At 59.0% G+C, this 57671-nt stretch carries 40 protein-coding genes and 1 tRNA gene; 22 read left to right on the forward strand and 19 right to left on the reverse strand.

The window, feature by feature from the left end; genetic code table 11:
* Nucleotides 1-129: 129 nt before the first annotated feature.
* Complete coding sequence (gene tsaE / locus NW806_RS07870) at nt 130-753, reverse strand: tRNA (adenosine(37)-N6)-threonylcarbamoyltransferase complex ATPase subunit type 1 TsaE (protein WP_414410671.1); 624 nt, start codon at nt 751-753, stop codon at nt 130-132.
* A gap of 49 nt (nt 754-802) precedes the next feature.
* A complete protein-coding gene (gene lgt, locus NW806_RS07875; protein ID WP_414410672.1) occupies nt 803-1582 on the reverse strand; it encodes a prolipoprotein diacylglyceryl transferase in 780 nt (259 codons plus the stop codon).
* Between the two features lie 166 nt (nt 1583-1748).
* Between lgt and recA the strand changes: the two genes are divergently transcribed.
* Nucleotides 1749-2882 carry a recombinase RecA gene (gene recA, locus NW806_RS07880; RefSeq protein WP_414405779.1) on the forward strand — a complete coding sequence of 378 codons (1134 nt, stop codon included), beginning with the start codon at nt 1749-1751 and terminating at the stop codon, nt 2880-2882.
* On the opposite strand, the gene NW806_RS07885 is transcribed toward recA, so the two are convergent.
* Nucleotides 2879-3688, reverse strand: a complete 810-nt coding sequence (locus NW806_RS07885; RefSeq protein WP_414410673.1) for a TrmH family RNA methyltransferase — start codon at nt 3686-3688, stop codon at nt 2879-2881. The two genes, recA and NW806_RS07885, sit on opposite strands and share 4 nt — an antisense overlap.
* Nucleotides 3689-3697: 9 nt before the next feature.
* Nucleotides 3698-5044 carry a 16S rRNA (cytosine(967)-C(5))-methyltransferase gene (locus tag NW806_RS07890; RefSeq protein WP_414410674.1) on the reverse strand — a complete coding sequence of 449 codons (1347 nt, stop codon included), beginning with the start codon at nt 5042-5044 and terminating at the stop codon, nt 3698-3700.
* A 63-nt stretch (nt 5045-5107) separates the two neighbouring features.
* Here NW806_RS07890 and hisA point away from each other — a divergent pair, with 63 nt between their 5' ends.
* Together hisA and NW806_RS07900 are read left to right on the forward strand one after the other, a co-directional pair.
* Nucleotides 5108-5893: a 1-(5-phosphoribosyl)-5-[(5-phosphoribosylamino)methylideneamino]imidazole-4-carboxamide isomerase gene (gene hisA / locus NW806_RS07895; protein ID WP_414410675.1), complete on the forward strand. Its 786-nt coding sequence runs from the start codon at nt 5108-5110 to the stop codon at nt 5891-5893.
* 112 nt (nt 5894-6005) lie between these two features.
* On the forward strand, nt 6006-7199 hold the full coding sequence (locus NW806_RS07900) for a M20 metallopeptidase family protein (RefSeq protein WP_414410676.1): 1194 nt from the start codon (nt 6006-6008) through the stop codon (nt 7197-7199).
* Nucleotides 7200-7570: 371 nt separating this feature from the next.
* Here the strand turns inward: NW806_RS07900 and NW806_RS07905 are convergent, their stop codons facing one another.
* From NW806_RS07905 to NW806_RS07930, 6 genes are read right to left on the reverse strand one after another with little or no spacing between them, the layout of a single operon-like run.
* The gene (locus tag NW806_RS07905; RefSeq protein WP_414410677.1) at nt 7571-8143 is read right to left on the reverse strand and encodes a hypothetical protein; all 573 of its coding nucleotides are present in this window, start codon (nt 8141-8143) and stop codon (nt 7571-7573) included.
* Nucleotides 8144-8159: 16 nt separating this feature from the next.
* A complete protein-coding gene (locus NW806_RS07910; protein ID WP_414396639.1) occupies nt 8160-9872 on the reverse strand; it encodes a helicase HerA domain-containing protein in 1713 nt (570 codons plus the stop codon).
* Nucleotides 9869-10465 carry a hypothetical protein gene (locus NW806_RS07915; protein ID WP_414410678.1) on the reverse strand — a complete coding sequence of 199 codons (597 nt, stop codon included), beginning with the start codon at nt 10463-10465 and terminating at the stop codon, nt 9869-9871. The genes NW806_RS07910 and NW806_RS07915 overlap by 4 nt, the downstream gene beginning before the upstream one ends.
* Entirely contained in the window at nt 10465-11658 is a 1194-nt protein-coding gene (locus NW806_RS07920) for a DNA double-strand break repair nuclease NurA (RefSeq protein WP_414410679.1), read from the reverse strand. Before NW806_RS07920 ends, NW806_RS07915 begins: the two co-directional genes overlap by 1 nt.
* Before the next feature lie 18 nt (nt 11659-11676).
* On the reverse strand, nt 11677-15237 hold the full coding sequence (locus NW806_RS07925) for an AAA family ATPase (RefSeq protein WP_414410680.1): 3561 nt from the start codon (nt 15235-15237) through the stop codon (nt 11677-11679).
* A gap of 3 nt (nt 15238-15240) precedes the next feature.
* Complete coding sequence (locus tag NW806_RS07930; RefSeq protein WP_414410681.1) at nt 15241-16506, reverse strand: metallophosphoesterase family protein; 1266 nt, start codon at nt 16504-16506, stop codon at nt 15241-15243.
* A 394-nt stretch (nt 16507-16900) separates the two neighbouring features.
* On the opposite strand from NW806_RS07930, the gene psaA reads away from it, so the two are divergent.
* Together psaA and psaB are read left to right on the forward strand one after the other, a co-directional pair.
* On the forward strand, nt 16901-19168 hold the full coding sequence (gene psaA / locus NW806_RS07935) for a photosystem I core protein PsaA (RefSeq protein ID WP_414396652.1): 2268 nt from the start codon (nt 16901-16903) through the stop codon (nt 19166-19168).
* A 21-nt stretch (nt 19169-19189) separates the two neighbouring features.
* The gene (gene psaB, locus NW806_RS07940) at nt 19190-21424 is read left to right on the forward strand and encodes a photosystem I core protein PsaB (RefSeq protein ID WP_414410682.1); all 2235 of its coding nucleotides are present in this window, start codon (nt 19190-19192) and stop codon (nt 21422-21424) included.
* A gap of 83 nt (nt 21425-21507) precedes the next feature.
* Here the strand turns inward: psaB and argS are convergent, their stop codons facing one another.
* Nucleotides 21508-23304 carry an arginine--tRNA ligase gene (argS, locus tag NW806_RS07945; RefSeq protein ID WP_414410683.1) on the reverse strand — a complete coding sequence of 599 codons (1797 nt, stop codon included), beginning with the start codon at nt 23302-23304 and terminating at the stop codon, nt 21508-21510.
* 554 nt (nt 23305-23858) lie between these two features.
* Here argS and NW806_RS07950 point away from each other — a divergent pair.
* Together NW806_RS07950 and NW806_RS07955 are read left to right on the forward strand one after the other, a co-directional pair.
* The gene (locus NW806_RS07950; protein WP_414410684.1) at nt 23859-24683 is read left to right on the forward strand and encodes an electron transfer flavoprotein subunit beta/FixA family protein; all 825 of its coding nucleotides are present in this window, start codon (nt 23859-23861) and stop codon (nt 24681-24683) included.
* A 29-nt stretch (nt 24684-24712) separates the two neighbouring features.
* Nucleotides 24713-25825 carry an electron transfer flavoprotein subunit alpha/FixB family protein gene (locus NW806_RS07955; protein WP_414410685.1) on the forward strand — a complete coding sequence of 371 codons (1113 nt, stop codon included), beginning with the start codon at nt 24713-24715 and terminating at the stop codon, nt 25823-25825.
* On the opposite strand, the gene NW806_RS07960 is transcribed toward NW806_RS07955, so the two are convergent.
* Nucleotides 25822-26115: a YggT family protein gene (locus NW806_RS07960; protein ID WP_414396663.1), complete on the reverse strand. Its 294-nt coding sequence runs from the start codon at nt 26113-26115 to the stop codon at nt 25822-25824. The genes NW806_RS07955 and NW806_RS07960 overlap by 4 nt on opposite strands.
* A gap of 172 nt (nt 26116-26287) precedes the next feature.
* Between NW806_RS07960 and NW806_RS07965 the strand changes: the two genes are divergently transcribed.
* The 10 genes from NW806_RS07965 to NW806_RS08010 all read left to right on the forward strand — a co-directional run bounded on the left by NW806_RS07965 (nt 26288) and on the right by NW806_RS08010 (nt 40231).
* The gene (locus NW806_RS07965) at nt 26288-27427 is read left to right on the forward strand and encodes a response regulator (protein WP_414410686.1); all 1140 of its coding nucleotides are present in this window, start codon (nt 26288-26290) and stop codon (nt 27425-27427) included.
* A gap of 296 nt (nt 27428-27723) precedes the next feature.
* Complete coding sequence (locus NW806_RS07970; RefSeq protein WP_414410687.1) at nt 27724-28089, forward strand: response regulator transcription factor; 366 nt, start codon at nt 27724-27726, stop codon at nt 28087-28089.
* Nucleotides 28090-28153: 64 nt separating this feature from the next.
* Nucleotides 28154-28672 carry a CheW domain-containing protein gene (locus tag NW806_RS07975; protein ID WP_414396669.1) on the forward strand — a complete coding sequence of 173 codons (519 nt, stop codon included), beginning with the start codon at nt 28154-28156 and terminating at the stop codon, nt 28670-28672.
* 342 nt (nt 28673-29014) lie between these two features.
* Entirely contained in the window at nt 29015-31324 is a 2310-nt protein-coding gene (locus NW806_RS07980; RefSeq protein WP_414410688.1) for a methyl-accepting chemotaxis protein, read from the forward strand.
* A 145-nt stretch (nt 31325-31469) separates the two neighbouring features.
* Complete coding sequence (locus NW806_RS07985) at nt 31470-36251, forward strand: response regulator (protein ID WP_414410689.1); 4782 nt, start codon at nt 31470-31472, stop codon at nt 36249-36251.
* 91 nt (nt 36252-36342) lie between these two features.
* Entirely contained in the window at nt 36343-36981 is a 639-nt protein-coding gene (locus NW806_RS07990; protein WP_414410690.1) for a DUF305 domain-containing protein, read from the forward strand.
* A gap of 88 nt (nt 36982-37069) precedes the next feature.
* The gene (locus NW806_RS07995; RefSeq protein ID WP_414410691.1) at nt 37070-38680 is read left to right on the forward strand and encodes an apolipoprotein N-acyltransferase; all 1611 of its coding nucleotides are present in this window, start codon (nt 37070-37072) and stop codon (nt 38678-38680) included.
* A 60-nt stretch (nt 38681-38740) separates the two neighbouring features.
* Nucleotides 38741-38813 (forward strand) — tRNA-Thr (locus NW806_RS08000).
* Between the two features lie 109 nt (nt 38814-38922).
* Nucleotides 38923-39531 carry a precorrin-6Y C5,15-methyltransferase subunit CbiT gene (gene cbiT / locus NW806_RS08005; RefSeq protein WP_414405802.1) on the forward strand — a complete coding sequence of 203 codons (609 nt, stop codon included), beginning with the start codon at nt 38923-38925 and terminating at the stop codon, nt 39529-39531.
* Between the two features lie 448 nt (nt 39532-39979).
* Complete coding sequence (locus NW806_RS08010; RefSeq protein WP_414410692.1) at nt 39980-40231, forward strand: ferredoxin-thioredoxin reductase variable chain; 252 nt, start codon at nt 39980-39982, stop codon at nt 40229-40231.
* Here NW806_RS08010 and NW806_RS08015 read toward each other — a convergent pair.
* On the reverse strand, nt 40228-40701 hold the full coding sequence (locus tag NW806_RS08015; protein WP_414396686.1) for a phycobilisome protein: 474 nt from the start codon (nt 40699-40701) through the stop codon (nt 40228-40230). The two genes, NW806_RS08010 and NW806_RS08015, sit on opposite strands and share 4 nt — an antisense overlap.
* Nucleotides 40702-40871: 170 nt before the next feature.
* On the opposite strand from NW806_RS08015, the gene ftsH reads away from it, so the two are divergent.
* Nucleotides 40872-42785, forward strand: coding sequence for an ATP-dependent zinc metalloprotease FtsH (gene ftsH, locus NW806_RS08020; RefSeq protein ID WP_414410693.1), 1914 nt, complete (start codon nt 40872-40874; stop codon nt 42783-42785).
* 75 nt (nt 42786-42860) lie between these two features.
* Here ftsH and glgP read toward each other — a convergent pair whose 3' ends face one another.
* The 3 genes from glgP to NW806_RS08035 all read right to left on the reverse strand — a co-directional run bounded on the left by glgP (nt 42861) and on the right by NW806_RS08035 (nt 47175).
* Nucleotides 42861-45062 carry an alpha-glucan family phosphorylase gene (gene glgP / locus NW806_RS08025; RefSeq protein ID WP_414410694.1) on the reverse strand — a complete coding sequence of 734 codons (2202 nt, stop codon included), beginning with the start codon at nt 45060-45062 and terminating at the stop codon, nt 42861-42863.
* 291 nt (nt 45063-45353) lie between these two features.
* The gene (locus NW806_RS08030) at nt 45354-46457 is read right to left on the reverse strand and encodes a SpoIID/LytB domain-containing protein (RefSeq protein WP_414410695.1); all 1104 of its coding nucleotides are present in this window, start codon (nt 46455-46457) and stop codon (nt 45354-45356) included.
* 196 nt (nt 46458-46653) lie between these two features.
* Nucleotides 46654-47175, reverse strand: a complete 522-nt coding sequence (locus NW806_RS08035) for a nucleoside deaminase (protein ID WP_414410723.1) — start codon at nt 47173-47175, stop codon at nt 46654-46656.
* 205 nt (nt 47176-47380) lie between these two features.
* Between NW806_RS08035 and NW806_RS08040 the strand changes: the two genes are divergently transcribed.
* The 3 genes from NW806_RS08040 to NW806_RS08050 all read left to right on the forward strand — a co-directional run bounded on the left by NW806_RS08040 (nt 47381) and on the right by NW806_RS08050 (nt 53523).
* Nucleotides 47381-48586 carry an HhoA/HhoB/HtrA family serine endopeptidase gene (locus tag NW806_RS08040; RefSeq protein WP_414410696.1) on the forward strand — a complete coding sequence of 402 codons (1206 nt, stop codon included), beginning with the start codon at nt 47381-47383 and terminating at the stop codon, nt 48584-48586.
* A 72-nt stretch (nt 48587-48658) separates the two neighbouring features.
* Nucleotides 48659-50236 (forward strand): serine/threonine-protein kinase, encoded by a 1578-nt coding sequence (locus NW806_RS08045; protein WP_414410697.1) that lies wholly within the window; start codon nt 48659-48661, stop codon nt 50234-50236.
* Nucleotides 50237-50733: 497 nt separating this feature from the next.
* Nucleotides 50734-53523 (forward strand): cation-transporting P-type ATPase, encoded by a 2790-nt coding sequence (locus tag NW806_RS08050; protein ID WP_414410698.1) that lies wholly within the window; start codon nt 50734-50736, stop codon nt 53521-53523.
* Between the two features lie 214 nt (nt 53524-53737).
* Here NW806_RS08050 and NW806_RS08055 read toward each other — a convergent pair whose 3' ends face one another.
* Nucleotides 53738-54667, reverse strand: a complete 930-nt coding sequence (locus NW806_RS08055; RefSeq protein ID WP_414410699.1) for a TIGR01777 family oxidoreductase — start codon at nt 54665-54667, stop codon at nt 53738-53740.
* Nucleotides 54668-54864: 197 nt separating this feature from the next.
* On the opposite strand from NW806_RS08055, the gene NW806_RS08060 reads away from it, so the two are divergent.
* Nucleotides 54865-55422: a hypothetical protein gene (locus NW806_RS08060; protein WP_414410700.1), complete on the forward strand. Its 558-nt coding sequence runs from the start codon at nt 54865-54867 to the stop codon at nt 55420-55422.
* Here NW806_RS08060 and hemB read toward each other — a convergent pair whose 3' ends face one another.
* Entirely contained in the window at nt 55423-56409 is a 987-nt protein-coding gene (gene hemB / locus NW806_RS08065) for a porphobilinogen synthase (protein WP_414410701.1), read from the reverse strand.
* Nucleotides 56406-57383: a lysophospholipase gene (locus NW806_RS08070; RefSeq protein WP_414410702.1), complete on the reverse strand. Its 978-nt coding sequence runs from the start codon at nt 57381-57383 to the stop codon at nt 56406-56408. Before NW806_RS08070 ends, hemB begins: the two co-directional genes overlap by 4 nt.
* Nucleotides 57384-57671 lie beyond the last annotated feature (288 nt).

The following is a 57671-nucleotide window of genomic DNA, read 5'->3' on the forward strand; positions in this document are numbered from 1 at the left end:
TTGACTGGTATGCGCTTGTCAAGGTTCTGGGGCGCTGGGCCTGGTGGCCTTGTCAGCGCTTCACTACCCTATCCCACACTCACCCCCACCGTCAAGTACCCCCGGGGGGTTTTTTGCCGATAACTGCCTTTACCCTTTGGTGCCTCGCTGAGGAAGCTGGGAAAGTACTTGCTGCCAAAGCTGGGCAGTCCTGAGTCCCCTGCCCTTGGCGTGTAGCAGGCGGGATCCCTCTGCCTGCAGATGGGGCTCTAGCTGCAGCCAGAGATAGGTTGGAGGCAGGTAAGGGAGGTACTGAGGCCACTCAATGGCAGTGATCCCAACTTGGCCCCAAAGCTCTTCCAGCCCCAGATCTTCTAGAGCCGAAGCCTCTACCTCGCTGGCATGGGCACCAGAGGTAGGCCCTAGGCGATAGAGGTCACAGTGGAAGAGAGGGATCCGTCCCGTGCGGTATTCCTGCACCAGCACGAAGCTGGGGCTGTCGATGGGCTCAGGGATCTCCAGTCCCTGCCCTAGCCCCTGCACGAAGGTGGTTTTGCCGCTGCCTAGGCCGCCTGCGAGAAGAATGACCAAGCCGGGGGTAGAGTCGATCCCAACCGCTTGGGGGAGGGCAAACTGCTGCTCTGGTGCAGTGAGAAGGCAGGCGGCGGTCTGCCCCAGGAGAGCTGCTAGGGATTGGGTGGCAGCAGCAGACGGTAGTACCAAAGGAGAGGCTTGTTGCCAAAGCCCTTCACCAGTGATCGCCAGATCCGCCATTTGAGATCTCCTTTTCGAGGGGCTGAGTGGGGATCGCTCTCCCCTCCTCTTACCTAGAAGCGCGTCTTTGAGCTGTCCCTATCAAAGCCAAGCCGACCGCAATAAGGGCTAGGCTGACTACCTGAGCTACCCGCAGAGATCCCAGCATGAGACTATCAGTGCGCAGGCCCTCGATCCAAAAACGACCAAGGCTGTACCCCACCAGGTAAAAGCCCAAGAGAGTACCGGGAGGAAGCCGGCGCCGGTAGCTCAAAAAGAGTAGGATCCCAAAGAGGCTGAAGTTCCAGAGGGATTCGTACAAAAAGGTGGGGTGGACTCGGGAGCCGTCAGGAAGCTGCAGTTGCACCCACAGGCGACTATCTGGAGGCAACGCCTCTCCATAGGCCTCGTTGTTGAAGAAGTTGCCCCAGCGTCCAATCCCCTGGCCAAGGCTGAGGGAAGGAACAATGCAGTCGGCCAGCAGCCAAAAGTTTAGCCGCTGTTGGCGGGCAAACAGGTAGAGGGCTATACTGCCGCCGAGCAAAGCGCCGTGGATGGCCATGCCTCCCTGCCAGAGGGCCAAAACCTTCCACCAAGGGCCATGGCGGTAGCGCTCCCACTCAAAGGCCACATAGTACAGGCGGGCAAGAGGCAGGGATCCCACCACCAGCCACGGCAGCAGGTTGGGCATGACATCCGGGGAAAGGCCACGCCGCTCTGCCAGGTGGCGAGCTAGAAAAAGGCCCAGAACAGTGGATAGGCCAATCAGCAGGCCATACCAGCGCAGACTAAAGGGCCCCCAACTAAACACCAGTGGGCCGGGAGATCGCAAGACCAAAGTCGTGAACACAGGAGCCTTCCTGAGTGGATCCTTTAGCCCACTCTACCCATCCCCCGCCCCCCCGCTCCAGCCGCAAGCTGAGGGAGAGAACAGGGATCCGCCTAGGCCAAGGGAACGGCAATGCTAGAATGCAGGCTCAACTTCTCACCGCCACGAGTGGGGGAGGGTGCGGGTTATGGCCCAAGGCAAAGCTGCTGCCGTAAACAATGGGGACGACTTGGAGAGGCTAAAGGCAGAGAAACGCAAGGCGCTGGAGCAGGTCCTGGGCCAGATCGAGCGGAATTTTGGAAAGGGGGCAATCATGCGCCTGGGGGATGCTGCCCAGATACGGGTGGAGACCATCCCCAGCGGTGCTCTTACCCTTGATTTGGCTTTGGGCGGCGGCTACCCCAAGGGGCGCATCATTGAAATCTTTGGGCCGGAGTCGTCGGGGAAAACCTCGCTGGCCCTGCACGCCATTGCCGAGGTGCAAAAACAAGGGGGAACGGCTGCTTTTGTCGATGCGGAGCATGCCTTGGATCCAGCCTACGCGGCAGCCTTGGGGGTGGATATCCAGAATCTGCTGATTTCCCAGCCGGACACGGGAGAGGTTGCCCTAGAAATTGTCGATCAGCTGGTGCGCTCTGCGGCTGTGGATATTGTCGTGGTGGATTCAGTGGCGGCGCTGGTCCCTCGGGCCGAGCTGGAGGGAGAGATGGGAGATGCCCAGCTAGGGCTGCAGGCCCGCCTGATGAGCCAAGCCCTGCGCAAGATTGCGGGCAGCGTTAGCAAGACAGGCTCGATCGTTCTCTTCCTCAATCAGTTGCGCTCCAAAATTGGTGGCGTCGGCTACGGTCCCCAGGAAACCACCACGGGCGGCAATGCCCTCAAGTTCTATGCCTCAGTACGGCTAGATATTCGCCGCGTGCAAACTCTGAAAAAAGGTGCAGAAGAATACGGGATCCGAGCGCGGGTTAAGGTGGTGAAGAACAAGGTCGCTCCTCCGTTTCGGCGGGCGGAATTTGACATCATTTTTGGCCAAGGGATCTCCAACGTCGGCTGCATTATCGATCTAGCCGAGGAGATGGGCATTCTTAAGCGGCGCGGCTCTTGGTATAGCTACAAGGAAGAAAACATTGCCCAAGGGCGAGACAATTTGGTTCTTTTCCTAAAGAAAAACACGCAGCTACTGGCGGAGGTGGAAGCGGCTGTGCGCGAAAAACTTTCGGCAGGAGTGCCGGTTTCTACTAGCTATCCAGCAGGAGTAGGGGAAGGAGAGCAGGAAGAGGAAGCAGCCTTTGCAGAGGAGGAGCTCTGGGAGAGCAGCTAAGCACTTCCCCACTGGGCTCGCCGCTGGCGCAGGGCCTCGTAGAGCAGTAGCCCTCCCGCCATGGCCACGTTGAGGGAGTCGACGCCCTCGGCCATAGGGATCCGCACTTGGGCATTGGCCTGCTGGATGGTTGCTTCCCTTAAGCCCGACCCTTCGTTGCCTAGGAGAAAGAGGGTGGGGCAGGTGAGGTCTTGATCCCAGTAACAGGCGGCGGTGGGGGAGAGGGTGGCAGCCAAGACTTGGATGCCGTGGCGGCGACAGGCCTGGATCCAGCTAGCCAAGTCGGGCAAAACCCGCGGCGGGCAGCGAAACCACTGGCCGGCAGAAGCCCGCAGGACTTTGGGGTTTTCGGGATCAACGCTGTCTGCGCTTAGCCAGAGGCCATCGGCTCCTGCAGCAGCTACGGCGCGAATCAGAGCTCCCAAATTGCCTGGATCTTGCAGGGTTTCTACCACAAGGCCCAGGTGTACCCCCGACAAGGGAGGAGAGGGGATCGGCTGGCTGACAGCCACTGCCACAACTCCCTCCGGAGACTCGGTTGTCGAGAGCGCCGCCATCACTTCCGAGCTGACGGCCTGCCGCCGCAGATCCTTGGGTAGGCTGGCCAGCAAGTGAGGGTGACGCTCAGCCCACTCGGGCGTGTAGCAGAGAGCTTGGAGGGGCCAGCCAACTCGCAGGGCCTCTTCGACGAGGTGGGATCCCTCTACCAAGAAGGCGCCCTGTTCCTGCCGGCCCTTGCTGCGGTGCAACTGCCGCAACTTGCGGATCCAGGGGTTTTTGGGGCTGGTGAGCAGCTCAGAAGCCATAGGGAGGATCTAATCGCAGCGGCGCAGCCGTTGGATAAAAAACCCATCCCGATCTTGCCGGTGAGGCCAGATGAGCAAGGGATCCCCTTCTGGCGCCCACTGGGGATGGGTCTTGAGGAAAGACTGGATGACTCCCTCGTTTTCAGCAGGGTGCAGCGTGCAGGTGGCATACACCAACAGCCCGCCCGGCTTCAGCCAACGGCCTGCCACTTGCAGAAGCTGAGCTTGCAACTGGGCCAACTCGGCAATCCGCTCGGGGGTTTGTCGCCAGCGAGCGTCAGCACGGCGGTGCAGGGTGCCTAGACCAGAGCAAGGGGCATCCAGCAGCACGCGATCGGCGCTTTGCCACGGGGGCAAGGGGGCAGGGGGTTGGGCAGCGGCGCTCAGGGCCAACAGGTCGATGGCCAGGGGACGGATCGAGCTCAAGCCCAAGCGCTGCACATTTTCCTCCAGGCGGCGCAGGCGGTGGGGGTGGCGATCCAAAGCCCAAATCTCGCCGCGATCCTGCATCCGCTCGGCTATGTGCGTGGTCTTGCCCCCTGGAGCGGCACAGCAGTCAATGACCCGTTCCCCCGGCTGAGGATCCAGGCAGTGCACTACCTGCTGAGCACTGGCGTCCTGAACGCTCCACCAGCCCTCGGCAAAGCCAGGTAGGGCTCGAATATCGCCGGCAGAATGTCCTAGCCGCAGAGCGCCTGGCACGTCGGGGAGAGGGGTAGCCTGGATCCCCACGGCTGCAAAGGCTTGGCTAACCTTGTCGATCCCTGCCCGCAGGGGGTTAACCCGCAGATCCAGATGGGGCGGCTGGTTAAACCAAGCGCACAAGGCTTCAGTTTCAGCCGGCCCTAGGCGCTCCCACCACAGACGCACCAGCCAGTCGGGAAAGCTGTGCCGGATCCCCAAGGCCTGAATGGGATCAGCAGGCAGCCTTTCCTGCAGGGGCTGGAGGGGATCCCTTTCCGGCTGCACTAGCACCTGGCGCTGGTAGGCGCGCAAGATGGCGTTCACCACCCCCGCTAGCGATCCCAAACCCACTTGGCGGGCCAGTTCCACACTGGTGTGGATGGCGGCCCTGGGCGGGATGTGATCCAAAAAGGCCAGTTGGTAAAGGCCAAGGTGGAGAATGAGCCGCAAGTCGGGGGGCTGCTTGGAAGCAGGGTGGCGGGCGAAGCAGTCAATCAGGGCATCGAGGGTGCGGCGACGGCGGGTAACACCGTACACCAGCTCGCTGACCAGGTGGCAGTCGGCAGGGCTCAGGTGGCTGCGGGCCAACAGCTGCTCTAGCACGACGTCAGCGTAGGCGTTGTGTCGCTCAATCTTCTGCAAGGCCAACAGAGCCAGTTGACGCGCGTTCATGCTCGCCCCGCCAGGCTTTTTGTTCCTGGGCGATACTGGAGAAGCTCCCTAAGGGATCTCATCATGCCTTACAGCAGCGCCTTTCTAGAGGTAATCCCCGCCATTGACCTCCTCCAGGGCCGCGCTGTGCGCCTCTACCAGGGGGATTACGCCCAGGCAGAGCAAGTGGCTGCTGACCCCATCCACCAGGCCGAGGTGTGGGCGGCCCAGGGTGCTCCTCGCCTGCACGTGGTAGATCTGGACGGGGCCAAAAGTGGGGACCAGATCAACCTCCCCACGATCGAGCGCATTGTCCGCCAGGTAGCCATCCCGGTCCAAGTAGGAGGCGGGATCCGATCCCTGGAGCGGGCGCGGCAGTTGCTGGATCTGGGAGTGGATCGGGTAATTGTCGGCACTGTGGCTGTAGAGGATCCCAAGACCCTAGAGGCGATGACCCAGGCCCTACCTGGTCGGATTTGGGTGGGGATCGACGCCCGCCAAGGGCAAGTGGCCACCCGCGGCTGGCTGAGTACTACGCCTCTACAGGCCACTGAACTGGTGCAGCGAGTGGAAGCTCAGGGGGCTGCTGGGATCATCTACACCGACATCAGCCGAGATGGCACCCTAGCTGGGCCCAACCTGGAGCAGTTGCGCCAGATCCTCGCTGTTTCCCGCCTGCCTGTCATCGCTTCTGGGGGGATCGGCTCGCTCACCGACTTGCTTGCCCTACTCAGCCTGCCTGGCTTGGCGGGAGCCATTTTGGGCAAAGCCCTTTACTCGGGGGCCATCTCCCTGCCAGAGGCGTTGCGCGCAGTGGGGCCGGGCCGCTGGCAGGATCTGCCTCCGGAAACCAACTTCCTATGGGCTTAGGTATCGAGCAAAGCCCCTCCTGGCCTAGCTTTGCCATACTGGGTAATATGCAGCTGCCTGCAGCTCCGAGAGAACCTTGCCCTGACGCTGTCCATCCTACTTCCCCCGGGTTATGTCCTTTCCCGCCCTGCGCCCTGCCGTTCAAGCCCTCCAGCCGGAACTGGTGGCCTGGCGGCGCCACCTGCACAAATACCCAGAGCTGGGCTTTCAGGAAAAGCAAACTGCCGCCTACCTCAGCTGGCGCCTAAGAAGTTGGGGGATCCCGCACCAAACCGGCATTGCCGGCACTGGCATTGTAGCCACCATTACAGGAGAAGAGCCAGGGCCGGTCTTAGCACTGCGGGCCGACATGGACGCCCTGCCTATCCACGAAGCCAATGAGGTGGAGTACCGTTCCACCGTCCCCAACGTCATGCACGCCTGTGGCCATGACGGCCATATGGCTATCGCCCTAGGCACGGCTAAGCTGCTACAGCAGCACCGCCACCGCCTCAGAGGTACTGTCAAGGTCATCTTTCAGCCTGCCGAGGAGGGCCCCGGTGGCGCCAAGCCAATGGTAGAAGCGGGGGTGCTGAAGAACCCGGATGTAGAAGCCCTCCTAGCTCTCCATCTGTGGAATAACCGTCCGCTGGGCACCATTGGCGTCAAAAGCGGTCCCTTGCTGGCCTTTGCCGATCGCTTTCACATCGAGGTCATTGGGCGAGGTGGCCATGCTGCCCTTCCCCAGCAGACGGTGGATGCGATTGTGGTGGGAGCCCACATCGTGAGCGCTTTGCAAACCATCGTCTCCCGCAATGTGGATCCGCTGCAGCCAGCCGTGGTAACAGTAGGCCGGTTCCGCGCTGGCGACACTTTCAATGTCATTGCCCCTAGGGCTGAGATTTGGGGCACTGTGCGCAGCTTTCAGCTAGAGGTGCGGGAGCTCATCGCAAAGCGCATGGAAGAAATCGTGGCCGGCATTTGCCAGGCTCACGGAGCCACCTACAAGTTTCAGTACGAGCGGGGCTATCCAGCAGTTGAAAACGATCCCAGGCTAACAGCTCTCGTAGAACAAGCTGCCCGTCAAGTATTTGGCCCAGAGGCCGCCATCCTCCCCGAGATGACCATGGGGGGTGAGGACGTCTCGTTTTTCTTCAACGAGGTTCCTGGCTGCTACTTCTTCCTGGGATCTGCCAACCCTGCCAAGGGGCTGGACTACCCTCACCACCACCCCCGCTTTGATTTTGATGAGGCTGCCCTCAGCCTCGGCGTGGAGCTGTTTCTGCGCTGCATTGAAAACTACACTGGAAAGCGCATTCTGGAGTAAGTAGCAGCGAGACAGCTTGTAACATGGAGTCCGCTAGGGTTCTCCTCTAGTCCTTGATTCACCGGACAATTGGCCACTTTGTGGCATAACCAACCTTCTGCCTTGACGTAGATGGGCTGAGCTAGTAGTCTTGCAAGTACATCTTTTCTGGTAGGCACTTTGCCTAGGCTAAAGTTGGCTCCGTCTTTAGCCTGTGTGCCTTATGGGGGCAAGGAGCAACTACCTGCAGCTTGCGGGGAAGTCACGCCTGTGGAGATCCCTCTGGCGGGGTGGTAGGGGTGGACTCTGCCACTAGCCATGGGTCGCTGAAGCAGGAAGAAAGCCTCAACCCCGAGCGAAAGTCTGCTTTTGCCCGGGGTTGTATAAGTCTTTCAGAGCGGCCTCAGCAAGTCGGCCCCTCCCCTCCCCGGCAGTAGCAAGGGTTTCATGGGCTCTGGAGTGGGAAGGGCAGGGGCAGCCTTCAAGTCGGGAGGAATGTACAGAGGCTTGGGATCGGGATCCCCGCCAAAGGCCAGCACAAGGGCCCGCAGCAGGGCTTGACGTTGCCGGCGGCTCAAAGATTGCACAACGGCTTTGTCCCGAGTGTAGGGGTTGACTGTAAGACGGTTAGCCCCAGGGTACTGTTGGGCAACCATTGGCTCGTTGGCATCGCAATAGTCAGCCAGTGTCAGTTGCCAATCGAAGCGATCAGTGGGGGAACGCCCAGCCACCTGCAGGTGATAGAGCATCATCCGGCGCACCAAGGTATCTTCTTCAGGCCGGGGGCCGCCGTCATTGGGGTTAATGGGAGTGTAGGTGTTTTCCAGCGGCAGATCCGGCAGGGCCTCATACACCCGCCGCGCCGCGTCAGGGATTAGCCGCAACTGGGCATAGGCAGGCCCCGCTTCTAGCAAAAAGGCAGCGGTGATGCCCAGCCACCCTTGCAAAAAAATTTGTTTCCTCATCCTGCTTGCCCCAAAACTAGTCGATGCTCAATCCATCCACCACTTGGGGTTGAGGACGCGGCTTGAGGGGGGCAGAGTGAGCGAGGCGCTCCTGTTGGCGGTGCTTTCGGAAGTAACCCTGCCAGTGGCTAAGGACATCGAGGGTGTCGCCTCCATGCCGAGTGTAGCGCTGCCGCACCTTGCACAAGACAGGGGTATTGACGCACACCCCAGAGACAATCACCTGCCCTCTACTTAAAGCGGGTAGTTCTTGGAGGAGATCCCGGCCAGCAGCCTCGACGCTATGGCGCAAGTTTTCCTGATCGGCAGGGTTGACAATTCGCATCAAAAACTGGCTCATGCACTGCGACAGGATATCTGAATCTAGCTTACCGGGTCGTTGCGTGATCAGCCCTACCCCCAGCCCAAACTTGCGTCCTTCGCTAAGAATAGTGCGCAACACTTGTTTACAACGAGAAGGCTCGTGCGCAGGAGCAAAGCGATGCGCTTCCTCCAGCAAAATGAAAACAGGATAAGGCAGGTAGTTCTCATCTCCTGGCTGAATTTTGCCCTTTTCGGTGTTGATGCGGGCATGGTTAGCCTGGCGCAAAATAGCAGCGGCGATAACTTGCTGTTCTTCTTGGCTGATTTCGTGCATCTGGAGAATGGTTACTTGACCCGGCTCAAATAAATCCCTAGGAGCCAGGTGCTCTACGTTACTAAAGTAAGGGGAGCGAGCAATTTGTTCCAGCTTCCACTCCAAAGCAGGGGCCGAGGATCCTTGGGAGCCGTCTTCTCTGGAGTCTGCTTCGTTGACGGCCTCGATCAGATCCTGAATTGTCCAGTGCAGTGGATCAAACTGAGTAACCTTGCGGAAGGCTTTCTCCAGAAAAGATTTCTGTCGCTCGGTGGTCTCTGGAAGCAGAGCAAGGATGTCAAAAAATTTGAGAGAAGACACCCGAATCTTAATTTCCTGAGGAGAAAGAACCTTGACCCTAGGTCTGTAGCCGTCTTCCCCTACAAACTTGGGATGAGACTGCATTTCCGCTAAAGTGTGGTATTCTCCATGCGGATCAAAAATTAGGACAGCAGCGCGATTTTTGGGCAACATCAGCTCTTCCACCAAAACCGCTGCTGTGTAGGATTTGCCGGAGCCGGTTCCTGCTAAAATGGCTAGATGAGTGCTGACCATTTCCTTGACATCCAGAACCACAGGAACTGCTCCTTCCTCGCGCAGTAGCAGACTGCCCAAATGGGCCCCCCCAACTGCTGTTTCCTCCCGCTTGTTCAAGACGGATTTCAAAAGCTGATTGGAAGCCAAAAAGACCTTAGCGCCCGGCTCCGGGGAGCGGCGGGGGTTAATAAAGCCCATAGCCCGATCGAAATAGCCGATGACTTCGACGGTTACAGCGTAGATCTCCGGGTTGGGATGGGTAAAGCCAACTAGGGCCACAATGGTGCTGGGATCGATCTCCGTGTCGGCAAAGATGCGGTCGGGGATGTGATCCAAAAGCTGAACTTGTCTAATTTTACCCAAGATCTTTAGAGGTTGGGACTGAGAATCTCGCACCTCGTAATAGACAAAATCGCCCACCTTTACCGCTTGGGTATTGGAGGTGATAAACACATATTGGTTGGAGGTCTCGCCAGGGCCTTTGACGGTGCCGATCACCTCCGGAGTATCCTCCGCCGGGAAAGAGGGGCTTTCTCTAGGGCGGCCATTGGAAGTGTCCAGAGTTTTTTGGTTCATCGGCGTATCGCTCCTACGGTTATTTTCCAAGCCAGTTCCTTGCTTAAAATTTGCAGAGCTCGTCGCTGGGCGGGGTCAGAAAACATAGGTATGATATCGTTTAAGACTTGATAGACAAGGTGGTTGGCAAAATTACCACCGCTGCTTAAGAGCAGTCCATAGTACGAAAATTGGGTTTGGCCTTGAGGGTTGAGATGAAAGCGTAGAATTTCCTCCTGGCTCATGCGAAAGACAGGCGTGTTGACAGGCACCACTACGCGCGGGATCCCTTGCCAGCCACAACTCCTTTCTTCGTCCAAAGCTCCTATGAGGATTACCGAAAGTAATGTACGCACCTCATTTTGCAAATCAGGAGAGAAATAAGGATCCGGCTGGCTGGAAAGACGGGGCCCAGCGTTAGGAAACATGGGGTTTAAAATCTGACTGTTGTAAACTAAGCCCACAGCCCAGTGCCGTTGGTTGCTTTCCAGCTTGACAAAGCTGCCAAAGCCATAGTCTTCAGGGGAGGGAGGGTTTCTGACCTCTAGAGCATCATCCACCTGTACCACGTAGTCGCAGTGACTGTTGGAGCGAACCACCTTACCCAGTCTCATCAGATCCGTCTCCGCTGCAGCTTGCTAAGGGTTTTCCGCGATAGCCGGAGGTTAAGCTTCTCGCGGCTGGCCCACTCCTGCATTAGGCGCAAGAAAAGGTTGCGATCTTCATTGCGGATAACGGCCACCTGATCTGCCGTCTCCAGTACATACGGGTAGCCTCGGCCAATAATTACCTCACAGCGTACCAAATCTACCAGCCAGTCCAACAGGCCTGCCTCGTAAACCCAAACGGGGATCTCTAGTCGAGCTGGAAAGTTTTCGTTAGTGGTGCGTAGGTAAACAAACCCCACTCGCCTTTGCATTTCCTGATAGCGGCTGAGGATCCCCTCTTGAGGATTGAGAACGCCACTGCAGGCACAGACAAAGAAAGGGGTTCGGTCTCCCCACTCTAACCAGGAGCTAAGGAGCTGCGCATCGTGTAGGTAGGGAGCTTCAGGAAGATCAAAGCAGTGCCTTAGCAGTGTTACCAAATCCGAGCTGTACGTAGTGTCAATGTAAGCTACAACAGGGATCCGGTTTTGCTCACTAGCTCGCAGTACCTGTAACAAACACTCCACATAGAAGTCTTGACTCTTAGCATCAAGAGTTTCAGCAAAAGTAGCCACCAATACCCCATCCAAGAAGGCTAGTTTTTGGGATCCAGGTCGAGATTGCCAAATATATTCGGCAACTTTTTCTGTTTCCATCTGAAAGCGGCGCCTGTTGACGATACTCTCTTTGGGCTCGCCGCTACTTCCCGCTTCCAAATCTCTTGGCGTTAGCACATCGACCTGAATATCCTTTTGGTATAGGCCCTGGTCGCAGTGATAGTTCTCATACCAGCCAATCTGCACTAGGGCTACCGGTATTGACAAATCTTTGCTGGGGTAGATTTGGGATCCATCTACTGCAAAGGTAGGAATGTTTTTAATAACTGGTCTTGCCCATTCATAGCTTTCCTCATAGCTATTCCACTTTTGTTTAAAGGGAACCTTCCAGCCAGAGTAGAGATCCCATTCCTGAGTAGGCAAAGCACCTGGGAAAGCCAATCGAGCTACTCTTTCAGCAATCTTTGCGCTTGACCACTGGCATAATTTCTCCATCGCCTGGCGGTACCACTCTCGGCGCTCTGAAAGCCCTCGATCGAAAGTAGCAAAAGCCTCGCGCTTCTGCCGTAAAACAGCCAGCACCCGGTCAGCTCTAAAAACCATGACTGTCATTCCTCCTCATCATCCGGAGTGCCTTTCCACGCGAATGATGTTTTCTGTTACTTGCTCAAAGGTATTGTCATGGCTAATTACAAATAACTGTTCAAAGGAACGCAAGTTGGTAATGGCTTCCGCTAGTCGTTGGCAGCGCTGGGCATCCATGTTGGCAGTAGGCTCGTCAAAAAAGGCAATGTCCAACTGTCCCAGTACCTTGAGCAAAGCTAAGCGAACAGCTAGAGCTGCCGACATTTGCTCTCCTCCAGAAAGGCTGGCAAAACGTCGTTTGGCCCCCCCTCTTTCTTGGATGCGAATCTCATAGTCGGGTTCCCAAGTAAGGCTGACATCAGAGCGGTTGAGAATTTCGCGAAAGAGGTGATCGGCAACAATGTTGATCTGTTGCAGGTAGTACTGGGCAATTTGAGGACCGGCTTTTTTGTAGGTATCTCGACTAAACTTAATGAAGCGGTGCAGCCGCTCTTTTTCAGCTCTTTCCACCTCAGCTTGCTTTAAGGCTTGCTTCACCTGTTCCAGTTGCTGCAGTCTCTCCTGGATTTTCTGCAACTGCGGGGAAAGGCTTTCCAGTCGAGCTTGGGCCTTGGCTTTTTGGATTTCGGTAGACTGCAAAAGGGATCGAAGATGTTGGTGCTCCTGCGGCTGGTAGAAGGAGGTTAGCGGATCCAGCTTTGCCTGCAGTTGAGCTAGTTGAGTTTGCAACTCTTGCTGTTGGGCCTTGAGCTCGGCTAGTTTTTGTTCCCGCTCGGTTAGCAATTTGGCAATAGGCTCCGCCCGTAGGTAGCGTTCGTGATCTAAGCGGTATCTTTCGCGTTCTTCCTGTAGGGATCCCAGCTCCTGCTCCAGGTGTTCAGTTTGGGACAGGGCTTCTTCAAGAGGTTGGAGCACTGCCTCTAAGTCCTGGATTTGCTGAAGGTAGCCGGCTTGCAGGCCTAGGTACTGCTCCTCCAGCTTAAGCTCTGCCTTTAGCCACTCAGCTTGGCTTCTGGGATCCCCTAATTCCCTTAAAGTTTCAGCAGTTTTTGCAATTTGAGCTTGCAGGTAATCTTTGGAGCCCTCTATCTGTTCCCAACGGTCGATCTGGGCTTGCTTTTCTCGCTTAGCTTTCTGTATTTGGTCTAAGACTAGCTGGGATGCTTGGAGTTCATCTTGGCGCTGGGGCAAGCTTTGGGCTAGAAGCTGCATGCGGATAAAAGTTTCGTAGCCGTCGCGGTGGCGCCTCTGCTCCTCCTGCAAAGCAGTGATCTTTTCATCCAGCTCCAAAAGAGGATCGAGCTCATGTTCTAGAGTTTGAATCTGCTGCTGAAGCTGATGAACCTGATTCTCAATCCGCTGATACTCTTGCTCTACTTGTGGCTTGTTGCTGAGCTCCCTTTCTAGGCGCTGGAGCTGGCTTTTGGGATCTCCCAATGCCTGGAGAGCCTGTCCAATTTCCTGGTGTTGCCGGAGTAAGTTGTGCTCAGCCTCAAGGCTCCACTGAAGATCCTCAATTTTGCGTTGCCGTTCGTTTTGCAGGTGTGTCAATTGCTCAATTTGAGCCTCCAGCTCAGGGATCTGGGCAGTCAAGCCAATTAGGGGCTGCAGGGCCTTGAGCTGCCTCTGGATGTCAGCCAGTTGCTGGCGCAGTTGAGTCTCATCTGTTTGTGGAGCAAGATCCTGAAGGATTTGGTGGATTGACTGCAGCAAACGTTGGTTCAGAACCAAAGACTGATACAGGACTTCCGGGAGCTGCTGCCATAGGGCCTGAAACTGAGGGTAGTTGCGTTGGTAGACAGCTAGCTCTTGGATAAGCTCCTGGATGCGGCGATGGCACTCGGTAAGTTGGCAAGAGCTTTCCTCAAAAAGGTCTTTCAGCTCTTGTTGAAACTGCCGTGCTGCTGCGATGCGGCTTAGCTGAGTTTGCAGCCGTTCTCGTTGAGCCTCTAGCCTGGGTAGGCTGGCTAGTCGCTCCAGGTCGGCCTGTCGTTGTTGAAGCTGCTGCTGCAGGTGCTCCAGTTGGGTGCGGGCCTGCTCCCGCTCTATCTCTTGTTGTTTAAGTTCAAGGCGCAAGGTCTGAAAGTAGGCTAGCTTTTGGCTAATTTGGTTATAACGTTGTTCCAATTCAGTCTGCCTTTGGCAGAGAGCTTGCAAGGAAAGCCTATCGGCTTCCATTTTCCGCAAAAGCTGAAGCTGTTGCTGATATTCGGATCCGCGCAACTGTAGCTGGTGAAGATGCTGCCTCAGCGCTTCCCGCTGGGCCATTAGAGTTTGTCGGATCCCTCGTAGCTTTTCTTGCTCGACAATGAGGTTTTCCAGCTCTAGATAGCGCCTATAGGCTGGTTGATGCTGTTGACAAATGATCTGGGCTTGCTCCGCTTCTTGAACTCGGCTCTGTAGGAGTTGACACCATTCAGCTTGGGCTGACCACTTTCCTTGTAGTTGTTCCCATTCCTGGTATAGCTGTAGCAAGGTATTGAGCTGCTGAGTCCAGCGGTCTTGTTGGCGCTCCAGCTCTTCCTGGAGCTGAATTTTGGGCGCAAGATCTTCTAGCTCCTGTTTCCAGCGCTGTAGCTGGCTTAGTTTTTCCTGAAGTCTTGCCAGTTGATTCTCAATATTCTGCTTTTGCAAGAGTAGGTTCTCTCGCTGCCTTAGCCACTCCAAGCGCTGCTGCTGTTGCTTTTCCAACTCCCGCAGCTGAGCCTCTATGGCTAGGAAGCGCTGGGCCCCTGCTCGAGATTGCTCTTGCTCTGCTCGAGCTTGCTTGGCTTCTGCCCATAGCTTTTCCGCTTGCTCAAGGGATAGATTTAGTAGCGATCTCTTTTGCTCCAGTTGAACAATTTGCTGCTCAAGTGTTTGGATTTGCTCAAGCAGCTTCTCCAGGTGTTCAAGCTTCTGCCTAGTTTCACTTAGGGTATGGGTGCATTGATTGAGATGTGTTCGCCAGTAGTTTAACTCCCGCTCAATCTCTTGCTGTTCTGATTGGAGTAGATCCCAGTCTTGCAGTTGTTGATGAAGCAGCTCGATTCGGTGCTTAACAGCCTGAACCTGTGCCTCACTGTATTTTTCAACCGTCTGCAAATCCTTAGCAACCTGCTGGTATTCTTCTACCTTCAAGATACGGTCGAAGACTTCTTTTCGTTCTTTGCTTGTTTTGAGAAAGTCTGCTGTAAATGTACCCTGAGGCACACCGATAGTTGTAGCAAACAGCCGTGCTAAATCTGTACCCGCCGGCACTCCCAAGTGTTGCCTTAGCCAAGCCAGGACATCGGTTTTGCGTTCGCAGTCTAGGCGCTGCTTGAGCTGTGGGTCGAAGAGGCGATAGCCCTGGGCTACACTGCGGCGGACACTGTAGGTGCGCTGATCCCATTTCGAGACAAACTGTACAGTGGCCACCGCATCGTTGGCGCCTGTGCGAATCAGCTCCTCTTGGTTGTAGGGACAGTAGTCAAACAGAACCCAAGCAATGGCCTCCAGAATGCTGGTTTTTCCGGCTCCGTTTTCTCCACAGATAGCGTTGATACCGGGTTCAAATTCAAAGACAGCTTCCTCGTAGGCCTTAAAGTTCTGGAGAGCTACCGAGAGGATCCGCATGATTCAGTCTTCTTCTCCTACAAAGGCTCCGCTCAGGTGGGTGTATATCTCTGCCTCGCTTTGTCCCTCCAAGACTCTTTCTTTGAGATCCAAAAGCAGCTGCGCCAGCTCCTTGCTGCGCTTCCGGTAGTGGGCATGACTGCTCAGCAGATCCCTATAGATTTTCTCTTCAACTTGGAGCCTTTGCTCTTCTTCAAGGGAAAGAGCGGCCGAGCCAATCTCAAGAGAATTGGCCTCGAAACGAAACAGGACAACCAGGGCACCAGTAAGCTGCTGAATTTGCCGTTGCAGAGCTCGGCTATCCAGCTCGTGCTTGGCAAAGCCCACCTGACCTACCAGCCGCAACTCTACCAGCGGCTCTGGCCCGTCGCCTGGCGGCCCAACTTCCTTGGCCATGGCAAGGGCTGCTGCAGCAATTTCGGCAGGCGTTTCTCGACCCTTAGCCTCGAGGTAGAGTCGCTGACAGGGTCTTTGGTAGTAATCCTGCACCAGCTCTGCCTGGGGCGGTCCCTCTCCCCAGCGGACGCGATAAGCCCCTCGCGGAAGGTCCCATTCAGCAGTACTGGTGGCCTCCAGCGATCCTGGATTGAAGATCCAGCCTTCTTCTGCATAGCTTTTGTGGATATGTCCCAAGGCTAGATAGCCCACCCCCACCTCCCGTAGAGGCAGGAGATCCCGGTAGCGCAAGGCGCCCTGGTAGCGGGCAATTTGCCCTTCCAGTCCGTGGTGGAACATCAACACCACCCGCTCGGGGCCAGGAGGCAACTGCCGAATAGCTGCCGCCAACTGCTCAATGGACTTGGGAGCCGCTGACCCGTACCACTGGGAGCCGATGACCCGCACCCCACAGGGGAGATCCAAGTAGCTACCCCGCCCGTCTGACCAGGGGTGCAGCTCCAGGCCCTGTTCCCCTTCCTCTGGCTCCAGCAAAATGAGCTCTCCGTGATCGGCCAAGTAGCGCAGCCAACTGGTCTTGACACCATAGGGGCGACTGTCGTGGTTGCCCTCGATGGCCAAAACCGGGATCCCTGCCTGCTTCAGCTCCCGCAAGACAAGCTGGGCTTGGTTGAGAACCCCCGGCTGAATTTGTCGATGCTCAAACAGGTCGCCAGCAATGAGGACAAAGTCTACCCGCTTCTGAATGGCATGGCGGCGCACCACATCCCGAAAGGCCAAGAAAAAGTCTTTGCTCCGTTCTGGACTGTCGTAGCGGTCGCAGCCCAGATGTACATCGGCCAAATGCAAAAAGGTGCAGGTAGAAGTGGCCATCGCCAGAGCTTGTCAGCAAATTGCTCACAGTTTAGCAAACGGATCTTGAGGGATCCCTGCCCCGCAATTTTCGGCTTCACGCCGCTGGGGTAGGCACTGCCCTTCTGCTGCCAGACCGATTATTTAGGCTAGCCACTGAAACGAGTGATCCATCCCGGCCAGCTCTTTCTGCAAGCTGAAAGTCCGTTACACAACTATGCAAAGGAGAGATCCCCAGCCTGCCGTAATCCCTCAGGTGGGAGGGGATGCCTGGCTCCTGAGTTTAATTATTGTGAAGCGACAGGGGGTTTACAGAGGCTGACCTATAATGCCAGGTAAGTCCCGCCCAGGGGGGAATCCCCAGTTTTGCTAGGGCGGGGGTGCTTCGTTCCTGGTCGCAAGAGAGGAGTTCTTGATGACAACTACACCTAAGGAGCGAGAGCCAAAAGTCAAGGTTTCGGTTGATATCGATCCAGTTCCCACCTCATTTGAGAAATGGGCCAAGCCAGGGCACTTCGATCGCAGCCTGGCGCGGGGGCCCAAGACCACGACCTGGATCTGGAACCTGCATGCTCTTGCCCATGACTTCGACAGTCACACCAGCGACTTAGAAGACATCTCTCGCAAGATCTTTTCGGCGCACTTCGGCCACCTGGCGGTGGTCTTCGTTTGGCTGAGCGGCATGTACTACCACGGCGCTCAGTTTTCCAACTACTCCGCTTGGCTGGCTGATCCCATCAATGTCAAGCCCAGCGCCCAGGTAGTCTGGCCCATTTTTGGCCAGGAGATCCTCAACGGCGATGTGGGCGGCGGCTTTGAAGGGATCCGCATCACCTCGGGCCTCTTTCACCTCTGGCGGGCTGCCGGCATCACCAATGAGTTTCAGCTCCTGGTAACGGCCATTGGCGGCTTGGTGATGGCCGCCCTCTGCCTGTTTGCCGGCTGGTTCCACTACCACAAGCGGGCTCCCAAGCTGGAGTGGTTCCAAAACGTGGAGTCGATGCTCAACCACCACCTGGCGGGCCTGCTGGGGTTGGGCGCTCTGGCCTGGGCTGGTCACCAAATCCACGTGGCCATTCCCATCAACAAGATGTTGGATGCAGGCGTGCCGGCGGCTCAGATCCCTCTGCCTCATGAATTCATCCTCAAGCCGGCCCTGATGAAGGAGATGTTCCCCAGCGTGGATTGGGGCTTCTTCAGCGGGGTGGTACCTTTCTTTACCTTGGACTGGGGCAAGTACGCGGAGTTCCTCACCTTCAAGGGTGGTCTGGATCCGCAGACGGGCGCCCTCTGGCTGACGGATCAGGCCCACCACCACCTGGCCATTGCCGTGCTCTTTATCGTGGCTGGCCACATGTACCGCACCAACTGGGGCATTGGCCACTCCATTAAGGAGATCCTGGAAGCCCACAAGGGCCCCTACACGGGCGAGGGCCACAAGGGTCTGTACGAAGTGCTAACCACCTCTTGGCACGCCCAACTGGCCATCAACCTGGCCATGGTGGGATCCCTGAGCATCATCGTGGCCCAGCACATGTACGCCATGAACCCCTATCCCTACATGGGCATTGACTACGCCACCCAGATCTCCTTATTTACCCACCACATGTGGATAGGGGGCCTGTTTATCGTTGGCGGCGCTGCCCACGGGGCCATCTACATGGTTCGCGATTATGACCCGGCGGTGAACCGCAACAATGTCTTGGATCGGGTGATCCGCCACCGCGACGCCATCATCAGCCACCTGAACTGGGTGTGCCTATTCCTGGGCTTCCACGCCTTCGGCTTCTACGTTCACAACGACACGATGCAGGCCCTGGGCCGTCCGCAGGACATGTTCTCGGATACAGGCATCCAGCTGCAGCCCATTTTTGCCCAGTGGATTCAATCTCTGCACACCAAGGCCATCGCTAGCACTGCTCCCTATGTGGGCGCTTCGGTAAGCCCCATCTTTGGGGGTGATGTGGTGGCTGTGGGTGGCAAGGTGTCCATGATGCCGATGGTGCTGGGCACGGCGGACTTCATGGTTCACCACATTCACGCCATGACCATCCACATCACGGTATTGATCCTGCTCAAGGGGGTGCTGTTTGCCCGCTCTTCTCGCCTGATCCCCGATAAGGCCAAGCTGGGCTTCCGCTTCCCCTGCGATGGCCCGGGCCGCGGCGGCACTTGCCAAGTCTCCGCTTGGGATCACGTGTTCCTAGGGCTGTTCTGGATGTACAACTGCATCTCGATCGTGATCTTCCACTTCAGTTGGAAGATGCAGAGCGACATCTGGGGCACCGTCAACCCGGACGGCACGATTGAGCACCTCACCGGAGGCAACTTTGCGGCCAGCGCTATCAACATCAACGGCTGGTTGCGGGACTTCCTGTGGGCCCAATCGGTGCAGGTGATCAACTCCTATGGCTCGGCGCTGTCGGCCTATGGACTGCTCTTCTTGGGCGCCCACTTCGTCTGGGCCTTCAGCTTGATGTTCCTGTTCAGCGGTCGCGGCTACTGGCAGGAGCTGATCGAGTCCATCGTCTGGGCCCATAACAAGCTGAAAGTTGCTCCGGCCATTCAACCTCGCGCCCTGAGCATCATCCAGGGGCGGGCGGTCGGTGTGGCCCACTACCTGCTGGGCGGAATCGTGACCACTTGGGCGTTCTTCCTGGCACGGTTTGCCGCACTCGGCTAAGGCAAGGAGGAAGAGACAATCATGACCACTGCAACTCGTTTTCCCCAATTCAGCCAAGACCTGGCTAGCGATCCCACTACTCGACGTCTGTGGTATGGCATTGCCACCGCCCACGACTTTGAGACCCACGATGGCATGACGGAGGAGCGGCTTTACCAAAAGCTGTTTGCCACCCACTTCGGCCATCTGGCGATCATCTTCCTGTGGGCCTCTGGCAACGTCTTCCACATCGCCTGGCAGGGCAACTATGAGCAATGGGTGGCCAACCCCACCGGCGTCACGCCTATTGCCCACGCCATTTGGGATCCCCACTTTGGCAAGGCGGCAGTGGAGGCCTTCACCCAACCTGGTGGCGGTGGCCCTGTGAATGCGGCCTACTCTGGCCTCTACTACTGGTTCAACACCATTGGCCTACGCACCAACGGCGATCTCTACGCCGGCGCCATTGGCCTACTGCTACTAGCAGCGGTGTTCCTGTTTGCTGGCTGGCTGCACCTGCAGCCTCGCTTCCGCCCTAGCCTGAGCTGGTTTAAGAACGCCGAAGCCCGCCTCAACCACCACCTGGCCGGCCTGTTTGGCGTCAGCTCCTTGGCTTGGGCGGGCCACCTGATCCATGTGGCCATCCCCGAGTCCCGCGGTCAGCACGTAGGTTGGGACAACTTCCTCACCACCCTGCCCCACCCAGCAGGCCTGAAGCCGTTCTTCACCCTCAACTGGGGGGTGTACGCCCAGAACCCGGACACGGCCAACCACGTCTGGGGCACGGCAGAAGGGGCGGGCACGGCCATCCTTACCTTCTTGGGCGGCTTCAACCCCAACACCCAGTCTCTGTGGCTGACGGACATGGCCCACCACCACCTGGCCATTGCGGTGATCTTCATCGTGGCTGGGCACATGTATCGAACCAACTGGGGCATCGGCCACAGCATCCGCGAGATCCTGGGCGCCCATAACCCACCCAAGAACACTCCCTTTGGGGGCCTACTGGGCGAAGGGCACAAGGGCCTCTACGACACGGTCAACAACTCCCTGCACTTCCAATTGGCACTGGCTCTGGCCTGCTTGGGGGTGGTGACCTCGCTGGTGGCCCAGCATATGTACGCCCTCAACCCCTACGTGTTCATGTCCATGGATCACACCACGGAGGCGGCTCTCTACACCCATCACCAGTACATTGCTGGCTTCTTGATGGTAGGAGCTTTTGCTCACGGAGCCATCTTCCTGGTGCGGGACTACGATCCCGAGGCCAACAAGAACAACGTGCTGGCGCGGGTGCTGGATCACAAGGAGGCGATCATCTCCCACCTGAGCTGGGTGTCGCTATTCCTGGGCTTCCACACGCTGGGGCTGTACGTCCACAACGACGTCATGCAGGCCTTTGGCACGCCGGAGAAGCAAATCCTGATCGAGCCGGTGTTTGCCCAGTTCATCCAGGCCTCCCACGGCAAGATGCTCTATGGCATGAACGTGCTGTTGTCGGATCCCAACAGCATTGCCTCCACTGCTTGGCCCAACCACGGCAACGTGTGGCTGCCAGGCTGGCTGCAAGCCATTAACGACCCCAATGGGTTCCTCTTCCTGCCCATTGGCCCTGGGGACTTCCTAGTGCACCACGCCATTGCCCTAGGCCTGCACACCACCACGTTGATCCTGGTCAAGGGGGCGCTGGATGCCCGCGGCTCTAAGCTGATGCCGGACAAGAAAGACTTCGGCTACAGCTTCCCCTGCGACGGGCCGGGCCGGGGCGGCACCTGCGACATCTCGGCCTGGGATGCTTTCTACCTGGCCATGTTCTGGATGCTGAACACCATTGGCTGGGTCACCTTCTACTGGCACTGGAAGCACCTGGGGATCTGGAGCGGCAACACCGCCCAGTTCAACGAGAGCTCCACCTACCTCATGGGCTGGCTGCGGGACTACCTCTGGGCCAACTCCGCTCAGTTGATCAACGGCTACAACCCCTACGGGATGAACAACCTGTCGGTTTGGGCCTGGATGTTCCTGTTCGGCCACTTGGTGTGGGCCACGGGGTTCATGTTCCTCATCTCCTGGCGCGGCTACTGGCAAGAGCTGATCGAGACCTTGGTGTGGGCGCATGAGCGCACTCCCTTGGCTAACTTGATCCGCTGGAAGGATAAGCCAGTGGCCCTGTCGATTGTGCAAGGGCGCTTGGTGGGTCTAGCCCACTTCACAGTGGGGTACGTGCTGACCTACGCGGCCTTCCTCATCGCCTCGACGGCTTCCTTGTCGGGCTAACTGCCTAGCTAAAGCAACTCAGGGATCCCTAGGCGGGATCCCTTTTTTGCTGCTTGAACCTTGGATAGGAACTCGGTCAAGCTTTACATGGACTCGGGGGCACTTAGGCCAAGGATGCCAGTGAGCACGTTAAACAAGACCTGCCGCGTAGCTTGCACTAGTTGAATGCGGGCTTGCGCCAAGAGGGGATCCTCTTTCAAGAGAGGTAAAATGCGGCAGTTGTCGTAAAACTTGTTGAAATCGGCAGCAACGGCTTCTGCATAGCGGATGATTTTATGCGGGGCGCGCTCCTCGGCAGCGGCAATCAGCTCATCCGGCAGAGCCAACAGGCGCAACAGCAAGGCTCGCTCTTCGGGTTCTCTGTAGGGCAGTCTTCGTTGCTCCGTCAGGGCAACTTCGTCAGTTAGTTTCACTTTTTCTTCCTCCTGTAACCGCCGCAACAGGGTACAGCAGCGGGCGTGGCTGTAGTGGACATAGACCACTGGGTTATCGAAAGTTTGCTTGACAGCTAAATCCAAATCAAAGTTGATGGGACTGTCCATGCTGCTGCTGAGCAAAAACCAGCGCGCTGCGTCGACCCCCACGCCAATTTCTGGATCTTCGATGAGATCGTTTAGCGAAACAAAATTGCCAGTGCGCTTGGACATGCGCACTTCGACCTTCTCTCCAGTTTCCGGGTCAGCTTTAAACAACTTGACAAATTGGCCAATCAGGATTTCCAGCTTCACCTCTGGGTTGAAGGCCGCCACCGCTGCCCTCAGGCGACCAATATAGCCATGGTGATCCGAGCCAAGGATGTTGATCAGCCGCTGGTAGCCCCGCCGGACTTTGTCGCGGTGGTAAGCGATATCAGCCGCTAGGTAGGTAAACGAGCCATCAGCCTTCTGCACCACCCGATCCTTGTCGTCGCCAAATTCTTGGGTTTTGAAGTAAACGGCCTCCTCGGCCCCTAGCTTGGGATCCTCGCCTCGCGGCGCTCTAGCCCTATAGAGAAAACCGCGCTCTTGCAGCTCTTGCAAAGCCTGCTGGATAGCGCTCAGGCCCGTCTGGGGATCTGGCGTATGCAAGCAGCGCTCGCTAAACCAGTGATCGAACTCGGTGCGCAACTGCTGTAGGGTCTGCTTTTGCCAGGCCAGGATTTCCTCATAAGCAAACTCTATGTATTCCTCTAGGCTGGCTGGCAGAGGGCGGATCCCAGCCTGCACTTGCTCCAGCAGCCGCCGAGCAATATCGATCAAGTAGCTGCCGTGATAGCCGTCCTCTGGCAGAGCCACTTCTTCGCCCTGGAGTTGCCGCACCCGCACCTCTAGAGACTGACCTAAGAGCCGCATCTGATTGCCGGCATCGTTAATGTAGAACTCCCGCTCCACTTGGTGGCCTGTCCAGCGCAGCAGGTTAGCCAGGGTGGAGCCAACCGCCGCCCAGCGGCCATGCCCTACGTGCAGCGGACCTGTCGGGTTGGCGGAAACATATTCCAGCAAAATGCGCTCAGGATGGGGGGTAGCTGTTTTGCCAAAGTCGTCCCCCAACCTCAACAACTCTTGCAGTCGCCTGGCCAAAAAGGGATCCCCAAGCCGAAAGTTGAGGTACCCTCCCCCTGCCACCTCAGTTTCAATATCCGGCAAATCCAGGTGTTTTTGCAGGGTTTGAGCAATCTGAGCCGGCGCTAGGCGGCAGAGCTTGGCCATTCCCAAGGGAGTGGGACAGGCGTAATCGCCATAGCGAGGATCGCTGGGGATCTGAACAACTGGCACCACGCCGGCTGCCCGCTCGGGAGTCAAGGATCCCAGTTGCCCTGCTGCGGCTGCCCGTTGAATGCTTTCGGCTACGGCAGCGGTGAGAAAGCGAATCAGGGAGGTGGATAGGGACTGGGTGACCATGGCTGAGGGTACCAAGACAACTCTGCGAAAGCTCAACTAGGCAGCAGCGTGTCTCTTGATTTTGACACAACTGCCTCCTCTCTGCTCCAGCCGGCCTGGTTCTAGGGAGTGAAGACCAAAATCCTGCCGTCTTGAGGATGGCAATTTCCAACGGATGAGAGCAGTCTGCCTTGCCGCGAAGCAGTTGCGGCTACACCTCTTGTTTTGATTGCCCTGCGCTGCGCAAGAGGCGTTCAGGGGCCTTCACCTCAGCCACCGCCAAAATTACGGCGTGAAGTCTGTTGCTACTTAATGCTGACTGTAACCACCGGCACTTTACCTGTAGACAAGAAACTTTGTCTTCCAGTGAAATTAAGCAGGCTAACTCCATCGGCTTGGCAAGGTCTAGTAAGCTTGCCGATTGGGCTCGCCAAAAGGCTGCTAGCAACAGATAAACGGTAACAACAAGTAACGGCTGACTAAAGCTGGTAGTGATCCCAAAAAAAAGCTGAATAAGTTTCGTGAGACAGGAAATCCCTTCTACCTTAGAGGAGATCAGTAGGGGACAAGCGCCCTTGGAGACCTTTGTTTTGATTAAGCAAGTGCCCGATCCCAACAGCAAAACGGGCGTCAACAGCGATGGCACCATTGACCGGGCCAAGGCCAAGCGGATGTTAAACCCCTTTGATCGCTATGCCCTGGAAGCGGCTCTACAAACCAAACGCCAGCACGGGGCCAGGGTGACGGCAATCACCATGGGGCCACCGCCAGCCATCGAGGTACTTTACGAGGCCATTGCCCACGGCGTGGATCGGGGCATTCTGATAACCGATCGCCGCCTCGCTGCTTCCGATACCTTGGCCACTGCCTACACCTTGGCCCAGACAGTTCGCTATGCGGGCCAGCCGGATATCCTCTTCTGCGGGCTCCAGACCACCGACGGCGATACAGCCCAAGTGGGGCCCCAGTTGGCGGAGCGGCTGGGGATCCCTCAGGTTACCTATTGCGAGGCCTTCGAGATCCAAGAGGGGATCTTGGTGGCGCGGCGGGCTATCGAAGGAGGATCCCAGACAGTAAGGGTGCCCTTGCCGGTTCTGGTTACAGTGGCCAACACAGCGCGACGCTTGGCCTACCCTACCCTGCGCGGCATGCAGCGGGTGCAGCGGCTCATGCGGGACGAGGCAGCACGGGCTGAGGTCATCCAGATTCTTAGCCTAGACGACATAGGGGCCGATCCAGATCGCTGTGGCCTCAAGGGATCCCCGACCATTGTGGCCGCTACCGAAAAAGTTGGGGAGATGGGCGGCCGGTGTCAAGTTTTTCAGGGGCAGCCGCTGCCCCAACTGGTGCAACAACTCACCCAAGCCGTTGACTTGTTCCGCTACACCCTGACCTTCTAGCTTCCCCACCCCAAGAGGAGTCCCAACTTATGGATAGCAAGCGGGTAGTGGTCTTTGCCGAGCAAGTAGACGGGGAGCTACAGCCCATCGCTCTGGAGTTGTTAGGAGCGGGGCGACGGCTAGCGGACAAGCTAGGAGGGATCCTGAGTGCCCTTGTCCTTGGGCACAACATCGCCCACTTGCCCTCCCTTCTCATCGGCCACGGGGCGGATCAAGTCTTCATTGCCGATCATCCAGAGCTGGCTCAATACCGCACTCTGCCTTACCGCCGCGTCATCGTGGATCTCATCAAAAGCTGGCCTCAGCCGCCCCACATCCTGCTGTTTGGGGCCACCACTACTGGCCGCGACTTGGCCCCCCGCTTGGCAGCCCACCTGGAAACGGGCTTGACCGCCGATTGCACCGAGCTGGACATCGGCCCCTTTGAGTACACCAACAGCAGAGATCCCAGCAAGGCTGGCTTCTTCCCCGCCTGCCTGTACGCCATTCGGCCCAGCTTTGGCGAATCGCTCAAAGCCCGCATTCTTGGACCTTGGAAGAATCCGCAAATGGCCACGGTGCGCCCTGGGGTGATGCTGCCCCTGCCATGGGACGGATCCCGCCAGGGGGAGGTGATCCCGGTGCCGGTTAACCTGAAGCCGGAGGATCTGAAGTTGCACATTGTGGAAACGGTGCGCAACCTCTCTCAGGCAGTGGATCTCAGCCGCGCCAAAGTCATCGTTGCAGGCGGCTACGGCCTGGGATGCGCGGAAGGCTTTGAGCTGATGAGGGAGCTAGCCGCCTGTTTCCCCAACAGCGCCGTTGGCTCTTCTCGCAAGGCTGTCGATGCCGGCTGGATCCCCTATGCCCATCAGGTAGGCCAAACGGGGAAAACTGTCCGTCCCCAGCTCTACATTGCCTGTGGCATCTCGGGAGCCATCCAGCACCGAGTTGGCATGGACAAGTCCCAGCTCATCATCGCCATCAACAAGGACAGCTCCGCCCCCATCTTCAAATTTGCCCACTACGGCATTGTGGGGGATCTCTACCAGGTGGTGCCAGAGCTAATTCGGCACCTGAAACAGGCTCAGGAGGAGAGGCGAGAAGGAGCCAATGTCCAACAACCCTTCCAGCAGCGGCTCCCTCTTCTACAAAGGCCCTAGAAAGACGGGTGTAGGGCCATCGTTAGCAGACCCTGCTGCCCCAGCAACAGCTCCCGCAACAGGGTTACTAGGCCCACCCAAACCACAGGCGCCATGTCCACACCCCCTAGAGGCGGGATCAGGCGGCGTGTCGGGCGCAACAGAAACTCGGTTAGGCCGACCACCAGGGAGTAGGGAAGGCGGGAAGTATCCAGTTGCGGATACCAGGACAGGAAAATGCGCAGCACAAACAGCACGGTGTAGGTTGCCAACAGCGGACCTAGCACCCAGGCAGCGAATATCGGCAGCATACGTCTTGCAGGAACTAGGGGATTCGGAGCCCAACGGGGATGTAGGCGCTCGGCTCTAACCTTAGACTCAGCTTCTTAAAACTTTAACTCCATTTCCAAGATAGTCCTACAGGCAGCCGTTAGAGACTAGCGCCATAATGGTCGTATCTTACTGACTGCAGGGAGGGATCCCATGCAGGGAAGACTCCAAGAGATCGATATCCGCAGCATTCTCCAGCTGATCGAGTTGGGCCAGCGCACCGGCGAACTTTTCGTGGAGGCAAACTCTTCCCTCTACTGGTTTATCTTCTTCCTCAATGGGCGGATCATCTATGCCTCTGAAGGCGAAGGCAACGTTGCTCGTCTCAGGGACTACCTGCGCCGCTTCCAGCTCGAAGCTGCCTTAGACGAAATTCAAATGCCACCCAAAGCAGCGGTGAATATCCCCGAGTACAGCCGCCTCTGGTCTTTGCTGGAAAGCCACAAGCTCAACCCCAACCAAGGTAAGCAAATCCTGCTGGGCATGGTGCGGGAAGTCCTCTTTGATCTGCTCAGCCTTCACCACGGCTCCTTTATTTTCGAGGCCGGCCCTCCTCTGGCCCCCCAACTGACCACCTTCCCGGTCACTTCCCTGCTCACTGAGATGGTGACCCAAGTGCAGGAGTGGAAGAAGCTGCATCCCTACATCCAGACTCCCAACCAAGCCCCCACCATCGTCAACCCCCTGCCCCTCCAGCAAACCCTGCCAGCCGCCGTCTTCAAAGCTCTGAGTGAGTGGTCGGACGGCAAAACCAGCATTCGCCAGATGGCCCGCTACCTGGGCCGAGACATCCTGCTAGTGGCCAAAGCCTTCTATCCCTATGTGCAGCAGGGGGCAATCCACCTGTCCGAGCCTGTCCCCCTTGCTGGTCCCAAGCCTAGTAGACCCCTCAAACCTAGCGACAAGCCTGCTCACATCCTCTGCATCGACGATTCCATGGCCATCCAAAAAACTGTGGAGTTCATCCTGCAAAACGAGGGCTACCAGGTTACTACCATTGGCAATCCCCTCAAAGCTCTGGGACAGGTGTTTCTCCTCAACCCCGACATGATTCTCTGCGATGTGGCCATGCCCAAGCTGGATGGGTATGAGCTATGCGCCATGTTGCGCAAATCCAGCCAGTTCCATGAAACCCCCATCGTGATGCTCACCGGCAAGGATGGTTTTGCTGACCGAATTAAAGCCCGCATGGCGGGAGCCAACGAGTTTCTGGGCAAGCCCTTTTCTGAGAAGGAGTTGTTGACCGTCGTCGAATCCTACGTGGGCCCACCTCCCAAACAGGGCGGCGAATAGAATCAAACGGGAGAGGGAATACCGGACGGAGGAATGCCGCATCGAAACAATAGGGGTAGCACGGCTGGCCCACAGCCCCAGAGCTGAGCAATAGGCTTCAGTCGCAGCAGGCCAACGGCTGGGGGGTGCAAGCGATGGTCAAAGTGATAGTGGATAACCAGTTACCTACCTGGAGGCCACGCAGGAACGGCTACGAAGTGCTCCGGTGAAAGGAAATGAAAGCACCCGACATGTTTGCGGAGTCTTTGCTCCACCAATTAGGTTAATGGTTAAGAGATCAAGGAGACCGGCCAAAAATGAGTCGCATTTTGGTGGTAGAAGATAGCCAATCCCAGCGGGAGATGATCAGTAAGCTGCTGCAGGAAAACGGCTTCGAGGTCATGACCGTGGAAGATGGAGTGGAAGCTGTAGAGGCGGTAAAGCAGAACAAACCCGACCTGATTGTGCTGGACATCGTCATGCCCCGCATGAACGGCTACGAGGTGTGCCGTCTTCTCAAAGCTGACCCGCTTACTCAGAACACTCCAATTGTCATGTGCTCTTCCAAGGGTGAGGAAGCCGACCGCTACTGGGGGCTGCGCCAGGGAGCAGATGCCTATGTCGTCAAGCCTTTTCAGCCGCAGGAACTGGTGGGTACGATTAAGCGATTACTAAGAGGCTAGCCCGCTTCCTGAGCAAGGGAGCGGTGGCCACCTCTCCACAGGATCATCCACAGGGGGGAGCATCATGGTGGGGGATCTGGACTTATTGATGGGGGACGAAACCCAAGAATTGAGAGAAATTGAGGCTCCTGAAGGTGAGCTATTCCTGAAATTCAAGGTTGCTACCGGCGAAGAATTTGCATTGCCGGCAGTATCAATTGTGGAAGTGATGAGCATTGGCCCTGAGAAGATTACCCCCATGCCCAATGTGGTACCGGTTTTGCTGGGCACACTCAACTTGCGGGGTGAAGTGATCTGGGTTGCAGACCTGGGGCAATTCTTGGGGATCAGTCCTCCCCTCAATCTTGAGCGTGCCGAGCTGCCTGTGGTGGCTGTGATGGATCAACAGGATTTGCTGATGGGATTGGCTGTGGACTCCATTGGGGGCATGGAGTGGCTCAAGACGGAATCGCTGCAACCTGTTCAGAAGGCTCCTGAGTCGCTAGCTCCCTTCTTGCGCGGAGAATGGGTGATGCCAGAGACAGGGGCTCACTTGCCGTTCCTGGATCCGTCGGCCATCCTGAAATCTAATCGTTGGGGCTGATGAGGAGCCGCCTATAAGTTCGCCAGGAAAAGGAGGATGTATAGTTCTTATCGAGATTGCTCCCTAGACAGGGGAAACAGCTTGGAGCCTGTTCCCAAGAGATTTGCCCCAAGCTTGCTGGGGATGTGTTGCGCTAGCTCTTGCCCCCAAAGCTTTAGGGTTGGAGGGGAAAAGCAGTCCATGAGCATATTACTACAGCTTTATGGCGACCTAGCGACTTTGAGGGGTTGGTATGGGGTGAGTTCTGTGCATTGAGGCTAAAGCAGTCCCAGAGGTAGCCAAGCAGGGAAGGGAGGAGCCATGGTTTCCAGCGCAAACAATCAGAGAGACTTCGCTGAGGGAATGGTTGCCTTTTGGCGGGGAGACTACGCTGAGGCAGTGCGTCTATTCAGCCAGGTGGCCGCTGCTCAACCTCAGGATACGGCGGTCAAGCTGTTGCTGGCTTCGGCCCAGAAGCAAGCAGGGCAACTGCGGGAAGCCCGCCATACCTACGATACCATCCTCAAAACGGCCAGCGATCCTGAGGATCTGGAAGCAGCCCGTAGGGGCCTGGAGGAGCTGTTGCAGGTGGCGCCGGAGCTAGCAGAGGCTCCCCCTTTACCGCAGGAGGACGATCTTCAGCCTCGGGAGGGGTTTGCTGCTCAACTGGAGGAGTCGGATCCCTTTTCCCAGTTTGCGTTTGAGGAGAGGAGAGAAGCTGGGGCCGATCCCCTTGCTGCGGAGAGCAACAGCTTTGGAGAATTTGCCGAACCTTCCGAGACGAGACTCTCAATGGAGCCAGCAGCCCCGTTGGGCTCCTCTCAGCCCCTGCCCACGACTCCTCGAACAACGGGAGGGGGTGTGAAGCAACCTCAGGCAGAGCCGATGCTCGAGGACGACTTTGCCTTCCTCAACGAGTTTGAGCAACAGCCGCAAGATCTGGAAAGCGATGCTGTTACTCAATTGGCTAGCGGTGCCGATTTTCCCGAGGAGATGGGCTTTTCTCTACCCACTTTTGAGGAAGGGGGATCCCTAGAGGGGAGCTTGCCAACGGAATTGGCCGCCCCCATGAGCGAGCCGATCCCTGCGCCCGATGAAGATACAGCCAGCGCTGGCTCTACGCTTTTTGAGCTTGACGAGCTGGACAACTTGGATCGCGAACTGGCCGGCACAGGCAGGAGCGAGCCGGCGGCCCTTGGCGCCGATGAGGGCAAGACGGGAGAAACGGCTAGAACGCTACAAAGCTTGCCGACTCTCTCCGTTCCTCTCCCCAGCATACCTAGAGGGGAACTGCCTAGCCGACTGACAGCCAATCAGCTAACCCTGGCGCTGATGCAAGGGGTGGTCAGTTTGGCTGCCGGCTTGGCCATTGGCTTAGGGATCCCAGCCAACGGTGGAGCCCGCCTGCTGGCCGGCGTAGTTGGCGGGGGGGTCATTGGCACAGGAGTTGGGGCTGTCCTTGCCTCCCGCCATGCCCAGCGCCTTCGCGCCACTACCCAAGAGCTGGCCGGACACTTTGCCGCCCTGGCCCAGGGGAATTATTCCGTGCGGGCAGAGGCGAGAGGAGATGACGAGCTGGGGCGCTTGGCCGACAGCTTCAACCGGATGGCTGCTGCCCTGGAGGCCCATTTTGCTGACCTCAGCCAGCGGGCTGCTGAACAGGGGCAGGCTAAGGAAGACTTGCAACGCCAAGTGATCCGCCTCCTGGACGATGTGGAGGGGGCAGCCCGCGGGGACTTGACGGTGCGGGCGGAGGTTACCGCTGACGTGCTCGGAGCTGTTGCTGACTCTTTCAACCTGACCATTAGAAGCCTGCGGGACATCGTGATTCAAGTGAAGCGGGCCGCAGCCGCTGTGAACGATGCAGCTTTACAGAGCGAGGACTTTGCCCGCAACCTTTCTGCCGACGCCCTGCGCCAGGCGGAGGAGATTTCCAACTCCCTCAACTCCATTCAGGAGATGACAGACTCCATTCAGGAGGTGGCTGGCAATGCTCGCGAGGCAGCCAATGTCGCTGCCCAGGCTACAGAAGCAGCTGCCCGAGGCGGAGAAGCCGTGGATCGCACGGTGGCCAGCATCCTGGAGATTCGGGAAGTGGCAGCAGAGGCGACCCGCAAGGTGAAACGCTTGGCAGAATCCTCCCAGGAGATCTCCAAGATTGTGGCTTTGATCTCACAAATTGCCTCGCGCACCAACCTGCTTGCCCTCAACGCCAGTATCGAGGCCGCGCGGGCCGGCGAGGCGGGACGGGGCTTTGCCATTGTGGCCGATGAGGTGCGGCAACTGGCTGACCGAGCCGCCAAAGCTTCGAAAGAGATCGAGCAGATTGTGCTGCAGATCCAGTCGGAGACCAGCAACGTCATGACAGCCATGGAAGAGGGAACCCAGGTGGTGATCGAGGGAACAAGGCGGGCTGAGCAGGCCAAAAACAGTCTGGACGAGATCATCGAGGTCAGCCACCAGATTGATAGGTTGGTGCGGGCCATTTCTCAGGCTACCGTACAACAAACAGAGACCTCTCGCGCTGTGGCCCACCTCATGCAATCGGTGGCGCTGACAGCCAACGAGACATCCGAAGAGGCGCAGAAAGTGGCTGCTTCGCTGCAGCAGTTGGTGGGCATTGCCCGTGAGCTTCAAGCTTCCGTGGGTCGCTTCCGAGTGGGAGATGAATGAGCAAATTTGCCTGGCTCGCGGGCACTCTAGGGAGTAAGGATCCCGAGTCTCCTTGGGAGCCCCCTGCCAATCAGCGCAGAGGCAAGTTTTCCTGTGTCCAATTTGTTACTACTAAAACTGTGGGCCGTAGGAGGAGCCTCCTGCCATGAATGAAGAAGCACAAAAGCGGATTCTCAACTATTTCATCGAAGAGGCCCGCGACCACTTGGCCACTATCGAGCAAGGGCTCCTCAGCTTGCGGGACACGGTCGGCGACCCTGAGCAAATCAATGAGCTATTCCGAGCTGCTCACTCCATCAAGGGGGGAGCAGCCATGCTGGGCCTTACCAGCATTCAGCGAACAGCCCACCGCCTAGAAGACTTCTTTAACATCTTTCGCTCTCGTCCGGGCGAGGTGCCAGTGGATCAGCACCTGGAAACACTGCTGCTGCAGGTCTTTGATGGTCTGACGGCGCTCTTGGACGAGCTGCAGAGCCCCCAAGGCCTCACCCAGGAGTTCAGCGCTTCCACTTTGGCAGGATTGGAGCCAGTTTTTCAGGAGGCCGAAAAGCACATTCGCAGTCTTCTGGGCGAAGGCCCCCCCTCCATTCCCGCTCCGGCTGTTGCCCCGCCGTCGGCAGCTCGCAGCCTTCAGCAGGAGATGGTGGAAGTGGTGCCGCAGCAGTTGCGGCAGATGTTGGAGCTGTTCAAGCAAGGGGATCAGCCGGGCGTGCGCGAGCAGTTGCGGGAGGCAAATGCCGTCCTCAAGCAAGTCGGGCAAACTCATCACTTGAAAGGTTGGCAACAGCTCACAGAAACTTTCGAGCAAGCGCTGGGCAACCCCAATGCCGATCTGCGAACGCTGGCGTTGATTGCCCTGCGGGACTTCAAGCAAGGGCAGCAGTTGATCTTGGCAGGCAGGGCTGAGGAGGTGAGTGCCTCGGCAGAATTGCAGCAGCTGGCCCGCCCGGCAGCGCCGGCTGCACCCCCTGATCCCTTGGACGTGGTGATCCAGCAGCGGATCCCGGCCCTACTGCGCCAGATGCTGGAGCTGTTCAAACGGCCCGACGACCCCGCTACGCGGCCCGCCTTGCAGAGCATCGCCCAATCCCTGCAGGAGGTGGGGCAAGCCGAGGGTGTGGATCTGGGCGGCTGGACAGCCCTAGCGCGCCTGGTTGGGGAGATTTTGGCAGATCCTGCCCAAGATTTACGGCAGGTGGCTCTGCCAGTGTTGCGAGATCTCAAGCAGGGCCACCAGGCTCTGGCTAGCGGAGCAGCCCAGAGCATCCAGCCCTCTGCAGAGTTGTTGGCCTTCCGCCGCGTGCCGACAGTTGCTGAGGAGGCTGAGTCAGAACTGTCCTCTGCCGAACCCGAGGCTGTCCTCTCTGCTCCGGCTCTAAGCCAAGAATCTGGGTTAGAGGAAGCCCTAGAAGCCGAAAGCCAAGAAACAGAACACCCAGAGCTAGGCCGGCCGGAGAGGCTTGCCGAGAAGGGGATAGAGGAAGACGGGCAAGCGGCCGCCGACCTTGCCCAAGAAGGCCTTGCTGGCTCCGCAGAGATGAACTGGCTTCAGGAGGAGGGGGCGCCACAAGCCGACTGGGCCGTGGGTGGAGGTGACTTCGACGCCACTCCCTTGAGTTTGGAGGAAGAAGTCTCCTTGGCCTTTGAGGAGCTGTTTGCCAACGCGGAACAGCTATCCGATATCGAAGAACTTCCACCAGAGCTGATCCCTCCTGCCTCTGAACTCTCCTCAGCAGCGTTCGAGGAGCTCATCCCAGAAGAGAGGAGAGCGGAAGCAGATCTGGCAGCGCTGTTTGCGGAAGTGGTGGGCGAAGCCACAGCGGAGGCTGGCTCTGCTGAGCGGACAGAGGCTGAGGACACAGGTCAAGCTCTCTGGAACGTCACCGAAGAGGAGTTGACGGCCCAAGCACCTGCGGAAAGGCCTACGGCGAGCCTCGACTTTGCGGCTGCAAGTGGTGGAGTGGAGGCCCCGTTTGAGCTGGAGGAGCTAGCCGTTGAGAGTTCTCCCTTGCCTGACTTGGAGTCAACTCCCAGGGTGGAGCCTTGGGCAGAGGTCGAGGAGGGATCCCCTGCCGAGGAGAGCCTAGAGGATCTTCTTGGGGCGGCAGAGCTGGCCTGGTCGGAAGCAGCCGAGCAGTCTGAAAGCCTCGAGGAGCCAGAGGTTGCGGCAGCCCAGGGCTTCACGGCTGAGCTGAGCCTGGCTGAGCTCTTGGCTAGTGAGACGGTGGAGGCCCCAGAAAACCAGGAGGAGTGGGCGCTCCTGGCGCAGATGTTCCCAGCCCCAGAAGAGGAGCCTTCTGCAGCAGCTGCTGCCTCCTTCTCGGAGGATTCTCTCAACCGTCTCGAGGTGTTGTTTGCCGAGGAGGCCGAGGCCGAAGAGCTGGGCAGGGGGGCTGGCGAACCTTCATCGGCTGTGGATACTGATGGCGACAGCCAGATCGATCTGGAGGAGCTGAGCCGGTTCTTTGCCGCAGCGGCAGACACGCAGGAAGGAGCCCCCCTGGCTGACCTAGAAGCCTCGCCAGCAAGCAACTTAGCTGCAGAAGTTCCGCCAGAGGTAGCAGAGGAGGGTAGGGCTCTGCAGTCAGCAGAGGAAGACCTGGCCAGGCAACTGGAAAGCCTGTTTGCCGAGGATGAGCCCTTGGCCGCCCTGGGCGCAACTGTGGCTGAGGGCAAGATGCAGACCCCGGCAGAAGCAGCTTTAGAAGGCTCTTCCAGCCCTAGCCTGGACGATCTGGCTGCTCTCTTTGATGCTGCTGAACCAGCAGTGACTCCTAAGCTGGAAGAGGCTACTGCTCCCCCTGCAGAAGCCGCCAGCGACTTCGCAGCCCAACTGGAATTGCTCCTAGGCGACCTCGAGGTCGCTCCCCAGGCTCCTCCTGCGCCTTCTCCCCCTGCTGTTACTGCTCCAGCAGCCACCCCAGCAGTACCCGCTACGCCAGCAACACCGGCCAGCCGACGGGCTGCCCTAGGTAGCTCTGTAATGCGGGTGGAGGTGCGTCACCTGGACTTCATCAACAACTTGGTGGGAGAGCTGGTTGTTATTCGCAATAGCATAGAGCAAAACCAAACTCGCCTGCGCCAATTTCTCGATGGCCTATTGAGCCGTGTCCAGCAGCTTGGGGAGCTGGGCCAGCGCATGCGGGATCAGTACGACCGCTCCCTGCTGGAAGCAGCGCTGTTTTCTGGCCGCAGGAGCACGGCAGCAGTGGGCTCCAGTCGCAACGGCGAGGGATCCAGCCGCGCCAGAGTAGGTCACTCCACAGGCCAGGAGTTTGACAAGCTAGAGATGGACCAGTTTACGGCCTTCCACGCCCTGGCCCAGGAGATTATCGAGCTCATTGTGCGGGTGCGTGAGTCTTCCTCCGACATTGAGTTTGCCGTGAATGAGGCGGAGCAGATTGCCCGCCAGTTCCGGCAGGTCACCGCCCAACTGCAAGAGGGCCTGAACCGAGCGCGCATGGTGCCTTTTGCGCAAATTGCCGACCGCTTGCCCCGAGCTGTTCGCGACCTCTCCCTCAAAACCGGTAAGCAGGCCAGCCTGGTGGTGGAAGGCCGGGACACCCTTATCGACAAGGCCATTCTGGAAGAGCTCTCCGACCCGCTAACCCACCTGGTGAACAACGCCCTGGTGCACGGGATCGAGCCGCCGGAAGAGCGGCGCCGCTTGGGCAAGCCCCCTGAGGGCAAGATTACCGTCAAGGCTTTCTACCAGGGCAACCAAGCCATCATTGTCGTCTCTGACGACGGGGCGGGGATCCCGGTGGAGAAGGTCAAGGCCAAGGCGCAAAGGTTGGGGCTGCTGTCAGAGGAAGCAACCGAAGACGAGGTATTTGGGGTTCTCTTCCACCCCGGCTTCAGCAGCCGTGAGGCTAGCGAGGTAGACGATCTGGCTGGGCGAGGGGTTGGCTTGGATGTGGTGCGGCGCAACATCACTGCACTGCGCGGCAGCATTCAGGTGGATTCTGTGCGCGGCAGGGGCACCACCTTCACCATCTGCCTGCCGCTCACTCTAAGCATTTCCAAGGCGATGGTGTGTGTCAGCGACAAGGCCCTGATTGCCTTCCCCCTCGACGGCGTGGAGGAGATGCTGGATGTTCCCGTCGACGCCGTGCAGCCTGATGAGCAGGGACGGCCCACCATTCCCTGGCGGGATCAGCGTCTTCCCTTCCAGCCCCTCTCCAGCTTGTTGTCCTACAGCCGCAGCCACAGCCGCAGCCGCTCTGAGGTCTATACCGTCACCCAGGATGAGGGTATCATTCCCATCGTTGTCCTCCAAAGTGCGGGCCAGTACCTTGCTCTGCAGGTGGACAGCTTTGTGGAAGAGCAGGAGATCGTGATCAAGCAACTGCGCGGCCCTGTGCCCAAACCGCCGGGAATCTCTGGGGTAACGGTGTTGGGGAACGGGCGGGTGCTGCCGATTGCGGACGTCCTCGAGCTGGTGGATATGGCTCAAGGCCGCCGTCGCGATCTCAGCCGCCTCTGGGCAGAGCGTCGCGCTGAGGAGCCAAGGGCCGAGGAAACCCATCAGACCACGGTGCTCATTGTGGACGACTCGATTACCGTGCGAGAGCTGCTCTCCATGTCCTTCCAAAAGGTGGGCTACCGGGTGGAGCAGGCCCGCGATGGCCAGGATGCCTGGGAAAAGCTGCGTGGCGGCTTGCGCTGCGATCTTGTCTTCTGCGACATCGAGATGCCGCGCATGGACGGTCTAGAGTTGCTCTCCCGCATACGGGCAGACAGCAACCTCAAGCATATTCCGGTAGCTATGCTCACCTCGCGGGGGGCAGAACGACACCGGCAAACAGCCCGGGAGCTGGGGGCCACTGCCTACTTCACCAAGCCTTACCTGGAGGAGGAGCTGCTCAGCGCTGCTGCCCGCATGCTGCAAGGGGAGCAGTTGTTGAAGCCTGCCCCCCCTTCCTGAAGGGGCGACGCCAGGATCGCCAAAGGGCTTGACTCCAGAGGGGATTGGAAGGTGTAGGATATTGGCCTGTTGTCCTCGGAGGGAAGTGGCGATGCGCCTGACTGTCTGGGCTCTCATCCTGGCTGGTGGGTTTGTCCTGGGGGCTTCCTGGGCTGGCAGGGAGCTGGAGGCAACTGCTCATGAGAGCAAGGGGAAGGGGGAGCTCTCGATCCATAGAGCTCATCGGATAAGCCTAGGCCCTGCCAACGAATCCTTCGACCTGCGGTTTCTGGATGCGATGATCCTCCACCACGAGGGAGCGGTGAGCATGGCCGCGGAGGCCCTGCAAAAATCCCGGCGGCGGGAAATTCGTCAGTTAGCCAAGGATATCATGGCTGCCCAGAGCCAAGAAATCAAGCAGATGCAAGGCTGGCGGCTGAGCTGGTACCCGCAAGCTCCCCGGGATCCCGTCATGTGGCATGAAGAGATGGGCCACCAGATGGCCATGACTCCGGAGATGGCTGCTGCCATGCGCATGGATACCAACCTGGGATCCGCTGACCCTGAGTTTGACCTGCGCTTCCTGCAAGCCATGATCCAGCACCACGAAGGAGCCCTGGTCATGGCTAGAGAGGCTCTGGAAAAATCCAAGCGCCTCGAGATTCGGCAACTGGCAACAGCCATTGTCACTACCCAGCAGGCGGAGATTGAGCAAATGCGGGCCTGGCAAAAGCGGTGGTATCGGCGGTAGGGCCGCTGGGATAGAAAGATGAGGGGATGCGAGCAAGACCAGCTCTTACGGCTGCCCGCAGCACCCAAAGGATTCCTCCGCATTGCCAATGGCCCTGGAGCTGCCCTCCCTCCCTCAACACCCCGATTTGCTTCCACCGGTTCGCCAAGACCGGAGATCCCGCTGGCTGGCAGGGCTAGCTGTTTTGCTGCTGTGCTTGGGATCCCCCAACCGCTGGTTGCACTGGTTCCCAGGGGCACTACTGGGCCTAGCACCCCTGTTTTACCTCTGCGAACAGCAACAGGGGTGGAGGCGGTGGCGTTTGGCCTATGGCCTGTGGTTTTGCGTGTGCCTGTACGCCTTCTGGGTGGATCCCTTCTCCCTTCAAGTGCTCAGCGCCTGGGAAGTCTTGGGGGGAGTGGTGGTGGCCCCCCTGATTCCTCTGTTTTTCACAACGGCCACAGTTTTAAGTTTGCAGTGGAGCCAGCCGCTTCCCCCCTGGGCCCGTCCTCTAGGGGTAGCCACGGTCTGGACAGGGCTAGATGGGCTGCTGGGCCTGCTCCGCTGGCCGATTCCCTTCCACTGGGGATCCCTGCTGTTCGATTGGCCGCTGGGGATCCAAGTGGCTGATCTAGCGGGGATCTGGGGGGTGACCTTTTTTGCGGTCTTCGTCAACGGCGTGCTCTGGCAGTTGGCCCTCCAGCTTCCCCAGCTGTCCTTGCGGGGGGTGCTGAGTGCAGGGCGCAGAAACCCGGATTTCTGGCGGATCTTGGCCTGCGGCCTGGCTCTAGCAGGGCCAGTCTTGGCCTACGGGAGCGTGCGGCTGGCCTATTTCGATGTCCTGGCGGCAAGAGGAGGGAATCCCAGCTTTCGCGTGGGGACGGTGCAGCAGGTGGCCTGGCTAGAAGCCGATCGCAGTTGGGACTACCGCAGCCAGCGCTACCGCGAGCTGCACCAGCTTTCGGCCCAAGCGGTGGCCGAGGGGGCCCAGTTGGTGATCTGGCCAGAAGGAGCGCTGCGGGCCCGCCTGCTGAACACCCCGCTACAGCCCTATGTGATCGAGCCCATGCAAGCCATCCTTCCCCCTGAAGGGGCCTTGATTACCGGGGCAACGGAGCCCGATCCCCGAACGGTACATCTGCCAGAGGAGGAGCAGCGGTTTTTCAACACAGCCCTCCTCTTCAACGCCCAGGGCCAGGTGCAGGATTGGTTTGGCAAGCAGTGGATCTTCCCCTACTTCGAGTCGGGCCGCTACGTGCCCTCTCCCGATGGCTATCGGCCGCTAGCAGGAGGAGAGCTGTTTGGGCCTTTGGGGGTGATGATCTGCCTGGAGAGCGTCTTGCCTGCCCCCAGCCGAGCTCTAACTCGTGCGGGAGCGGAGTCGTTGATCGTGATCTCCGACAGCAGCTGGTTTGGCAACAGCCACTGGCCCATGCTCCACGGCCGGCTTTCGGTCTTTCGGGCGGTTGAAAACCGGCGCAGCGTGGTTTTTGTCAACAACACCGGCGGCAACTTGGTGGTGGATCCCTCCGGTCGAATACAACGCGTGGGCCCGATTTTTCAGCGCGGAGTGGTTACTGGAGAGGTGAGGCGGCAATCCCAGCTAACCTTCTACACGCGCACAGGCGACTGGCTGGCCTGGTTGACCTTAGGCCTTTCTCTGGGATTGAAGGCCTGGGGATCCCGAGCCAAGCCAGGATACGCTAAAATTCCCAGGTAGGGTTAGGGCTTTGCGGCAGGCAGTGCCTAGCTCCGCTTAAATGGAATCCGAGCCCTCCTTGCTGATGTAGCTCAGTTGGTAGAGCAGCTCACTCGTAATGAGCAGGTCATCGGTTCGAGTCCGATCATCAGCTTCAAAACCTGCCTTAGCTTTACAAGGGCTGTGGGGCGGGAGGGGCTGCCCCCTAAGGTTGGCTAGGTGATCAAGCTGTCTCCTTACCTTCCCGGCCGCAGTTTTTGGCCATGACAACCCCTTTTCCTTGGCCCTACCGCACCCCTGGCATTCCAGACTCTGCCTTTGAGCGGATCCCGGGGATCCCTATGAGCCCCCGCGAGGTGCGGGTGCTGGTGCTGAGCCAGTTACGCTTGGGAGAAGACCACTGCCTATGGGATATCGGCGCCGGCACTGGCACCATTGCCATCGAGGCGGCCATTCTCTGCCCCCGCGCTTGCGTGATTGCCATCGAGCGTGATGCTGAGGTGGTCAGCTTGATCGAGAGTAACTGCCAGAAATTTGGCCTCAGCAACGTGCAAGTTATCCAGGGCACTGCTCCCGAGTGTCTGCATCAGCTTTCTCCGCCCCCCGACCGCCTCTGCATTGAAGGGGGCCATCCCCTCCGCCAGATCCTAGAGGCTGCTTGGCACTATCTCAAACCCAACGGCCGAGTCGTGGCCACCACCAATTCGCTAGAAGATCTCTACGGCCTCTCCGCGGGCCTGGCTGCGGTGGGAGCCCACCAGGTTGAAGTTATCCAGGCAGCAGTAAACCGTCTGGAGTCGCGAGGCCGCACCCAACTGTTGCTGGCTTTGGATCCTACTTTTGTGTTAAGCGGAGAGAAAAGCTCTAAATAGCTTGAGAGGTTTCTTCTCCGCTGCTTGCAAAGCTTTTTCTAAAGCAATGTGAATCAACCAAACCGAACCACCAGGACTCCAATTTTCTCCAGCTGCAGAGGGCAATGGAGAGATTTCACGTCCCCTTTCCAGAGTTGCAGGCAGTAAGGCTGGAGCAGCTGTTGACTCGACCTGCAGCGACTTGAATGCTATGGGGACTGGGGCATTGGCAATCGCTGCCGACAGGAAGTGATTTAGGCCAAGCCAGCCGAAGGAAAAGCCAGCTTGGGCTAGCGATGCCTCCTCGCTTTACCCCGCTCTTCCCGAAACCCTAGCAGCTGCCAATCCCCCACTGGGAGCCCAAGGAAGGCAACTGCTGCCTCATACATATTTCTCTACATTCTGAAGCCTTTGTTAGGGATCGAGGTAGAGTATTTCCAGAACAATTGCCCCTCCGGGAGAGCAAAGGATGAAAGTTGGAGATCGAGTACGGGTGCGCGCCAGCGTGATTGTCTATCACCACCCGGAACATCGCAATCAACCGTTTGACCTCAAGGGCATGGAGGGAGAAGTAATAGCTATCATCCGGGACTGGAATGGCCGCCCTGTCAGCGCCAACTTTCCCTTTCAGGTGCAGTTTAGTAACAAGTTCCGCGCCCATCTGCAGGCGGAGGAACTGGAGCTGATCGAGGCGGCCCCCTTGCCGGAAACTCCTGCCTAGGAGAGACCTAGCAGGGTGCGGTTGGTTTCCAGAATTGGCTGGATTAAGGCAAACTCCGCCGGGGTAAGGTACTTGGCAATCACCTCCTGCAGAAGGCGGTAGGTGGCCTCGCAACTGCGCTGCGTGCGAAAGGCCCGCATCAAGGTCTGAAACCAGTAGAGGAATCGCTCCTTGTAGCGCTGCTCATCGTCCAAAAGCATGGCCAAAGCGGAAAGACGCAAAACCCGCACTGTGTCTGCCTTCCACTTGTTGCTGAAGTCCTCTATCCCCCGCATGAGCAAGTAGGGATCCAAGGCGCGCAGCTTGGCCTCCACCTCGCCGACAATCTGGGCTTCCGCCGCTTGAATTTTGCGGTAGGCGCTTAGCCGCAACTCAAAAGAAGCTAGGTAGGCCTCCATGAACTGCATCTCCTCATCTCGGAGATAGCGTCCGTCGGCGGCCAGGCTCAATTGGCGCAGTTGGGTCAGCATCGGGATACCAGAGGAATACAGGAGGGCATTCGCTTGCTTCTAAGCCTAGCGGCAGAAGGTGTGCCATTTGATTTCCGCTGGCTTCTCAGCTAGGTTAATATTAGTTAATAGTCTGCCGGTGGGCCCAGGCACCATCGAATAGAAAGCACCCTTTGGGAGGAAACACTTCCGTGAGTCAGAAAAGTAAAAACAAAAAATGGAGGAGTGCCGGCTTGTATGCCTTGCTGGCCATCGTCTTGATCTCGCTGGCCACAACCTTCTTCGGCACCCGCCCGGCTGAGCGCCTGGAGATCAGCTACTCGGATCTCATGAGCCGCGTAGAGCGGGGCGAGGTCAGCAAGGTTTTGGTTGAGGTTACCCCTGATGGCCGCCAAATTGCCATTGCCGACGCGGAGATCAACAGCCGCGCCACTCGAGTGCAGGTCAATCTGCCCCCCCTCACTCCCGACTTTGAGAACACCTTGCTTGCCAAAGGAGTAGAACTGGCAGTGCGCCCTGTTCAGGATGAGGGTTTGCTGGGGCGCATCTTTAGCACCTTCCTTCTACCTGTTTTGCTGCTGCTGGGTCTGTTTTTCCTGCTACGGCGAGCCCAGAATGGCCCTGGCAGTCAAGCGCTTAACTTCGGCAAGTCGAGGGCGCGGGTGCAGATGGAGCCCAAAACCCAAGTTACCTTCAACGATGTGGCAGGTGTAGACCAGGCCAAGCTGGAGCTGGCGGAGGTGGTAGACTTTTTGAAAAACCCTGAGCGCTACAACGCTCTCGGGGCAAGGATCCCGCGAGGGGTGTTGCTGGTCGGCCCTCCAGGCACCGGCAAAACTCTCTTGGCCCGCGCTGTGGCTGGGGAGGCAGGGGTGCCCTTCTTTTCCATTTCCGGCTCCGAGTTTGTGGAGATGTTTGTGGGGGTAGGAGCCTCGCGCGTGCGGGATCTATTCGAGCAAGCTAAGCAAAATGCCCCCTGCATTGTCTTTATCGACGAGATCGATGCCGTTGGTCGGCAGCGGGGAGCGGGTTTGGGAGGTGGCAACGACGAGCGGGAGCAAACTCTCAACCAGCTACTGACCGAGATGGATGGCTTTGAGGGCAACTCCGGTGTCATTGTTATTGCAGCTACCAACCGACCCGATGTGTTGGATGCAGCGCTGCTGCGACCGGGGCGCTTTGACCGCCAAGTAACGGTGGACCGCCCTGACTTCCAAGGCCGCCTGGAGATCCTCAAGGTGCATGCCCGTGGCAAAACCCTGGCCGCCGATGTGGATTTGGAGAAGTTAGCCCGCCGTACCCCTGGGTTTACGGGGGCGGATCTAGCCAACCTGCTCAACGAGGCAGCCATCTTGGCGGCCCGCCGCAACCTCACGGAGATCTCGATGGACGAGATCAACGACGCGGTGGATCGAGTACTAGCTGGCCCAGAGAAGAAGGATCGCCTTATGAGCGAGCGGCGCAAGGAGCTGGTGGCCTACCACGAGGCGGGCCACGCCCTGGTGGGAGCCCTCTTGCCCAACTACGATCCCATCCAAAAGGTCACCATCATCCCTCGCGGCCAGGCGAGCGGCCTTACCTGGTTTGTGCCCAACGATGACGACATGGGCCTGACTAGCCGTGCTCATCTCAAAAACATGATGACTGTCGCCCTAGGCGGACGGGTGGCCGAAGAGGTGGTTTATGGCGAGGCAGAGGTGACTACGGGGGCAGCCAGCGACCTGCAGCAGGTAGCCCGTATTGCCCGCAACATGGTGACTCGCTTTGGCATGAGCGACCGCCTAGGCAATGTGGCCCTGGGCCGCCAGTACGCCAACATCTTCCTAGGTCGCGAGATTGCTGCCGAGCGGGACTTCTCCGAAGAGACAGCAGCCCTTATCGACGAGGAAGTGCGGCGTTTAGTCAACGAAGCCTACCAGCGGGCTACCTATCTCATCCGGGAGAACCGCGCTCTCTTGGATCGCATTGCCCGTCGCCTGGTGGAGGCGGAAACCATCGACGGGGAAGAGCTACAGGCAATCATCGAGAGCTCTGAAGTGGTGATGCTGCCACCTGAGGAGGAGGAGCCGGTGAGCTTGCCAGTGGCCCTCAACGTCAACGCTTAGGTCTCTCTCGCTGGAGGCGAGGCGGGGGATCCCTGCTTTCCAGGCAGGGATCTCAAGTTTTTCGAGGAGGCTGTCTTAGTCGACGACAGCCGAGCCCGACAAGAGGCGGCTCACCTCTGTTTCGGTGGCCCGAGGCTCGTACATCTTCACCACGTATTCAGCCACCATGCGGTCGGTGTTGAAAACCGGGTTGAGCGTGCGGATCGCCTCCTTCATGCGGGCAACCCAGCGGCGCGGGATCCCCTTTTCATCCCGCTCGTAGAACATGGGGATGATCTCGTACTCCAACACATCGTAGAGGGAGTTGGCATCCAGTTCATCTTGGATGGCGGGATCTAGGCCTTCAATGGCTTGTCCAATGGCCCAGCCGTTGCGACCGTTGTAGCCCTCAGGCCACCACCCATCCAAAACCGAGAGGTTGAGCCCGCCGTTGAAGCCCACCTTTTGCCCAGAGGTGCCCGAAGCTTCAAGAGGGCGCCGCGGGGTGTTTAGCCACAGATCCACCCCTTGGATCAAGTTGCGGCTGACGTAGGCATCGTAATTTTCAATAAAGGCAACCCTGTGGGCCACCTCAGGCCGATTTGACCATTCGACTACCCGTTGGATGAGGCGCTTACCCTCTTCATCTCGCGGGTGAGCCTTGCCAGCAAAGATAATTTGCACAGGGTATTCTTTGTTGGTGAAGATGCGGGTAACCCGCTCCAAATTCCGCAAGATGAGGTCTCCTCGCTTGTAGGTGCTAAAGCGCCGGGCAAACCCAATCGTCAGGATCTTGGGATCCAGCAACTGGTTGACAGCCTGAATGCGCTCGTTGCTCTCTCCGCGGCTGCGCCGCGCCCGCAACACCCGGTGACGGGTAAAAGCCACCAGCCGCTCCCGCAGGGCTTCTTTGCACCGCCATAGTTCCTCATCAGGTATTTCCTCTACCTTGGCCCACAGCTCCGGGTCGGATACCCGCTCGGGCCAGTCGGGACCTAGGTATTGGTTGTAGAGGTTCCAGAAAAGAGGAGCAACCCAGGTGCGGGCGTGAACCCCATTGGTAATGGAGCCAATGGGCACCTCATCCACGGAGCGCTCTGGGTAGAGCACATGCCACATCTGGCGTGAGACCCGACCATGCAACTGGCTTACTCCGTTAGCCGCACGTGCGTAGCGCAAAGCCAGCACCGTCATGTTGAAGGGCTCCCAGGGATCCCCGCCGCGCCGCGCTCCCAGAGCCAAAAACTGCTCCCGCGTCAGGCCTAGTTGCGGCCAGAAAGAGGCAAAGAACGCATCCATCTCGCTGGGGCTGAAGGCATCGTGGCCAGCCGGCACCGGCGTGTGAGTGGTGAACACACATTTCTCCCGCACCTTGGCCTCTGCTGCCTCAAAGGGCGTGCCCCGCGCCACCTCCTCCCGCAGCAGCTCCAGGGTTAGGAAGGCGGAATGCCCCTCGTTCATGTGGTAGACCATGGGATCCAAGCCCAGCTGGCGCAGCAGCCGTACCCCGCCAATGCCGAGGACGCACTCCTGGGCAAGGCGCGTGTCGGTGCTGCCGCCATAGAGGTGGGCGGTGATCCAGCGGTCAATAGGATCGTTCTCCGGCAGGTTAGTGTCTAAGAGGAAAAGGGGAACCCGGCCCACATCGACCCGCCAGGCGCGCACCTTGACCAACCGCTGCCGCATTGACAGCTCCACCAGCAGGGGGCTGCCATCTGGCCGCCGCACCAGCGTCAGGGGCAGGGAGTCAACCTCACAGTCTTCGTAGAGCTCCCCTTGCCAGCCACTGATGTCGAGGCGCTGTTGGAAATAGCCTTGACGGTAGAGCAACCCCACGCCCACCATCGGCACCCCTAGATCGGAGGCGGATTTGAGGTGATCGGCGGCCAGCATGCCCAGGCCACCGGAGTAGATCGGCAAGGACTCGTGTAGACCGTACTCAGCGCAGAAATAGGCAATAGGGCGCTGCCAGTCGTAGGTTTTCATGGTGCGCTTGGCCCAGGTATCCTCAGCTGCCATGTACTTGCGATAGGCTTGCACCATCCGATTGAGGGTGTTGAGATAGTTGACATCGGTGGCCAAGGCCGCCAAGCGCAAGTAAGAAACCTCCTCCAGCATGCGCACTGGATTGTGGGAGGTTTTTTCCCAGAGGGCAGGATCCATTTCCCGGAAAATGGTGAGGTGATCCGGGTTCCAAGTCCACCAGTAGTTGCGGGCAATCTCGCACAAAGGGGCAAGCGCCGGCGGCAGGGCCGGGCAACGTTCGGGAAAAGCAGAGGCTAGAGCAGCAAGGGACATAGGATAGATACCTGGGGCGGCGGAGTTTGATTGTACTTGGTAAGCGTTTCTAACTGATTTTAGATTCAGCAGGATCTCTACAACCTGCAGTAGCTCCAAGCCAGATTTCCTCAGCCTTTATTATCCCAGCAGCTCAGCTTTCAATCTCAAAGAGGGCCACTGGCCAGTCTTCGGCCCGTCTGGAGAGATGGCGCTGCATCAGGCTAACAGAGGGTAATTGCCACAAGCTCGGAAAAGCTTTAGCTGCCTTCGCTACCAAATGAGTTCTTCCGATAGGAGCTCCCACTGAACCTAGCGTCCCTCCACCACGGCCAAGCTGGTGTTGCGGTAGTAGTGGCTGAGGATCTGTTGGTAGGAGTAGTTTTGGCTAGCCAGGGCGGCAGCTCCCCACTGGCTCATGCCCACTCCGTGCCCGTAGCCGCGCCCTTGGATCTCGAAGAAAGCAGGGAAGCTTGCCCTAGCAGGAGTCAGGCTGGCGGTGGTGGCTGTCTCCCCACGCGGGCTGATGGTGATCATTGTGCTGCGCAACCCCAGGGCCTTGCGAAACTCGTTACCCCTGATGTCTTTACTGCCCTGGGATCCCACTAGGCGCAGGGTAATGGCCCGTCCCCAAGGGGAGCTGCGCAGGATCTCGATGGAACGGATGGCACCGATCCCGTCGGCCAACTGCTGGATCTGGTGAGCAGGAATGGTGGCCGTCCAGCTAAACACGGGCGAGTGGTGATCGAAGTCGGGCACCCCCTGCAAGTAGGGCCGCGACTCCAGCCAAACATTGCCGGCATCGTCTGTGTGCCCCCCACTGGAGGAGTGGAAAACAGCGTTGATCAACTGCCCCTGGTGGACGAGAACCTGCCCGGCCGTCTCGCGGGCCGCTGCTTGGGTGCGGTTGGATTCAGCCGCCACCCCCTTGTAGACCTGCCAATCGACGCCATTTCCGATGTCAAAAGGCTGGTGAGAACGGCGACTGCGATGGTAGAGGGCATAGGTGCGGGAGGCCACGGCTTGGGCTTTGAGGGCCTCCATCGGGAAACGGTGACCCATCTCGCTGCCCACCACGCTGGAAACGTAGTCCTCCAAACCCACTTGATTGATAGCGATCACTCCCCTCTCGCCGGGGATCAGCTCTGCCCAGCCGCGGTACCAGTTCTGGTCAATGAACACCAGCCCCTCCGGCTCCGTAGGCTGGAGATAGAGGCGCTCTGCCTGGTGACCAGCTACGCTTACTGCTGAGCCTACCCGAATGGCCTGAAGGGGCTGCATGGCCGGGATCTCAGCTAGCAGCTGGCCTTGGGGGTTTAGGAGACGGGCCGGAGTAGAGCTGCCAAGCCTAACCTGTGGCTTGTTGACGGCAATGCCCACCCGCAGCAGCACCCGCGCCTGAACTGGGAAGGTCAAGCAAAGCCAAGCCCAAACCAGAAAGCCAGCTAGCCGAGCTAGTGGAGCAGAAAACTGCTTTTCAGGCACAGCCCCTATCCTCCGCACGAGACTACTTGGAAGCAGAAAACCTCCCGATTGCCCGCAAAGCTGGCCAACCCGTTATGACGATATATCAAAAACTGCCTGCAGAGGCACCTTCTTGGGTTCTCGCTCCTCACAAAGAGCTCCCCCGCCGGCGGCTAAACCACTCCTGCAACAGACGACGACACTCAGCCTCGCAGACCCCCCCGATGACTTCTGGGCAATGGAAGCTGGCAGCAGAAGCAGGCAAGTTGAGCACGCTGCGCAGTGCGCCGGCCTTGGGATCGTCAGCACCATAGATCACCTGGGCCAGCCGCGATTGGCTAATCGCCCCCGCACACATGGGGCAGGGCTCCAGGGTCACGTACAGCCGGCAGCCCTGCAACTGCCAATCGCCCAGGCGCTGCCCCGCCTGCCGCAGGGCCAAAATCTCTGCGTGGGCCGTGGGATCCCGATCCCGCTCCCGCCGGTTGCCGCTCAGGGCCAGCAACTCTTCCCCTGGCCCGACCACCAGAGCTGCCACGGGCACCTCGCCCGCCTCCCCCGCTTGCCTAGCTTCTTCTAGAGCTAACTGCATCCAGGCGCGGTGGCGCTGCCACGGATCCCGCTCCTGGGGCAAAAAAGAGGGGATCTTGCCCAAATTGCCGATCGTCATTGAGCGTTTGAGCACTGCTGTTGCCTGCTAGATTTGCTAAGTTGAGCACAGGGCTCTCACCCATCTAAAGGGTAACGGGGGGCCAGGTAGGATAGGGTATAGAGGCGGGGTTAACCAAGCTGGCCTTAGTCAGCGGATTGGGTCTAAGCCTTCCCTATCCTTGCATTCGTTTTCTTGGCAATAGGGCTTAGCTGTGGGAGGGATCATGGCGCGGCTTTTACGGCAAACACTTCTGGCAATGGCTTTGTTTAGCGGCGGCCTCGCCTACGGAGTTTGGCTGTCGTCGCCAAGGGGGCAGGAGTGGCTGCAGCAAACTCCCCTTGCCTCTTGGTCGCAGCGGACCAGTGAGGGGGTGGGATCCCTTCTGCCTCGCCCCGAGGCTGCCAATTCTGCTGCTCCTGCTGACGCCGTCCGGCCCTCCAATTTTATTGCCGCGGTTGCCCAAAAGGTGGGGCCGGCAGTGGTGCGCATCGACGCCACCCGCACCGTGGCCAGCCCCCTTGATCCTGAGCTGTTTAACCAGCCCTTCTTCCCGCAACTGCCGCAAGAGTTCCAGCAGGAAGGCACCGGATCCGGATTCATCATCGACGCCGACGGCTTGATCCTCACCAATGCCCACGTGGTGGAGGGTAGCGAGCGGGTTAGGGTGCATCTGCTCGATGGGCGCACTTTTGAAGGGAAAGTCAAAGGCTCAGACCCGGTGACCGACATCGCGGTGATCCAGATCGAGGGAGAAAATCTGCCCACGGTGACCCTGGGCAACTCTGACCAGGTGCGGCCAGGAGACTGGGCCATTGCCATTGGCAACCCACTGGGCCTGGACAACACGGTAACGGTGGGGATCATCAGTGCTGTCGGACGCTCCTCTGGGCAAATTGGGGCTGCCAACAAGCGGGTGACCTTCCTGCAAACCGACGCTGCCATCAACCCTGGCAACTCTGGCGGTCCCTTGCTGGATGCGGAAGGTCGGGTTATTGGGGTGAATACGGCCATTTTCCAGCGGGCTCAGGGTGTTGGCTTTGCCATTCCCATCAACCGCGCCATGGAAATTGCCGAGCGGCTGATCCGCGACGGCCGGGTGGAGCACGCCTTCCTGGGTATTCGCATGATTACCCTCAACCCCGATTTGGTAGCCCGCCTCAACCGTGACCCAGCGCGGCTCAGCCCGCTGACGGTGCAGGAAGGGGTGTTGATTGGGGAGGTGGTTCCGGGCTCGCCGGCTGAGCAAGTTGGCCTGCGCGAAGGGGATGTCATTGTCGAGATCGACGGCCAACCTATTCGCGACGCCGAGCAGGTGCAGCAGTTGGTGGATGCCGCCGGCGTGGGCAAGACCCTGACGCTGCGGGTCATCCGCGATGGACAAGTGCGCATCTTCCAGGTGAAAACGGGGGTGCTGCCCCCAGACTTCTAGGGAGCTTTCCAAGCCCTCAAGTCATTGATCCCCGTAACAGAATGACTCTAGGAGCGGGGAAGAGGGGTGCGCATGGCTTGGACAGTTGGCGAAACATTGCAGGGGGGGTGCTACCGCATTGAGGCTGTTTTGGGGGAAGGGGGCTTCGGCATCACCTACCGGGCCTGGGATAGCGTTCGCGCCGAGCAGGTGGTTATCAAGGTCTTGAGCGACAGCCTCCGCAAGGATCCAGACTATCCTCGCTTTCAGCAAAACTTCATGAACGAGGCGCTGCAACTGGCCCGCTGCCGTCACCCCCACGTGGTGAAGGTGGAGGAGGTCATTTGGGAGCGGGATTGTTGGTGCATTGTGATGGAGTACGTTCGCGGCCAGACGCTGCACCAGCTTCTGCAGCAAAAGGGGCCGTTGCCCCTGCCAGAGGCTCTGCGCCTGACGCGCGAGGTGGGATCTGCCCTCATGTGCTTGCACGAACAGGGGATCCTGCACCGCGATGTAAAGCCCGCCAACATCCTGGTGCGGGAGGGATCCGGCCAGGCCGTGTTGATCGACTTCGGGCTAGCGCGGACTTATAGGCAGGGGCTCATCCAACGCCACACCTCCTACGGCACCGATGGCTATGCTCCCTTAGAGCAGTACGACAGCCTGCGCCGCCGCGGGGCTTTTACCGATGTCTACGCCTTGGCTGCTACCCTCTACACCATGCTGACAGGGATGGTGCCCCTCTGTGCGCCGGTGCGGGCCACAGGTCGGCAGTTGGATCCTCCCCGCCGCCTCAACCCCAGCATTCCTGAAGATGTGGAGGCTGCTATCCTCAAAGGGATGGCCCTCTACCCCGAAGACCGCCCGCAAACGGTAGCTGAGTGGCTGGCCCTGCTGCCGGCAGAGTCAGCCCTGCAAGAGAAGCAGCCAGCTACCTTTGAGCCTGCCATCCGCACCCAAGAACTGCGGGAACTGGAACAGCTTCTGGCCCAGCAGCAACCCCAAGATGAGCTGGAGCAGCTCCTGGCCAACCACTCCGCAGAAGAGCTGGAGCAAATGGTGGCACTCCCCACCCCTGCCCCAACAAAAGGGGAGGCGGGATCCAGAGCCCTGATTTTCCCTGAGGTTTCTCGAGAGGGATCCCTGCCTGCAACTCTCCCCTGGCCAGACTGGGTGGGAGAAGCGGCGCCTGCCCTGCAAGGGCTGTGGGATCGGCTGCGGGCCGGCCAGTGGGGGGAAGCTGATCGGTGGACGACAGCTTTGATGCTCAAACTCAGTGGGTGCTCCCAGGTAGGCTTTTTCGACCCCAAGGATGTTGAGGCTTTCCCCTGCCCCATGTTGCGGCTCATCGACCAACTCTGGATGCAGGCCAGCCATGGGCGCTTTGGCTTTACTGTCCAGAAGCAGCTCTGGCAGGAGTGTGACTTGGAGGGAAGAGGAGGGCTTAGTTCGAGATCCTTCTCAGCTTTGCCCCGCGAAGAGTGCATGGGAGAAAGAGTCGGCTGGTGGGTGCAGGGCCGCTGGCTGGGGTACGAGGAGCTTAAAACCAACCTGGAAGCGCCCAAGGGCCATCTGCCGGTGGGCTTTTTCTGGGGCTACTCAGGAGGAGTGCGCGCGGCCCTACTGATGCTAGATCGAGCGGTGCTGAAAAAGTTCAAAGCTTGCCTGTAAATAGAGCATCCCTCTTGGGGAGAAGGGCTGGGGGGTAAGGCAACAGGTGCACTTTGGCTAGCTACATGGAGTAGCGCTCCCGCTAGAGGAAATGAGAGGGCCAGCTTCCCGTCGTAGGCAAACTCTGCTATGGTCAGGGGACAGCAGGTGTAGCTGTCATGGCAAGCTGGCAGGGGCTTGGACTGCATGGCTGCTGAGAGGTCTTCCGCTAGCACCGGCGCCTGCTTGCGGACTGCGGCTGCCGTTTTGGAAGTCGGCAGGGAAGAGGCATCCCCCAAAGCAAACACATTGGGATAGCGGGGGTGTTCCACGCCCACTTGTCCACCTCCACTCATCCTCCAGGGGCGGCCAAGAGGCTGCGCTTGACGCTTGCCTCAGGGTTGGAGGGAGCCGCTTGGGGAGCGTCTTGCTGGGAAGGGGCAGACGGCATCCGCTAGGCTGTCAGAGAGAAGGGCGGAAAGCCCCTCCTACTGTTGTGTTGTGGTGGCTCACCGATCATGGCAAGATCTTCATCTCCCGAGCCGCTCTCGGTCATTGCCTGGCATGCTCTGCCAGAGGAGCAGGCCATCCAGAAACTTTTCGGAGAGGAGCTGTCTTTAGCAGGGCTGTTGGAAAAGGGCCTCTCTCAAGCCGAGGTGGCCCGGCGGCAGCAGCAATATGGCCCCAATGAGCTGAAGGCCAAGGCAGCTACCCCGGCCTGGCTTAAGTTCCTGCAGCAGTTTAACCAGTCGTTGCTCTACATCCTGCTGGTGGCCGGGGCAATCAAGGCGTTCCTGGGATCCTGGCGCAACGCCATCGTGATCTGGGCGGTGGTGGTGATCAACGCCCTCATCAGCTACATCCAAGAGTCCAAAGCGGAGGAGGCCATTGCTGCCCTGGCCAAGTCGGTGGCCACTGAAGTCACCGTGATGCGGGAGGGGCAGAAAGTGCGGGTGCCCTCACGGGAGCTGGTGCCGGGGGATGTGGTGCTCTTGAGCTCGGGAGACCGGGTGCCCGCCGACCTGCGCCTGGTGAGCGTGCGCAACTTGCGGGTGGACGAATCGGCCCTCACGGGAGAATCGGTGCCGGTGGAAAAACGGCTGGGATCCCTCCCCGAAGACACGCCGTTGGCCGAGCGCCAGAACATGGCCTACGCCGGCAGCTTCGTGACCTTTGGCCAAGGGGCGGGGGTGGTGGTGGCCATCGGTAACCAGACCCAAACAGGCCGCATCTCCAAGCTGATCGAGGAAAGGGGATCCCTGCAAACTCCCCTGACACGTAAGTTTGAGGCGTTCAGCCTGACTTTGCTGAAAATTATCCTCACCTTGGCTGCGCTTACTTTTCTGGTGGGGCTGGTGCAGGGCCAAGCGGCAGCGACTGTCTTTGAGGCGGCGGTGGCGCTGGCGGTGAGTGCTATCCCCGAAGGGTTGCCGGCAGTAGTTACCGTAACCCTGGCCATTGGGGTTTCCCGTATGGCCCGACGCCATGCGATTATCCGCAAGTTGCCGGCGGTAGAAACTCTAGGCAGCGCCACGGTGATTTGCTCGGACAAAACCGGCACCCTTACAGAAAACCAGATGACGGTGCAGGCCATCTACGCCGGCTCCCAGCTCTACCGGGTTACCGGCAGCGGCTACAGCCCCCAGGGCCAGATCCTGTTCCAGGCGGCTGATTCCCCCATCGAAATCCATCAATTGCCTGCTCTTGAGGCTTGCCTCGTAGCTGGCTGCCTCTGCAACGACACCCGCCTCCAACCCAAGGACAAGGGCCAGTGGGAGGTGGTAGGGGATCCCACCGAGGCGGCTCTGCTTGTGGCGGCTCAGAAAGGGGGCTTGGATCGAGAAGATCTGCAGCGCTGCCGCCCTCGCCTAGATACCCTCCCCTTTGAATCCCAGTTTCAGTACATGGCTACCTTACACAGGGTGGGGCCGGAGGAGCATTGCATTTACGTCAAGGGATCCGCAGAAGCTCTCTTGCCGCGCTGCTGCAGCCAGATGGGATCCCAAGGGGAGATCCAGCCCTTGGAGGCAGAGCCGATTCGCCAGCAGGTGGAGGCCTTGGCGCGGCAGGGGCTGCGAGTTCTGGCCTTTGCCCAAAAAACCGTCCCCAGCAGCCAAACTCAGGTGGATCACTCAGATCTAGAGGAAGGGCTGATTTTCTTGGGCTTGCAGGGGATGATTGATCCGCCGCGGCCGGAGGCCATTGCCGCCGTGCGCGCCTGCCAGAGCGCCGGGATCCAGGTGAAGATGATTACCGGCGACCATGTGCTCACCGCCCAAGCCATTGCCGAGCAGATGGGGCTGGGGGGTGGCAAACCGGTGAAAGCCTACAGCGGCCGGGATCTGGAGCAGCTCGGCCCAGAGGAGTTTGTTACCGCCGCCAACGAGGGATCTGTCTTTGCGCGGGTGGCCCCGGAGCAAAAGCTGCGCCTGGTGGAAGCTCTGCAGTCCCAGGGCCATATCGTGGCCATGACTGGCGATGGAGTTAACGACGCCCCGGCCTTGAAGCAGGCGGACGTGGGGATCGCCATGGGAAGGGGTGGCACCGAAGTGGCCAAAGCCGCCGCCGACATGATCTTGACCGATGACAACTTTGCCTCCATCAAGGCCGCCGTCGAAGAAGGGCGCACCGTTTACAACAACCTGCTCAAGGCCATCGCCTTCATTCTGCCGGTGAACGGAGGGGAGTCAATGACCCTTCTCCTCAGCGTCCTCCTCAACCGCAAACTGCCCATTTTGGCCATCCAGGTGTTGTGGCTCAACATGATCAACTCCATCACCATGACGGTGCCTCTCTCCTTTGAGCCCAGCACGGGGCGGGAGATGACCCAACCACCGCGGGATCCCGACGCCAATTTGCTTTCTCCCCAGCTGCTGCAGCGCATTCTGCTGGTTTCAGCCTTTAACTGGCTCTTGATCTTCGGGGTTTTTGAATACATCGAACAAACCACCAGCAACCTCAACCTGGCCCGCAGCATGGCCATTCAGGCGCTGGTGATTGGGCGCATCTTCTACTTGCTCAGCCTCAGCCAGGCTATCCCTACCCTCTTGGGCCGCGGGCGCGCCAGCCAGTTGGAACGCCACGAACGCCTGATGGATGTGGCGGCTATCACCATCGGCATTGGAGCGGCCATCCTGCTGCAGATCCTCTTCAGCCAATGGAGCCTGTTCAACACTCTCTTCGACACGGCACCGCTAGCTTGGGAGCAGTGGGGCTTCTGCTTGGTGGTGAGCCTGCCAATGATTGTGGTGGCAGCACTGGCCAACCGGCTAGATCCGGGAGGAGTCTCGCTGGCCCGCTCCCGCTAGCTGGCTCTTTCCAACTCCAGAGGAGACCAAGGGGGTGCCTTCAGCAGGCTTGGCGGGATCCCTGTTGGGGAAAAGCTAAACGCCGCTTCTATATCCGAGAGGCCTTTCGGAGGGCGCAGCGGTGTCTGGATTTTTGCCCGCAGGGATCCAAAGGAGCTTCCCCACAATTCTCCGCTGCTGGAGCAGTGGTGGGTTTGGCCATCTTCGACTGCGCTTAGCGGTTGACCTGGGGGATGAGGAGTTGCCGCAAGGCTTCTTTGAGGTGGGGATATTGGAAGGTGAACCCCAGCTGCAGCGCGGCTTGGGGGATCACCTTCTGCCCCGTTAGAACCACCTGAGCTGCTTCGCCCAGCAGCAGTTCTAAGGCTAGGGCTGGCACTGGCAGCCACGAGGGGCGGGCCAAAACTTGCCCCAACGTGCGGCAGAACTCTTCCATTGGCACTGGGTTAGGGGCAGTGGCGTTGAAGACGCCGGATCCCTGCTGCAGCAGGAAGCAGACTAGACTCACCCAGTCGTCGCGGTGGATCCAGGAGACCCACTGCTTGCCAGAGCCAATGGGGCCGCCGAGGAAGAACTGAAAGGGGGCAAGCATTTGACCCAGGGCTCCTCCATCGGGCCCTAGGACAATCCCCGTGCGCAGGATGGCCAAGCGGATCCCCAGCTCCTCAGCCGGGCGGGCAGCCGCTTCCCAGGCCTGACAGACTTCTGCCAAAAAGCCCTGGCCAGGGGGATCTGTCTCCGTCAGGGGCTCTCCTTCGGGTCGGGATCCGTAGTAGCCCACCGCCGAGCTGCTGATCAGCACCTGGGGCTTCTGGCCAAGGGAGGCGAGGGCTTGGACGAGGGCCTGGGCGGTCTCCACGCGGCTGCGGCGGATCTCTCTTTTCTTAGCTTCCGTCCAGCGGGAAGAAGCCAGGGGTTCTCCGGCCAAGTTGACGACTGCCTCGTACCCTTCCAGAGCTGAGGCCCAGCTTTGCGGTTGATAGGGATCGTACCCCAGCAGCTTGAGGTTGGAGGAGGCTCCCAGAACGCGGCGGGCCTGCTCAGGGCGGCGGCTCAAAACCAACACCTCATCTCCTCGCTCCAGCAGGTGGGCCACCAAGCGGCGCCCGATAAAGCCACTCCCACCCGTAACCGCTATGCGCATAGGCGGATCCCGACTCCTTGCATTCCCCCTGTCGAACCTCTAGCCTAGCGCGTCTGCGGTTTACCCCGCCTCCGCCGCGCTGAGTTGGCGCTAAAAGACAGAAAAGTCGTGGGCCAGCCCCTGACATGCTCGGAAAAATCGGCTTCAATAAGCCCTAGCTGCGCTTCCTGGTAGCAGCGGTGGTTCTTTACCTCCTTATGGCACCCAAGTCTGCTTCCCGCACTCTGGCTCGCTCCTTGCCTCTACAGGTGGAGCAAGTTGCTGGGCCTAGACTGCGCCTTTCCAGTCCCTCCCAGGGATCCTTAGCTCGGGTGCGGGGGCAGGGAACGCTAGCTGCCAACCGACGGACGATCCCTGTCCGGCCTTCTAGAACCTCGCCCCGACTGCGGAGACGGCCAGAGCCTCAAGCTTGGGAACTGCTCTGTCGCATCGGAGTGAATCTCCTGTTTACGGCGGCTGCCCTGGGCGGTCTGTACCGCCTTTTGCCTGTACAACTAGCCCAGCATCACCGTCTAAAGGTTTTGGAGCAGAACCTCGAAGTCCTCTCAGCGCGAATCTCGCGGCTGCGGGAGGAGTTGGATCGCGGCATGGATCCCTTGCAGCAGCAGGCCCTCATTAGGGAACGCCTCAACCGAGTGCCGCCGGATCAAATCCAGGTGCGCCTGGTGGATCCCAGCGCTCTAGTAGCCGACACGGAGAAAGAGGTGCCTCTTGCCTGGATTGGACAATCTCCCCAGTTGTCTAGAAGGCCCTAGCTAGGACTGCCGCAAAAGCAGGGCCGCCTCCTTGGCGAAGTAGGTGAGGATCATGTCAGCGCCGGCTCGCTTCATGGCCAAGAGCGATTCCATCATCACTTTCTTGCCGTCGATCCAGCCCTTTTGCTCGGCAGCCTTAATCATGGCGTATTCGCCGCTAACGTTGTAGGCAGCCACAGGCAGATTTGTTGCTTCCTTAACCCGATAGATGATGTCCAGGTAGGCCAAAGCCGGCTTCACCATCACCATGTCCGCCCCTTCCGCCTCGTCCAGCTCCACTTCTCTGAGGGCCTCGCGGGCGTTGGCGGGATCCATCTGATAAGTTTTCTTGTCCCCCCACTTGGGCGCAGATCCCAGGGCATCGCGGAAAGGGCCGTAGAAGGCAGAGGCATACTTGGCCGAGTAGGCCAGGATGGCCACGTCGGTGTAGCCTTGCTCGTCCAGGGCCTCGCGAATGGCGCCGACGCGACCGTCCATCATGTCGGAGGGGGCAACAATATCGGTTCCCGCTTCCGCTTGCGAGAGGGCCTGCTTAACCAGCACCTCCACTGTCTCGTCGTTGAGGATCACCCCGTCCCGCACGATGCCGTCGTGGCCCTCGCTGCTGTAGGGATCCAAGGCCACATCCGTTATCACCAGGATCTCGGGGATTTCCTGCTTGAGCCGCCGCACCGCCCGCTGGATCAACCCTTCTGGGTTAAAGGACTCCCGCCCCGTGGGATCCTTTTTCTCTTCCGGCACCACTGGGAAGAGAGCCACCGCAGGGATCCCCAAGTTGGCTGCTTCCTCCACCTCCTTCAGGAGCAGATCCAGAGTGTAGCGGTAGCAGCCGGGCATGGATTCCACTTCCTGCCGCTGGTTCTCTCCCTCCATAACAAACAGCGGGTAGATGAGATCCTGCACCCGCAGGTGGGTTTCCTGAACCAGTTGGCGAAGGGCCTCAGTGCGCCGCAGCCGGCGGGGACGGTAGATCAGGTCTTGGCTCATGGGAGCAAGCAGAAAGAGGGCCCCTCTATTTTGCCACGAAGGCCTAAGCGGCAGGGAAAGTGCCGATCCAGCCACTGGCAGAGAGTCTCCTGGACGGCTTCGGCCTGGCAGTCGTGTAAAAGGTCGTGGCGTGAGCAGGAGAAATCGTAGATCTCTCCCTGGGGCAGCCGGCGGGCAAACTCCACGGCGCCGGCAGGGTTGACGACGATATCGGCGGAGGTGTAGAGCACCAGAACCGGCAGCTCCAGGCGGTGGGCCTGCTCAAGGCAGCGCTGCCCGCTACGCACCAACTCCGCCGTAAACCGGGCCCGGGTAACGCCACACACGTAAGGATCTGCAGCCAAGACCGCCTGCTGCTCCGGTAGGGAAGTCACCCGCACCGGCTCGTAGAGGCCAGTCAGGGCCAACTGGGGCAAAACCTTGTCCAAAACCTGCAGAAGACCCCAGGTAAAGCGGTTGAAATAGTGGTCGATACGAAAGGCAGGGGAGATGAGGATCAGCCCCTGCACTTGGTCGGGGTGAGCGAGCGCGTATTCCGTAGCCCAATTGGCCCCTGCGCTGTACCCGCACCAGACTTGGAGGATCCCTGGCTGGGGCCAAACTTGCTCGACGATTGCCTCTAGATCCGCCCGGTACTGACCAAAGTGATCGATCCAACAGCGGATGCCATCTGAGCGTCCAAATCCCCGCATGTCAGGCGCCAAAACCTCCCAGCCCCGGGCCACTAGTTCTTCCGCCAAGGGGCCAAACCCGCCGCTGTGATCCCCTTTGCCGTGCAACAGCAACACCCGCCCGCGCGGGGATCCCGGTGACCAGTGGCGGAGAAAAACCGCAGTGCCGTCCGAAAGCTGCAGTTCCCGGGATCGATAGATCTCTTGAGGCGACGGAGGTCTCGTCTGACTTGGCGGCCGCTCTTCTGGAGCCTCCCAGTAGCCTGACTGACGACCTGGATGACTGGACAAGTCGAAGGGCATAGGCAGATGAGATACCAGCCGGCAAAGCCGTAGATCCCATTTTCCCACTCCCCTGTCGCTGAGCGACTGCCATGTTGCTTTTCGCTTTAAAACATTTCTTAACGATTTCGCCTCTTGCCGGGGATCCGTGTCAGGTCAAGCTTTCTGCTTTTTCCGGGAGCAGGGGGGAAAGAGTTTTCGGGTTAAAAAGAGGCGCTGGGGAGGTATGATCCTGTGAAGAAGTTTTGCCAAGCCTCAAGTTGACGGGATCCCGTCGCTACGGCTTCTCCTTTCCCTTGAGCATTGCTC

The organism is Synechococcus sp. W65.1 (assembly GCF_047461615.1).
Classification (GTDB): Bacteria; Cyanobacteriota; Cyanobacteriia; order Thermostichales; family Thermostichaceae; genus Thermostichus.

Coding starts and splice junctions, on each gene's coding strand:
- hemB (WP_414410701.1), bottom strand. CDS start 56,409: ATGAGCCAAGACCTGATCTACCGTCCCCGCCGGCTGCGGCGCACTGAG.
- NW806_RS07980 (WP_414410688.1), top strand. CDS start 29,015: ATGGTTGCCTTTTGGCGGGGAGACTACGCTGAGGCAGTGCGTCTATTC.
- NW806_RS07910 (WP_414396639.1), bottom strand. CDS start 9,872: ATGAACCAAAAAACTCTGGACACTTCCAATGGCCGCCCTAGAGAAAGC.
- NW806_RS07960 (WP_414396663.1), bottom strand. CDS start 26,115: ATGCTGCCGATATTCGCTGCCTGGGTGCTAGGTCCGCTGTTGGCAACC.
- NW806_RS07915 (WP_414410678.1), bottom strand. CDS start 10,465: ATGAGACTGGGTAAGGTGGTTCGCTCCAACAGTCACTGCGACTACGTG.
- NW806_RS08055 (WP_414410699.1), bottom strand. CDS start 54,667: ATGCGCATAGCGGTTACGGGTGGGAGTGGCTTTATCGGGCGCCGCTTG.
- NW806_RS08045 (WP_414410697.1), top strand. CDS start 48,659: ATGGCTTGGACAGTTGGCGAAACATTGCAGGGGGGGTGCTACCGCATT.
- NW806_RS07990 (WP_414410690.1), top strand. CDS start 36,343: ATGCGCCTGACTGTCTGGGCTCTCATCCTGGCTGGTGGGTTTGTCCTG.
- tsaE (WP_414410671.1), bottom strand. CDS start 753: ATGGCGGATCTGGCGATCACTGGTGAAGGGCTTTGGCAACAAGCCTCT.
- psaA (WP_414396652.1), top strand. CDS start 16,901: ATGACAACTACACCTAAGGAGCGAGAGCCAAAAGTCAAGGTTTCGGTT.
- NW806_RS08060 (WP_414410700.1), top strand. CDS start 54,865: ATGGCACCCAAGTCTGCTTCCCGCACTCTGGCTCGCTCCTTGCCTCTA.
- NW806_RS08050 (WP_414410698.1), top strand. CDS start 50,734: ATGGCAAGATCTTCATCTCCCGAGCCGCTCTCGGTCATTGCCTGGCAT.
- NW806_RS07900 (WP_414410676.1), top strand. CDS start 6,006: ATGTCCTTTCCCGCCCTGCGCCCTGCCGTTCAAGCCCTCCAGCCGGAA.
- cbiT (WP_414405802.1), top strand. CDS start 38,923: ATGACAACCCCTTTTCCTTGGCCCTACCGCACCCCTGGCATTCCAGAC.
- NW806_RS07975 (WP_414396669.1), top strand. CDS start 28,154: ATGGTGGGGGATCTGGACTTATTGATGGGGGACGAAACCCAAGAATTG.
- argS (WP_414410683.1), bottom strand. CDS start 23,304: ATGGTCACCCAGTCCCTATCCACCTCCCTGATTCGCTTTCTCACCGCT.
- NW806_RS07890 (WP_414410674.1), bottom strand. CDS start 5,044: ATGAACGCGCGTCAACTGGCTCTGTTGGCCTTGCAGAAGATTGAGCGA.
- NW806_RS07970 (WP_414410687.1), top strand. CDS start 27,724: ATGAGTCGCATTTTGGTGGTAGAAGATAGCCAATCCCAGCGGGAGATG.
- NW806_RS08070 (WP_414410702.1), bottom strand. CDS start 57,383: ATGCCCTTCGACTTGTCCAGTCATCCAGGTCGTCAGTCAGGCTACTGG.
- NW806_RS08040 (WP_414410696.1), top strand. CDS start 47,381: ATGGCGCGGCTTTTACGGCAAACACTTCTGGCAATGGCTTTGTTTAGC.
- NW806_RS08035 (WP_414410723.1), bottom strand. CDS start 47,175: ATGACGATCGGCAATTTGGGCAAGATCCCCTCTTTTTTGCCCCAGGAG.
- NW806_RS07995 (WP_414410691.1), top strand. CDS start 37,070: ATGGCCCTGGAGCTGCCCTCCCTCCCTCAACACCCCGATTTGCTTCCA.
- NW806_RS07920 (WP_414410679.1), bottom strand. CDS start 11,658: ATGGTTTTTAGAGCTGACCGGGTGCTGGCTGTTTTACGGCAGAAGCGC.
- NW806_RS07885 (WP_414410673.1), bottom strand. CDS start 3,688: ATGGCTTCTGAGCTGCTCACCAGCCCCAAAAACCCCTGGATCCGCAAG.
- NW806_RS07925 (WP_414410680.1), bottom strand. CDS start 15,237: ATGCGGATCCTCTCGGTAGCTCTCCAGAACTTTAAGGCCTACGAGGAA.
- hisA (WP_414410675.1), top strand. CDS start 5,108: ATGCCTTACAGCAGCGCCTTTCTAGAGGTAATCCCCGCCATTGACCTC.
- recA (WP_414405779.1), top strand. CDS start 1,749: ATGGCCCAAGGCAAAGCTGCTGCCGTAAACAATGGGGACGACTTGGAG.
- NW806_RS07905 (WP_414410677.1), bottom strand. CDS start 8,143: ATGAGGAAACAAATTTTTTTGCAAGGGTGGCTGGGCATCACCGCTGCC.
- NW806_RS07985 (WP_414410689.1), top strand. CDS start 31,470: ATGAATGAAGAAGCACAAAAGCGGATTCTCAACTATTTCATCGAAGAG.
- NW806_RS07965 (WP_414410686.1), top strand. CDS start 26,288: ATGCAGGGAAGACTCCAAGAGATCGATATCCGCAGCATTCTCCAGCTG.
- NW806_RS07955 (WP_414410685.1), top strand. CDS start 24,713: ATGGATAGCAAGCGGGTAGTGGTCTTTGCCGAGCAAGTAGACGGGGAG.
- glgP (WP_414410694.1), bottom strand. CDS start 45,062: ATGTCCCTTGCTGCTCTAGCCTCTGCTTTTCCCGAACGTTGCCCGGCC.
- NW806_RS08010 (WP_414410692.1), top strand. CDS start 39,980: ATGAAAGTTGGAGATCGAGTACGGGTGCGCGCCAGCGTGATTGTCTAT.
- NW806_RS07930 (WP_414410681.1), bottom strand. CDS start 16,506: ATGGCCACTTCTACCTGCACCTTTTTGCATTTGGCCGATGTACATCTG.
- psaB (WP_414410682.1), top strand. CDS start 19,190: ATGACCACTGCAACTCGTTTTCCCCAATTCAGCCAAGACCTGGCTAGC.
- NW806_RS08015 (WP_414396686.1), bottom strand. CDS start 40,701: ATGCTGACCCAACTGCGCCAATTGAGCCTGGCCGCCGACGGACGCTAT.